Here is a 57,671-nt window from a genome sequence, read left to right as displayed (position 1 = left end):
GGGCAGGGCACCGACAGGGAGGAACCCCGGCCTCCCGTGGCCGCGCGGCACGGGGAGACCGTCCCGGCCGTACTGGAGATCTTCGAGGGGCCGATGCCGAACGCGGCGATCCCCACCGACGCGGCCGACATCATCCCGCCGCCGATCCCGTACCAGGCGCGGCCGGTCTTCGTCGCCGACGGCCGCGGTCCCCGGACGGTCCTCTCCGAGGGTCTGCTGCCCGGCGGCGAGGGACTGGACCTCGTGGCCCATGCCCAGGAGGGCGGCCCAGGCCACGGATTCGTGAGCGCCGACACCTCGCCCGAGGCGGCGGCGCGGCGGCTGGCCGGGGGACACGTCTGGGAGGTCGACGCGCCGGGCGCCATCGACGCCGCGGCGACCCTCGACGCCTACGGGATCCGCCCGGACACCACCGGCCGGGACGCGGTGCTCTTCGCGGGCGGCGTCGCCGCCCGCTTCGTCAGGGGCGGCCGGCCGATCGTCCCGGGCGTCGGCGGCGCGAACACTCTCGGTGAGTGGATCCCCAACCCGGACCACCGGCCGGACACCGTCGTCCCCGACCCGGAGCCGGCCGCCCCCGGGCGCCGGCTGCCCCTGGAGCCGCTCCTCGAAAAACGGCTGTTCCGCGTGGAGGACGCGGTGTCCACCGCTGAACTCCGGGCCCTGTCCGAGGCGCTGGCCGCCGCGGACCCGGTACCCGGCGAACCGTACGGGGACGAACTGGGCGGCAGGCTGACCGAGCACGTCAGGGCGGCGCTGGCGACGGAGGACCTGGCGGTCGGCCACGTCGATCTGCACCTGAGCGTCGACGACCCGGACCACTCGATGGCGGGCATGGCACTGGCCCGTGCCGTGGCCAACCAGCTCCGCCGCCGGGCCATGCTCACCGTCGGCGCCCTGCGGACACCCGTCGACATCTGCCCGTCGAGAAACTGACACAGACCCGTTCGGACCTCGGATCCGTAACTCCCAGTGGAACCGCAGAGCGGACCTCCCGAGCGGACCCCCCGAGCGAACAACGGCCCCCAGAAAGGCGGATGCCCGTATGCCCGAGTACGAGCACGTCGACTTCTCCGAACTGGCCAACCGCACCCGGCGCATGCAGGGCACGGTGGCCGACGCACAACTGGACCTGCGCAACGTCGAGGCCACCGGCCACAGCACGGACGGCATGGTCAGCGCGACCGTCTCCGCCGACAGCCGGGTGGTGGACCTCAGGATCGACCCGTCGGTGATCGACCCGGACAACCCGGAGCGGCTGACCCGGCTCCTCGTCGAGGCCATCGGCAGCGCGCACGACACCGCCACCGAGCAGCGCGCCGAGGTCATGTCGGGCATCACGGGAGGCCTCCAGGACATCCTGGCCGGGCTGAACGGCGACCGGAACGAGAAGAAGAGGCCCTCCGTCGTACCGCGCTTCCCCGAGCGCCGTACCCGCCCCTGAGCACGACCGACGAGGAGATCTGATGTCCCGGGTCATCTTCCACCGGCCCGCCAGGGTCGTACCGCCCCCGCTGCCCACCGACCCGGTGGTGCTCTCCGCGCCGCCGCAGCCGGTCGGCAAGGACAGCAACGGCGGCTGGCTGATGCTGCTGATGCCCCTGCTGTCCAGCATCAGCATGGCCGCCTATCTGATGTCCGGCGGGCGGCGGATGCTGGTCCTGCTGGGCATCGCGTTCGTCGTGCTGTCCATCGGGGTCACCGTCGGGGTACGCATGCAGATGCGCGGGCAGGCCCGCAGGCAGAAGCTGCGCGCCCGTGACCGCTATCTGGACCATCTGGTCGAGGTGCGGCGCACCGCCCGCCAGGTGGCGGAGAACCAGCGGACCGTCGCCGCCTGGCAGTTCCCCTCGCCGCACCGGCTGTGGGCGATCGCCGCCCAGCGCCGCCGGGTGTGGGAGCGCCGGGTCACCGACCCCGACTTCCTCAGGGTGTCGGTCGGCTCGGGCGACGCGCCGCTGTCCACACCCGTGCGGATGTCCACCCGCAACGACCCGACGGTGGAGTACGACCCGCGGGCCAAGACGGCGGCCGACCGGCTGGTCGAGTCGATGTCCGTGGTCGGGGACCAGCCGGCCGTGCTGGACCTGACGAAGGCCGGTGTGGTCAGTGTGCTCGGACCGGCCAAGGCCGCCCGGGCGACCGTACGAGCCATGCTCTGCCAGATCGCCGTCCTGCACGCGCCGGACGACGTGGGCATCGCCGTCGCCACCGGCGGCGAGGACTGGAACTGGGCCAAGTGGCTGCCGCACACCCATGAACCCGACACCACCGGCGAGGCCGGCGTGGTGCCGCTGGTCGCCGAGGACTTCGAAGGCATCGCCGACCACCTCCAGCAGGCCCTGGAGGCGGCCGCCCAGCAGCCGTCCCGCCGGCTGAACCTGGCCGAACGGGACGGCCCGGACACCCGCCGCCGCCTCGTGGTCGTCCTCGACCGGTACCTGCCGCGGGCGGCCTGGGCCCGTTCCCCGCTCGCCGCCGAACTTCTCGCGGCGGCCGGTCCGCAGAGCGCGATCACCGTCATCTGCCTGGTGGAGCAGGAGAACGACGAGCCCACCCGCGCCGACGTCCGGGTGCGCCTGGACGCACAGGGCCTGGTCACCGTCGAGGGCCGCCGCGCCGACCCCCGCTCGGCGGTCGGGTCGGCCGTCGCGGCCCGCGCGGAGCTGCCGCTGTGCGAGGCCGTCGCCCGGGCACTGGCCCCGCTCCGGCTGTCCGCGGAGGGCGAGGAGATCCTCGCCCAGACCATGTCACTGCCCAGCATGCTCGGCATCGCCGACCTGGAGAGCTTCGACCCCGAATCGCTGTGGGTCCGTGCGGAGGACGAGGACGTGCTGCGCATGCCGGTCGGCTTCGACAGCGCCGGCCGGCAACTCGTCCTGGACCTCAAGGAGTCCGCGCAGGGCGGCATGGGTCCGCACGGCCTGGTCGTCGGCGCCACCGGCTCCGGCAAGAGCGAACTGCTGCGGACCCTGGTCACCGGACTGACCATGACCCACTCGCCGGACCTGCTCAGCCTGGTCCTGGTCGACTTCAAGGGCGGCGCCACCTTCGCCGGCGTCACCGACCTGCCGCATGTGGCGGGCCTGATCACCAACCTGGTCGACGAGGTCGCCCTCGTCGACCGGGTCAAGGACGCCCTCGTCGGCGAACAGCAGCGACGGCAGAGACTGCTCCGCGACGCCGGCAACATCGACAACGTCCGCGAGTACCAGCTGCGGCGGGCCGCCGGAGCCACCGGACCCGACGGCCGCCCGCTGGAGCCGCTGCCGTATCTGCTGGTCATCGTGGACGAGTTCGGCGAACTGCTCGCCAACCGGCCCGATTTCATCGACCTCTTCGTACAGATCGGCCGGGTCGGCCGCTCGCTCGGCATCCACCTGCTGCTCGCCACCCAGCGTCTGGAGGAGGGGCGGCTGCGCGGCCTGGAGGCCAACCTCTCCTACCGCATCTGCCTGCGCACCTTCTCTGCGGCCGAGTCCCGGGTCGTCATCGGCACCCCGGACGCCTACCGGCTGCCTCCGATCCCCGGCTCCGCCTACCTCAAGGTCGCCGAGACGGTCCTGGAGCGGTTCCGGGTCGCCCACGTCTCCGGGACCCACCTGTCCGCGGAGCAGCGCGCCCTCGCCGCCGGACCCCCGCCCACCGATCCCGTGCACTTCGCGCTCCGGGTGCCGCCCGATCCCGACGCGGAGCCGGAGGAGGAGCGTGAGCGGGTCCGGCCCATGCTCGACGGGCCGAGCGAGATGCAGGTCATCGCCGGACGGCTCGGCACCGCGGGCCAGTCCGCCCACCAGGTGTGGCTGCCCCCGCTGCCCGGCGCGCTGGCCCTCGACGACCTCACCGGACCGGTCCTGGTCCACCCGGAGCGGGGCATGTCCGCCGACTGGTGGACCCACAAGGGCGCGCTGCGCACCCCGGTCGGCGTCCTGGACGTACCGCTCCAGCAGCTCCAGCAGCCGCTGGTGCCCGACTTCGCCAAAGCCGGCCACCTCGCGGTGGTCGGCGCTCCGCAGTCCGGCAAGAGCACCTTCCTGCGCACGCTCATGCTCTCCACCATGCTCACCCACACCCCGGCCGAGGCGCAGTTCCTCTGCCTGGACTTCGGCGGCGGGTCGCTCCAGCCCTTCGAACGGGCACCGCACGTCAGCGGGGTGGCCGGCCGGCACGACCCGGCCCGCGCCCGGCGCGCACTGGCCGAGGTGCACCAGCTGATCGCCGAACGGGAGCGGCTCTTCCGCCGCCTCGGCATCGACTCCGCCGACGAGTTCCGGCGGTTGCGCGCCACCGACCGGCTGCCCAAGGGCGTGCGGTCCGCCGACGTCTTCCTCGTGATCGACAACTGGGGTGCGATCCGAGGCGAGATGGAGAACATCGACGCGGCCGTCCTGGACATCGCGGGCCGCGGCCTCGGCGTCGCCGTCCACCTGGTCCTGACCGCGGGCCGCTGGGGCGACATCCGCACCGCGCTGCGTGACGCCTTCTCGGCCCGACTCGAACTGCGCCTGAACGACCCCGGTGACTCCGAGATCAACCGTCGTGCGGCCCGCGCCTTCGGGCTCTCCACCCCCGGCCGTGGCATGGCGCCGCCCGGCATCCAGTTCCAGGTCGCGCTGCCCCGGCTCGACGGCAGGGACACCGCCGACGGCCTCGCGGACGCGCAGGAGGAGGCCATCGGGAAACTCGCGGCCTCCTGGTCCGGCCCGGTGGCCCCGCCGATCCGGATGCTGCCCGACCGGCTCACCGCCGCCGACCTGGCGGGCCGGATCCGCGAGGACGGCACCGTGCCGGGCGTACCGATCGGCATCGCCGAGACCGACCTCGCCCCGGTCCGCCTGGACCTCACGGACGCCGACCCGCACTTCCTCGTCCTCGGGGACGCCGGCTGCGGCAAGTCCACTTTCCTGCGCGGCTGGATGAAGGGGCTGGCGGCCCGGCGGTCGGCGTTCGACGCGCGGTTCGTCGTCGTCGACTACCGGCGGGCCCTGATGGGCGCGGTGGACGAGGAGTACATCGGCGCCTACATCGGCGACGCCAACGCGGCCCAGGTCTACGTCGGACAGGTCGTCGCCAAGCTCACCGAGCGGCTGCCCCCGGCGAACGTGACCATGGAGCAGTTGCGCACGCGCGACTGGTGGACCGGCCCCGAGTTCTATGTCGTCGTCGACGACTACGACCTGGTCGCCAACGGCCGTACGTCTCCGCTCAATCCGCTCCTGGACTTCCTGCCGCAGGCGCGTGAGATCGGACTGCACCTGGTGGTGGCCCGCCGGGTCGCCGGCAGTGCCCGCGGCTCGATGTCCGAGCAACTCCTGACCCGTGTGAAGGAGTTGGGAACCGCGGGCCTCGTCATGTCCGGCGATCCCCGGGAGGGCGTGGTGCTCGGCAGCGAGCGGGCGGCGCACCGTCCGCCCGGCCGCGGTGTCCTGGTCGGCCGCCAGGCACCGCCGACGCTGGTCCAGCTGGCGCTGGACGCGTGAGCCGGAACCCGGCGGGACGGAGAGCGAGCGGGAGACTTCCTCTCCGCGGAACCCCCGTCCCGCCGGGTGAGCGCCGCCCTCCGCGACACGGCCACGCGCACGCGCACGACGGCCGCGGCAGCCGGCCCGTGGTGCCGGACGCGCTGTCGCGGAACCGCCCCGCCCTCCGATGCCCCTTCACCGTGACGCGGGAACGCCCACCGCCCCGCGACCGCCCGTGGGTACGGGGGCCGAGGGGCGGTGGGCGTTGCGGACCGCGAAGGACACGGAGGGAACGGACCGCGAAGGACACGGAGGAACCGGGTGTGCCCGGGGACGGTGCCCCCGGGGTGCCTTCGCCGGCCCCGGCGTAACGAGTCAGTGCGGGTGGACGGTGCCCCCGGTGTACCGGATCAGTGCGGGGCGACGGTGCCCCCGGCATTCCGGGTCAGTGCGCGGCGACGGCGGTCCGCGTGGCCGGACGCACGCCCGGGTGCCGCGGCGCCGGGACCGCGAGGCCGTGCCGGGCGCGCAGGGTCGTCCCGTTGCGGTCTCCGAGCGCCTCGCGCAGGGCCCGCAGCGCGTTGTGGGTGCGCGACTTGACCGTGCCCTCGGGGACGTTGAGCACCTCGGCCGCGTGCCGCACCGGCCGGTGCAGGAAGTACACCTGAGCCAGCACCGCGCGGTGGGTGGCGGACAGGTCGGCGAGCGCGGTGCGCAGCACCTGACGGTCCAGGACCTGCTCCAGCGGCTGTGCCGCCACCGGCATCGACTCCAGCGGGTCGTCCTCCACCTCGGTGGGGCGTGCGGAGCGGGCCCGCAGCATGTCGATCGCCAGCCGCCGCGACACGGTCAGCAGCCAGGGCCGTACCGCGCGCGGGTCGGCGGGCAGGGTGTCCAGGTTGCGCCAGGCCCGGAGCATGGTCTCCTGGACCAGGTCCTCCGCCGTCTGCCGGTCGCCCTGGGTCCAGCCGAGCAGACTGCGCATCAGGGAGCCCTTGTTGACGTCGTAGATCATCCGCATCCTCTGCTCCGGGGTCCCCGGGGCGGGGGCCGTCGCGGACGCGGTGGTGTGTGCCTGTGCCTCGGGTGCCGGTGCCGTCGTCATGAGCCGCCCCATCTGTTGCCGACCGATGGAACGAGCCTCTTGCAGCGCCGCCGCGGAGACATCCGTGAGCCTCACTGAGATCCGGGAGGCTCCGGGGACCACCGGGCAGGTGAGCCGCCGGTGCCGGTGTCGGTGAGGCTGCAGTTTCCCAAGGCGTCATCTGAAACGGAGTGGGACCTCACGGAGAGCCTCTACAGTCATGCGCATGCTCGGGCAACAACTGCACCCGGTGATCGGCAGGGAAGCGGAGCGGGCCACCTTGGACCAGCTGGTCTCCGATGTCGCCGCGGGGCGCGGCGGGAGCGTGCTGATCGAGGGCGAGCCGGGTATCGGCAAGTCGACTTTGCTTGCGCACGCCCTGGCCAAAGCTCGCGCGGCCGACTGCGAGGTCTCCACCGGCCAGTGCGACGAACTCGGCGGGAGACTGCCGCTCTCGGTGATGAGCCGGCTCCTCGGGGTCGAGGCCGGTTCGCCCGACCCGCGTCGCGCGGAGGCCGCACTCGCCCTGGAGCAGCCCCAGCAGGCGACGGGCTGGACGATGCGCCTGCTCGCCGGGGACCCGGTGGTGGCCGCGACCGAGCAACTTCTCGTCCTGGTCGATCGGTTGTGCTCGACCGGCCCCCTGGTACTGGCCGTGGAGGACCTGCACTGGGCCGACGAGGCGAGCCTGCTCATGTGGCGCCGCCTGTGCCGGGCCTCGGTCCAGCTGCCGCTGCTGGTCGTCGGCACCTGCCGCCCGGCGCCTGGCCGTACGGAGTTGGAACCGCTGCGCCGTGACCTGCGTTCGCGGGGCGGGCAGTTGCTCTCCCTGGACCGGCTGCCCGAGGAACGCGTCACCGAGCTGGCCACGCTGCTGGCGCGCGGCGAACCCGGACCCGTGCTCACCGAACGGCTGCGCTCCGCGGCGGGCAACCCGCTCTACGTGCGGGAACTGCTGGACGCCCTGGCCCGCGTCGGCGCCCTCAGCGCCGCGGACGGCCGGGTGGAGCTGACGGCCGCGGGCCGCGACGTGCAGCAGCTCACCGAGTTGCGGGACGTCATCGCGGACCGGCTCGCCGGGCTCTCCACCGACACCCAGGAGGCGCTGCGCGCCGCCTCGCTGCTCGGGCCCGAGTTCTCGGTGCGGGACCTGGCGGCGGCGGTGGGGCTCGGCCCGGGCTCGCTGCTCGCCGTGGCGGAGGAGGCGCTCGGCGCGGCCGTGCTGGAGTCGGCCGGTTCCCGCCTGCGGTTCAGACACGGCCTGCTGAAGGAGGTGCTCCACGAGGCCATACCGCCCGCCCTGCGGACGGTGTTCCTGCGGCGCGCGGCCCAGGAACTGATGGCCTCGGGCGCCCCCGTCGAGCGGGTGGCCGAGTTGATCCTCCCGGTCCTGGACACGGCCGAGGACCAGGAGTGGGCATGGCTCGCGGACAACGCGGAGCGCCTGGTCGTACGCGCCCCGGTCGCCGCCGCCGAACTCCTCGAACACGCCGTGCGCCAGGCGGCCTTGGACGATCCGAGGCTGCCCGTCCTCACCGTGCGACTGGCCGCGCTCTACTTCCGCATGGGCCCGCTGGACCGCGCCGAGGAACTGGCCCGCACCGCGCTGCGGCAGACGTCCGACCCCGAACTGCTCGGCCGGGTCAGATGGCTGCTGAGCACCATCGGGATGCGCACCGGCCGCTACGAGGCGGTGGTCGACAACTGGCGTGCCGCCACCGACGACCCGCGTGTCGGCCCGGTCTGGCGGGCCCGGCTGCTGGCCCTGGTGGCACTGGCCCGCCACCTGCTCGGCCAGATCGACCGGGCCGGGCCGGCCATGACCGAGGCGCTGGACGCGGGCCGGAAGCTCGGCGACCCGACCGCCGTCGGCTACGCCCTGCACGCCGCCTCCGTGATCCGCAGCTGGCACGGTGACCAGGCCGGCGCACTGGCCCTGAACGACGAGGCGCTGGCCGAGGTCGGCAACGATCCCGACCTCGTCGACCTGCGGCTCATCCTGCTCGGCAAGCGGGTCACCGACCTGGACGGCGTCGACCGCCTCCAGGAGGCCGAGGAGGCGCTGACCCAGGCCCGTACCCTCGCCGAACGGGTCGGGGCCACCCGGCTGTCCATGACCCTCGTGCAGGGAGCCGAGCGCTACTACGAGCACGGACGCTGGGACGACGCGCTGGCCGTACTGGACGAGGTCACCGACCTCCCACCGCTGTGGCGGCTGGCCCGCAGGGGCCTGAGAGCGCTGATCGGCGCCCGCCGCGGACAGTGGCAGGAAGCGGCCGCGCTGCTCGACGCCCCGGGCGGCGGCCGGCACCCGGGTCAGGGACCCGTCGCCGCCGGACACCTGCTGCTGGCCCGCGGCCTGGTCGCCGAGCGGGCGGGCCGGCTCCCGGAGGCCGTCGAGGTGCTCGCGGAGCTGATGGCCGACACCTACGCACACGACGTCGGCAACCATCCGGAGTGGCTGCCGGCCCTGGTACGGCTGGCACTGGCCGCCGACGACCGGCCGACCGCGGCGGCGGCCGCCGACGCAGCCCGCCGGGCCGCGGACCGCCGGCCCCGGCCGCGGTCCCGGGCCGCCGCCGACTGGTGCTCCGGGCTGCTCGACCAGGACCCGGCCCCGCTGCTCACCGCCGTCGGCTACCACCGCACCGCCGACCGGCAGCCCGATCTGGCCAATGCCCTGGAGGACCTGGCCGTGGTCCGGGCCGGGGCCGGGGACCTCGACGCGGCGCGCGCCGCGTTCGGCGAGGCCCTCGCGGTCTGCGCCGAACTGGGCGCCGACTCGGACGCCCGCCGGGCCGCGGCCCGGCTGCGCCCCTGGGGCGTGCGGGCCGGAAGCAGGGCCGCGCACGTGCGTCCGGCCTTCGGCCGGGAGGCGCTGACCGCCACCGAACGGCGCGTCGCCGACCTGGTCGCCGAGGGCCTGTCCAACCCCGACATCGCGACCCGGCTGCTGCTGTCGCGGCGCACCGTGGAGACCCATGTCTCCCACATCCTCACCAAGTTGCAGGTACGGTCCCGGCGCGAGGTCGCGGCCGCCCCGCCTTCCGCGCCGTAGCCCGTCCGCAGTCGTCGGCACCGCACACAACGTAGGGAACCGGCCCGCCGGCCGACAGGTCCCCGTTCGGGGATCTGGGCCCGTCCTCGCGGCGCGGCCCTACGGTGACCGTGCGGAGTGCACGCCGCAGGTGCCGTGACGCCCGAACCCGCCCGGCGCCAGGGGCGGTTCGCGGCCCCGCCGGTGCCACGCCCACGCCCGCCCGCACTCCCCGGCGGGTGTCCGCACCCCCGCCCGCACCCCAGGAGGTGTCCGGGTCGCGCGGGACGCCGGGCCAGGAGTACGGCAGCGACCGCCGACAGGTCTTCGTTCGGGGATCTGGCGGTGTCCCCGTAGGACGCACCTACGGTGTCGACCGGTATCACCCCCAGGGCCGCGGCACGCTTCCGGGCACCGGAGCCCGGACCGAGAGGCAGCCGATGAGAGCGCACCGCGACGGGTTCGACGGCGACACGGCGACGACCGCGCACGCCGGAGAACCGCCCCCGCACGCACCGGAGCCGTCCGGGCCCCGGACGGCCACCGGCCACCGGCTCCCGCCGCCAGGACGGCCGGCGCCCAATGGCTGACGACGCCCGGATCCTCTTCGTCCCCGGCGCCGCCGCCTGGGGGCCCTACAACTCGCTGCGGGCGATGGCCGAGGTGGTCCGCGGCCGGGGCCACCGGCCCGTGTTCGCGATGGACGGCGGCTTCCGCGGGGTCGCCGCCGCGCACGGCTTCGACGAGGAGGTGTACGACACCGTGCCGCCGCCCGCCGGCCCCGCCGCGGCCGGCCCGGCGACGTGGGCGTCCTGGGTGCGGGCCAACGCCGCGCACTTCCGCGGCACCACCCTGGAACAGCTCCGTACCGTGGTCCGTCCGCGCTGGGCGGAACTGGCGCGGGCCGCGCAGTACGCCCATCCCCGGCTGCGCGCGATCATCGAAGAGGTCCGGCCCGACCTGATCGTGGTGGACGACGTCGGCGCGGTCCCCTCGGTCGCCGCGTCCGGCACACCCTGGGTGCGGTCGGTGTCGGCGAACCCGCTGGAGCTGGCCGACCCCGGGCTGCCGCCCGCCTTCTCCGGCTACCCGGTGCGCGACCGCAGCGGCTGGGACGCCTTCCGTGCCGAGTACGCGGCCCTGCACGCCGGCCTGCACGCCGAGTTCGACGCCTACTGCACCGCGCAGGGCGCCCCGCCCCTGGAACCCCTGCGGTTCTCCCACGACTCGCCCTGGCTCAACCTCTACACCTACCCGAGCGCCCTGGACTACCCGCGTCCGGCGGAGTTCACCCGGCGCTGGCACCGTCTCGACACCGTGGTCCGTACCGGCGAACGCAGGTTCAGGGTGGCCGACCACCTGCCCGGCACCGGCCCCGTCGTCTACCTGTCCCTCGGCTCCCTCGGCTCGCTGGACACCCGGCTGCTCCAGCACGTGGTGGACGTGGTGGCCCGCACCGGACACCGCACGGTCGTCTCCATGGGTCCCTGCCACCACGAGGTCACCCTCGGCCCGAACATGTACGGGGAGCCGTTCCTGCCGCAGCCGGGTGTGCTGCCCGACTGCGACCTCCTCATCACCCACGGCGGCAGCAATACCCTGGGCGAAGGCGTCGCCGCGGGCCTGCCCATGATCGTCCTGCCACTGTTCCGGGACCACTACGACAACGCGCAGCGGGTCGCCGATCTCGGGTTCGGCGTCCGGGTGGACACCTACGGCTTCGATCCCGACACCCTGGTGGACACCATCGAGGAACTGCTCGCGGACGACGACCGCCGACAGCGTCTGGCCGAGGTCCGCGAGGACATCCGCCGCGCGCCGGGCGGGGAGGCCGGCGGCACGCTGATCGCCGATCTGGCCGCTTCCGTGACCCCGGTTCGGCGATGAGCGCAGCCGCTCCCACGAGGCTCGCCCTCGCCCGACCCGGCCGGCACGTGGGCGGCCCGGGCGACACTCCCGCACCCCCGTGCCGCCGCGCCGCGCGGAGCCCCACTCGCGGACCTGTCGCCGAACGCGTCCGAACCCGTCGGCGAACGCGTCCGGGACCGGCCGACGGAGGTGTACGAACCCGTCGGCGAATGCGTCCGACCCCGCCGGTGAGCGCGTCCGAACCCTCCGCCGAACACGTCCGGACCCGTCACCGAGCGCGTCCGGACCCGCCGGCGGACGTCCGGGCCCGGCGTCGGTGTCGGCCCGGCCCCGTTCGAACGCGGGGTACCCGGCCGTCCGGCCGGAGCGGACCGCGTCATGCCGGACCCGCGTCGCCATTCCCAATTTCTGGAACACGTTCTACGGTGTGCGCCGTCAGGACCGCCCGTGGGGAGCCTGGAGGCGCCGTGCACCTCGACCACACGCCCGAGCAGCAGCGGCTGCGCACCGAACTGCGCGCCTACTTCGCCGGCCTGGTGCCGGACAACGCCTACGCCCGCTACGCCGACCCGGCCGCGCAGAAACGCTTCTACCGGGAGACGGTCCGCCGGCTCGGCACGGACGGCTGGCTCGGCGTCGGCTGGCCGAAGGAGTACGGCGGCCGTGGCCTGACCGCGATGGAACAGTTCATCTTCTTCGACGAGGCCGCCCAGGCGGGCGTACCGCTCCCGCTGATGGCACTGAACACCGTCGGCCCGACGATCATGAGGTACGGCACGGACGAGCAGAAGGCGTACTTCCTGCCGCGCATCCTCTCCGGCGAGATCGACTTCGCCATCGGCTACAGCGAGCCCGACGCGGGCACCGACCTGGCCGCCCTGAAGACCCGGGCGGTCCGGGACGGCGACGAGTACGTCGTCGACGGGCAGAAGATCTGGACGACCAACGGCGACACCGCGGACTGGGTCTGGCTGGCCACCCGCACCGACCCGGCGGCCCCGCCGCACAAGGGCATCAGCATGCTCCTGGTGCCGACCGCCGACCCCGGCTACTCCTGCACCGTCATCAACACCCTCGCCTCCCACGACACCACCGCCAGCTACTACGAGAACGTCCGCGTCCCCGTCTCCCGCCGGGTCGGCGAGGAGAACCAGGGCTGGCGGCTGATCACCAACCAGCTCAACCACGAACGCGTCACCCTCGCCGCCCACGGCACCATGGCGATCCGCGCCCTGCACGACGTGCAGCGCTGGGCCATGGAGACCAAGCTCGCCGACGGCCGCCGCGTCGTCGACCTGCCCTGGGTGCGGCGCAACCTGGCCCGCACCCACACCCGCCTGGACGCCATGAAACTGATGAACTGGCAGATGGTGACCGCCGTACAGGAGGGCACCCTCACCCCGCAGGACGCCTCCGCCGTCAAGGTCTACGGCTCCGAGGCCCGCCGTGACGCCTACGCCTGGCTGATGGAGATCGCCGGCGCGGCGGGCCCGCTGAAGGAGGGCTCGGCCGGCGCGGTCCTCCACGGCGACCTGGAACGCGGCTACCGCTCGGCGGTCATCTTCACCTTCGGCGGCGGCAACAACGAGATCCAGCGGGAGATCATCTCGTGGATCGGACTGGGGATGCCGCGCGTCCGGCGCTAGGTGTGTCGCCCCGGCAGGCCGGTGACGCGGCCGGCGGGTGTGCGGCCGTCGTCGCCCGCGCACGAGGTGCCACGGCGGCGCGTGGTCCGTCCGGCGTACGCCCGTCTGCCGCCGTACGCCCACGAGGTCTACGACCGGCCGGCCCCGGAGCGGCTGTCGTGCCCCGGGCACCGCGCGTCGCCCGCACCACACCGCGCCGTGTTCCCGCACGTCCGCGTCGGCCACTTCCGTCCAAACACGGACCGCGCACCATGGCGGGGCTCGGCCCCGGCGTGCGCCCCGCACCGTACAAATTCGGGCATTAGACCGCCATACTGGACGACCAAGGGGAGTGTCACGGAACGGGCCGGCTCGGCGCGGCCGCTCCTGACCGCGTCCCCGGGGCGGGCGGTGCGGTGGCGACGGGGGGCGACGGCGCGCGATGGCTGACAGCAGGCTGGTCCAGGAACGGTACCGGCTTCTCGACCTGATCGGGCGGGGCGGGATGGGCGAGGTGTGGCGGGCCCGTGACGAGTCCCTCGGCCGGCAGGTGGCCGTGAAGTGCCTCAGACCGGCGAGCCCGCACCACGACCAGGCGTTCACCCGCGTTCTGCGGGAACGGTTCCGCCGCGAGGCGCGCGTCGCCGCGGGCCTGTCCCACCGCGGGGTGACCGTCGTCCACGACTTCGGCGAGCACGAGGGCGTCCTCTACCTCGTGATGGAACTGCTGGACGGCCGCAACCTGAGCCAGCTCCTGGAGGACAACAAGCACCATCCGCTGCCCGTCGGCGACGTCGTGGACATCGCCGAGCAGGTCGCCGCGGCCCTGGCCTACACCCATCAACAGGGCGTCGTGCACCGGGACCTGAAGCCCGCCAACATCATGCGGCTCACCGACGGCACGGTGAAGCTGTGCGACTTCGGCATCGCCCGCCTCGGCCACGACATCGGCCTCACCTCCCGGCTGACCGGCACCGGCGTCGCCATGGGCACCCCGCACTACATGTCACCGGAGCAGATCGGCGGCACCGAGGTCGACCAGCGCAGCGACCTGTACTCCCTGGGCTGCGTGCTGTACGAGATCGCCACCGGGGCACCGCCGTTCGACCTCGCCGACGCGTGGGCGATCCTCATCGGCCACCGCGACACCCCGCCCGCGCCGCCCCGCCGCCACCGCGCCGACCTGCCCGGCTGGTTCGAGAACGTGGTCCTGGACCTGCTGGCCAAACGCCCCGAGCAAAGGCCCTACGACGCGCGGGAACTGGGGCACCGGATCACCGCAGGGCGCACGACACCCCCGTACGTCCCCACCGTCGTCACCGCGCGGCCTCGACTGCGGCCCGCGGAAACGGTGTTCCGGGAGCCCCGGCTGCCGTCCTGGACCCGGGGCATGACCACCGGCCGCAAGGCGGCCGGCACCGGCCTGCGCGCCGCCCCGCCCGATCCGGCGGCCGGGCTCACGGGGGAGTGGACGACCAGCCCGGCCGCCGGGAGCGCCGGCCCGCTGCTCGCCGAGACCGCCCCCGACCTGACGGCCCTCACCGCGCTGGCCGGCCGGCACCACACCGGCCTCGGCCTCGGGCGGCTGGGACGCTGGGCCGAGGCGGGCGAGGTGCACCGCGGCGTCGCCGCCGAGCGCGCCCGCCTCCTCGGCGCCGACCACCCCGACACCCTGGCCAGCCGGTACGAGATCGCCTTCGCCCTGAGCCGCACCGGCCGCGCCGCCGACGCCCTGCACGCGTACACCGAGGTCACCCGCGCCCGGGAGGGCCGGCTCGGCGCCGACCACCCCGACACCCTGGCCGCCCGTCAGGAAACGGCCTACGTCCTCGGCCAGTTGGGCCGGCACTTCGAAGCCCACCAGACCTATACGGCCGTACTCGCCGTCCGGCAGCGGCTGATGGGCCCGGACCACCCCGACACCCTGCGCTGCCGGCACAACCTCGCCTACAACCTGAGCAGGCTGGGCCGGCTGGAGGACTCGTACCGCATGGCGCACGACGTGGCCGGCGCCCGCGCCCGCGTCCTCGGCCCGCGACACCCCGACACCCTGGTGACCCGTTACGAAGTCGGTTACGCACTCGGTCAGTTGGGGCGCTGGGAGGAGGCGCTGGAGACCTATCGCGAGGTCGCCGAGGCACGCTCCGGGACCCTCGGTCCGGACCATCCCGACACTCTCGCCGCGCGCTACGAGGTGGGCATCAGCCTCGGCCGCCTGGGCCGCAGCGCCGACGCGCTCGCCCTCTACCGCGCCCTGATCGACGACCGCACCCGCGTCCAGGGCCCCGACCACCCCGAGACCCTGCGCGCCCGCCACGGCCACGGCGTGAACCTCGGCCGCCTCGCCCGCTGGGAGGAGGCCCTCGCGGAGTCCCGGGACGTGTGCGCCCTGCGCGACCGGGTCCTCGGCCCCGACCATCCGGACTCACTGGTCAGCCGCCGCGAGGTGGCGGTCGGCCTGGGCTGGCTCGGCCGCTGGGCGGAGGCGCTGACCGAGTACCGGCGGGTGGCCGTCGCCCGGGAGCGCGTCCTCGGCCCGGACCACCCGGACACCCTCGCCAGCCGCAACGACGAGGCGCACTGTCTCGAGCAGTTGGGGCGGGGCGCGGAGGCGGTGGCGCTGTACCGGCGGGTGGCGGTACGGCGCCAGCAGCGGGCGTCGGGCGGACTGCCGTGACGCCGAACGCCCCCGCGGGGAGCGCGGGGCTGTGTCGATGTGCGGCCGCACCATGTGGGCGGGACCCACCACATACCGCCCGTACGGTTACGCGGTCCGAGTCCCTGCGTGTCGAAACCGGCCTCCCCCAGCGGAGCGAACCGGCACGCCTCTTACCCAGCTAGATCATCATGTGTTACGAAGAACCATGCCCCCTGCCACGGAAGCATCCCGGACCTACGACGTCGTCATCGTCGGCGGCGGCCACAACGGCCTGGTCGCGGCGGCCTACCTGGCCCGGGCCGGGCGCACCGTACTGGTGCTGGAGCGGCTGGCCCGCACCGGGGGCGCCGCCGTCTCCACCCGCCCCTTCGCCGGCGTCGACGCGCGGCTGTCGCGCTACTCCTACCTGGTCAGCCTGCTGCCCCGGAAGATCGTCCGCGACCTGGGACTGAACTTCCGGGTCCGCGGCCGGACCGTCTCGTCGTACACGCCCGTGGAGCGGGACGGACGCTCCACCGGACTGCTGGTCGGCGGCGGTGAGCGGCGTATCCGCGAGGCGTTCGAACGGCTGACCGGGGGCAAGGAGGAGTACCAGGCCTGGCAGCGGTTCTACGCGATGACCGGCAAGGTCGCCGAACGTGTCTTCCCGACGCTCACCGACCCGCTGCCCGCGCGCGAGGAGCTGCGCCGCCGGATCGACGACGAGGCCGCCTGGCGGGCCCTGTTCGAGGAGCCGATCGGCGTCGCCATCGAGCAGGACTTCAGCGACGACCTGGTCCGCGGGGTCGTCCTCACGGACGCGCTGATCGGCACGTTCGCCGACGCGCACGACCCCTCGCTGCGGCAGAACCGCTGCTTCCTCTACCACGTCATCGGCGGCGGCACCGGCGCCTGGGACGTGCCGGTCGGCGGCATGGGCGCGCTCACCGACGCGCTGGCCGCGGCCGCCCGCGCGGCGGGCGCGGTCCTGGCCACCGGACACGAGGCGGTACGGATCGAGACGGACGGCCGGGCCGCCGAGGTCGCCTACCGCACCGCCGACGGCGAGGGTGTCGTCGGCGCGCGGCACGTCCTGGTCAACGCCGCCCCGCAGGAGCTCGCCGCCCTCACCGGCGACCCGGCCCCGGAGCCGGCCGAGGGCGCCCAGCTCAAGGTGAACATGCTGCTGAAGCGGCTGCCCCGGCTGCGCGACACCGCCGTCGACCCGCGTGAGGCGTTCTCCGGCACCTTCCACATCGCCGAGGGTTACGAGCAGCTGGCCGCCGCCCACGCCGACGCCGCGGCCGGCCGGCTTCCGGCCGCACCGCCTTCGGAGATCTACTGCCACTCGCTGACCGACCCCAGCATCCTGGGCCGGGAGCTGGCGGAGCGCGGGTACCAGACGCTCACCCTCTTCGGTCTGCACACGCCGGCCCGCCTCTTCGCCGACGACAACGACGCCGCGCGCGCGGAACTGCTGCGGTCCACCGTCGCCCAGCTGGACGCCCATCTCGCCGAGCCGCTGGTGGACTGCCTCGCCCTGGACGCGGACGGGCGCCCCTGCATCGAGGCGAAGACCCCCCTGGACCTCGAACGCGACCTGCGGCTGCCCGGCGGCAACATCTTCCACCGCGACCTGTCCTGGCCCTACGCCCAGGACGGCACCGGTCGCTGGGGCGTGGAGACCCGGCACGCCAACGTCCTGCTGTGCGGGGCGGGCGCGGTGCGCGGCGGCGGGGTGAGCGGGGTGCCCGGGCACAACGCGGCGATGGCGGTGCTGGAGGCGGACTGACCGCCGGGTGCCAGGACCGGTCCGCCGGCCGGCACGGGAACCGGCCGGCGCAGCGGGTCGGGGCGGGCCGGCGCAGCGATAATCTGACGGAGCATCAGAAAAACTCTTCCGTCGGCCGGTGGACTGCGGCATCCTGCGCCCATGCAGACGGAGCTGAGCAAGACCCTGGGAGTCGAGCACGCCGTCTTCGGCTTCACGCCGTTCCCCGCCGTCGCCGCGGCCATCAGCCGGGCCGGCGGATTCGGGGTGCTCGGCGCGGTCCGCTACACCGCCCCCGACGACCTCAAACGCGACCTCGACTGGATCGAGGCACACGTCGACGGGAAGCCGTACGGGCTGGACGTCGTGATGCCCGCCAAGAAGGTCGAAGGCGTCAGCGAGGCCGACGTCGAGGCGATGATCCCGGACGGACACCGCCGGTTCGTGCGGGACACCCTCGCCAAGTACGGGGTGCCCGAGCTGGCCGAGGGCGAGGCGTCCGGGTGGCGGATCACCGGCTGGATGGAGGAGGTCGCCCGCACCCAGCTCGACGTCGCCTTCGACTACCCGATCCGGCTGCTGGCCAACGCCCTCGGCTCGCCGCCCGCCGACGTCGTCGACCGAGCCCACGGCCAGGACGTCCTGGTCGCCGCCCTCGCGGGCAGCGCCCGGCACGCCGTCAAGCACCGGGACGCCGGCATCGACGTGGTCGTGGCACAGGGCTACGAGGCCGGCGGCCACACCGGCGAGATTGCCACCATGGTGCTCACCCCCGAGGTCGTCGACGCCGTCGCCCCGCTGCCCGTACTGGCCGCGGGCGGAATCGGCAGCGGCCGGCAGGTGGCGGCCGCGCTGAGTCTCGGCGCCCAGGGTGTGTGGCTGGGCTCCATATGGCTGACCGTCACCGAGGCCGATCTCTCCTCGCCGGCCGTGACCCGCAAGCTGCTCGCCGCCGGCTCCGGCGACACGGTCCGCTCCCGCGCCCTGACCGGGAAACCGGCACGTCAGCTGCGCACCGAGTGGACGGACGCCTGGGACGACCCGAACGGCCCCGGCGCCCTCCCCATGCCCCTGCAGGGCCTGCTGGTCGCCGAGGCCGTGTCCCGCATCCAGAAACACGAGGTCGAGTCCCTGCTGGGCACCCCCGTGGGCCAGATCGTCGGCCGCATGACCGACGAACGCAGCGTGCGGGCCGTCTTCGACGACCTCACCCGCGGCTTCGAGAAGGCCGTCGACCGCATCAACCGCATCGCCGGAAGGAGCGCCACGTGACCAGCACGCCCCCCGCCGGATTCTGGGCCCAGGCCGCCGCCGACCCCGACCGCACCGTGCTCGTCGCCCCCGACGGCGAGGAATGGAGCGCCGGCCGCCTGCACGCGGACGCCAACCGGCTCGTCCACGGACTGCGCGCCGCGGGCCTGGAGCGCGGCGACGCCTTCGCGGCCGTCCTGCCCAACGGGCCCGAGTTCCTCACCGCCTACCTGGCCGCCAGCCAGGCCGGCCTCTACCTGGTACCCGTCAACCACCACTTCGTCGGCCCGGAGATCGCCTGGATCGTCTCCGACTCCGGCGCCAAGGTACTGCTCGCCCACGAACGCTTCGCCGGCCCCGCCCGCCAGGCCGCCGACGAGGCCGGGCTCCCGGCCGCCCGGCGGTACGCCGTCGGCGCGGTCGAGGGCTTCCGGCCGTACGCCGAACTCCTCGCCGGACAGCCCGGGTCGGCCCCCGCCGACCGTGAACTCGGCTGGGTCATGAACTACACCTCGGGCACCACCGGCCGCCCCCGCGGCATCCGCCGCCCGCTGCCCGGCCGGCTGCCCGAGTCGGCCTACCTCGGCGGTTTCCTCGGCATCTTCGGCATCCAGCCCTTCGGCGGCAACGTGCACCTGGTCTGCTCGCCGCTCTACCACACGGCGGTCCTCCAGTTCGCGGGCGCGTCCCTGCACATAGGCCACCGCCTCGTCCTCATGGACAAGTGGACCCCGGAGGAGATGCTCCACCTCATCGACGCACACCACTGCACCCACACCCATATGGTCCCCACCCAGTTCCACCGCCTGCTCGCCCTCCCCGAACAGGTGCGCGCCCGCTACGACGTCTCCTCGATGCGGCACGCCATCCACGGCGCCGCCCCCTGCCCGGACCACGTCAAGCGGGCGATGCTCGACTGGTGGGGGCCGAGCGTCGAGGAGTACTACGCGGCCAGCGAGGGCGGCGGCGCCTTCGCGACCGCCGAGGACTGGCTCAAGAAGCCCGGCACGGTCGGCAAGGCCTGGCCGATCAGCGAACTCGCGGTCTTCGACGACGACGGCGACCGGCTGCCGCCCGGTGAACTCGGCACCGTCTACATGAAGATGAACACCGGCGGCTTCTCCTACCACAAGGATGAGGCGAAGACGCGGAAGAACCGCATCGGTGACTTCTTCACCGTCGGCGACCTCGGCTACCTCGACGAGGACGGCTACCTCTTCCTGCGCGACCGCAAGATCGACATGATCATCTCCGGCGGGGTCAACATCTACCCAGCCGAGATCGAGTCCGCTCTCCTGTCCCACCCCGCCGTCGCCGACGCCGCCGCCTTCGGCATCCCGCACGACGACTGGGGCGAGGAGGTCAAGGCCGTCGTCGAACCCGCGCCGGGACACGAACCGGGCCCCGGCCTCGCCGCCGCCCTCCTCGCCCACTGCGCGGAACGGCTCGCCGGCTACAAGCGGCCGAGGAGCGTCGACTTCATCGCCGAGATGCCCCGCGACCCCAACGGCAAGCTCTACAAGCGCCGCCTCCGGGACCCGTACTGGGAGGGCCGCACCCGCCAGGTGTGAGCCGCCCGGCCGTCGGCCTCACAGGTGCCGGCCCGTCCGGTCCGCCAGGAACCCGGCGAGGCCGGCGGCGTCGGTGCCGATCTTGCGGTAGACCCGGGACAGCAGTTGCCGCACGCCCTGCTCGGTGAGGCCCAGCTCCTTGGCCACCACCGCCACCGGCTGTCCCCGGGCGGTCAGTTCGGCGGTCCGCAGCTCCTGGGTGTCCAGCGTCTCGGCCTGCGCGTAGCGCAACGGCAGCGGCCGCAGCCCGGCCGCCGACAGCTCGCCCCTGGCCCGGGCGGCGAGCGCCTCGGCGCCGCAGTGGACGGCTCCCTCCAGCCCCTGGTAGAGCCGGTCCGCGGCCTCCTGCAGTCGGCCGTTGCGCGCGAGCGCGGCTCCGTGGCCGACCTGGGCGCGGGCGAGTTCGTAGGCGGCCGGCGACTGCTCCAGGTGGTCGACGGCCTCCGCGTACAGATCGAGGGCGGCGGGCCCGCAGGTCACCTCGGCCAGGGCGTGCAGGGCCTGGCCGACGGTGGAGGCGGCCCCGAACTCCCGCGCCCGCCGGACGGCTTCGCGGGCGTGCCCGGCCGCCTCCCGCGGCGCGGTGGGGGCGAGCGCGGCGGCCAGATGCAGCTGCCAGGGACACCAGGAGGGATTGCGCCAGGCCCGCCCGTCCAGCCACTCTCCGACCGAGAGCAGCAGCGGCGCCGCCTCGGCGTGCCGTCCCTCCGCCAGCAGCAGTTCCGCGTACACGGTGCGGGGGTCGGGATAGATGACGGCGTTCGGGGGCGCCGCGCCGAACCCGTGCCGGTCGGCGAGCGCACGGGCCTCGGCGACCCGTCCACGGGCGATCAGGGTCTGGATCAGGATGCCGACGGCGAACCACTGCGCGGGCACGGCCCCTTCCACCCGGTCGGCGATCCGCAGCCCCCGCAGTTCGAGGTCCTCGGCCTCGGCCAGACAGCCGCGCCGGTACCGGATGTAGCCGGCCAGGGTGTGACCGAGGGCCAGATGGGAGCCGCACCACCCCTTGGCCACGCACTCGGCGATCCCCCGGTCGAACAGTTCCTCGGCCCGGCGCGGCCGGTCGCCGTACAGGAAGACCAGCGCGACCGAGGCGGGCACCTCGAAGCCCCGGTTCTCGTCGGTCCAGCTCATGCCGCCCTCCAGCGCCTTCTCCGCGTAGCCGAGGGCGGTGCGGCGCGGTTCGCCGCGCATGACCGCGTCCCAGGCCCGCAGGCCCAGGATGTAGCGCTCCTCCAGACGGCGGCCGGGCAGGTGCTCGGCGAGCCGCGCCAGCCGCCGGGAGCGGGCGGGTGAGTCCCGGTCGTCGGCGCGGAACATGCCCCAGACGAACCGGTCGGCCTGCATCCGCAGTCTGACCCGCGGATTCGGGGCCCGCCCGGCCTCCTCGGTGGCGACGCGTTCCGCCTCGGCCATCTGGTCGGTGTGGGCCAGCGCCTGCGTCAGCCGGAAGACGAGGGAGGCGTGCAGGTCGGGGTCGACGTCGGGTTCCGCGAGCGCCTGCCGCAGATGCCGCACCGTGGCGGTGGGTTCGATCAGGAAGGTGGCGCAGGCGAGTTCGTGCAGGATCGCGGCACGGTCGCGGGGGCGGGGCGGTTCCCGCAGCGCCCGGTCCAGCAGCCGGCCGGCCGCCTCGGTGGCCCCGGCGCGAAGGTAGGCGCGGGCGGCCTCGCGCAGACACTCGACCGTCTCGGCGCTTCCCTCGCAGGGGACCTCCAGCAGATGGCGGGCCGCGCCGGCGGCCCCGTACCCGGCGGCCAGGACCGCCTGTGCGGCGGCGTCGTGCAGGCCGGCCCGGAAGTCCGTGCCGATGGACTCGTAGATCGTCGTGGCGATCAGCGGATGGACGAACTCCAGCTCGCCCTCGGGGCCGTGGCCCTCCGCCAGGATCCGGGCCGCGCGCAGCTTGCGGACCGCCTCGGCCGCGGCCTGATCCCCGAGGACCGCGACGGTCGCGGCGAGCCGCGGCGCGAAGGGCGAGCCCAGCACGGCCGCGGTGTGCGCGAACCGCACGGTCGCCGTGCCGAGGCGCTCCAGACGCGCGATCAGCCCCGGCCCCTTGACCGCCGCGGCGAGTTCACGCATCGCCGTCAGGTCGGACTCGGTTCCGCCCAGCCTCCGCTCGGCGAGCCGGATGGCCAGTTCCACCGCCTCGAAGGGGCTTCCGCCGGTGGCCGACCAGCACTCCTTGCAGAACCGGTCCTCGGCCGCCGCCCCGATCTCGCCCCTGACGATCTGCGCCACCCCGTCGGCGGTGAGCGGGGCCAGGCCGTGCGGGCGGTCCCCGTGGTCCGCGACCAGGGCACGCAACCCGTCGGCCTCGGACGGCAGTTCGTCGGGACGGTAGGCGACGACGATCAGCAGCGGCAGGTCCTCGACCCGGGCGGCGAAGGAGGCGAGCCAGCTCAGCGACTCGGTGTCCGCCCAGTGCAGGTCGTCCAGGAGCAGGACGACGGGCGCCCGCTGCACCGTCAGACGCGTCATGACCCAGTCGAGGCCCTCGCGGACCCCGGTCGGATCGGGCGCCGGAACGGCCCCCCGCGCCTCCAGGCCGAGCACGGCGGCGACGACGTCGTACCAGCTGCCGAGGAAGGCGTGCAGCTGTGCTTCGTCCATCCGCGCCAGCGACGGCTGCATCAACTGACGTACGACACGGAACGCCGACCCCTGCTCCGACTCGCCGCCCCGGCCCGACAGCACGGTGAGACCGGCTGCCGCGGCCCGGTCCCGGGCCTCCGTGACGAGTGCGGTCTTGCCCAGTCCGGCCCGGCCGGTCAGCGCGAGCAGCCCCTTGCGCCTGGCGCGCGGCACCCCGTCCGTGGTGTTCCTGAGCTCCTGGAACGCCGCGTCCAGAGCCCTGAGTTCCCGTTGGCGCTCGATCAACGTCCGCCGGTCGGTGACCGGTTGCCGCGGCTCCGTCGCCATGTGCCGTACTGCTTTCTGTCGTTCGGCCCAGGGCAGCCGAGCGTACGCCCAGACCTGGTACGACCGGCCGAATTGCGCACCATAGGGTGAATCATGAAGCGGGTGCGGGATGATCTCCGATCTCCTGGTATTGGACCCCTGCGACCGGGTCCGGGCGGTACCGTCGCCGGCGCGGGTCAGGTGCCGTCCGCGACGGCGGGCACCGACACCACGTCCGCGTACCGGGGCACGGTGCGGGACCAGTGGTAGCAGCCGCCGATCCAGCCGGCCATGCCGTCCACGTATCCGACGCCCGCGGGGCTCAGCTCCGGTTCGACCTCGCCGTACAGCCGCTGGAACTCCTCGATGGCGGCGTTGATCTGCCGGATCGCCCGGACGACCGCGGCCTGCAGCGAGCACCGGTGTTCGCGCTGATGGGCCAGGGCCAGATTGATGATCCCGCCCGACCGCTGCTCCTTCACCGCGGAGAACAGGTCGGGTATCCACACGGCCGCGTCGGCCGACAGCCTGCCCAGCCGCCGCACCACGGGGTGGTGGAGTTCGGCGGGGGAGAGCTCGTGCGGCTGGGCGGCCTCGCACAGCGGGTGGAACGGCTCGACGCCCGCGGTCAGCGACCGTACCGAGGCGCAGTCGCCCGCCCGCAGGAGGCGGGGCTGGGCCTGCGCCACCGCCTCGTACAGGAGGCCGTGCACGTACTCACGGCTCCTGGAGGCCCACCGCGCGGCCTGACCCGGGGTGCACCGCTCCCGGACCTGCCGGTACAGGTCGGCCAGGGCCGCGCCGAGGAGGGTGCCGGGCGGCCGGTCGTCGCGCAGGACCGCGACGCTCTCGCACAGCATCGGCACCAGCCCGCCCGGTGAGCTCCCGCCGACCTCCTCGGCACGGTCGTCGAAGACGAACTGGTAGGCGATCTGGACGGCCACGATCCGCAGCAGCGCGGCGTCCATGGTGGGGCTGTTGCGGGACGCGAGCTCGGCGGGCCGGGTGCGGGCGATCATCGCCGCCACCCCGGGTTCGGCGCTCAGGCCCCACCGGTCCAGCCAGGCGTCGACACCTGCGGCGGCCTCGGCCTCGTGGGGATTGCGCCGGAAGGGGAAGGGCATGTGGAGGCGGGAGTCGATCAGATCCCGGAGGTTGGCGGCCGGGGCGTCCTCCAGTACAGCGGCCGTGCGGTCCTCATGGGTTGCCGACAACGTGATCACCTGCCGTTCGGTAGTCCGGGACGTCGGGGGCGGCCGCGGTCCGGGGCTGCGCGACCGACGGCCCGCGGGAGCGGGACTCGCACGTCATGACGAGGTGGCGCGGGCCCAGGGTGATCGCCGGGCGCGGTGCCCGTTCTGCGGCACCCGGCAGGTGGCGAAGGCGCCGGCGGCCGGCGATGGTGGCGAGCGCCAGGGTGATCTCCACCATGGCGAACTCGTCGCCGAGGCACTTGCGGCTGCCCGCGGAGAACGGCACCGTCGCGCGGCGCTGTGCGGCGGTGGTCCGTCCCGGCAGCCAGCGGCCCGGGTCGAAGCGCTCGGGGTCCGGGAACCACGCCGGGTCGTGGTGCAGGAGGTAGGGGCTGTAGAGCACGGTGGCTCCCTCAGGGAGCCGTAGCCCGGCGAGTTCCGTCTCCCGGGTGGTGACGCGGGTGAAGAGCCAGCCGGGCGAGGAGTGGCGCAGTGTCTCCGACACGACGCACCGGGTGTGCACGAGCCGCGGCAGGTCGTCGGGGCCGGGGCGGCGGCCGTCCGGGAGGACGGCGTCGACCTCGGCGTGCAGCAGACGCTCGGCCTCCGGGTTGCGGGCCAGCAGGCCGAAGGCGGCGGCCAGCGCCAGCGCCGAGGTCTCGGCACCGGTGAGCAGCAGCGTGATCAGATGGTCGTGGATGTCCTGGTCGGTGACGGCCGTCGCGCCGCGGCCGTCGCGGGCGGCCACCAGCAGCGTGCCGAGCACGTCGTCGTGGCCGGCGCCGTGCCGGCGTCCCGCGATCGCCGTGTCGATGATCGCGTGCAGCCGGGAAAGGGCGTGCCGGTAGCGGCGGTTGGCGGGTGTGGGCAGGCGGAAGAGGACGTCGACCGGGACGACCGTGCGCAGGAACAGGCCGCGGACGACTTCGGCGAGACAGTCCCGCACCTCGGCGGTCGTGCGGTCGTCCAGGGAGTCGGAGAGCAGGACCCGGCTGATCACACGGGTGGTGAGGGTCGTCATCGCCGCGGTGACCGGCACACTCGCGCCCGGTCGCCAGTCCTCGCACACCGCTTCGGCCTCCTCGGTGACGAGGTCCGTCCAGGCGGCGGCACGGGAGGGACGGAAGGCGGGTTGCAGCAGCCGGCGCTTGTCCCGGTGGGCCGGCCGCCGGCAGGTGACGAGACCGTCGCCCATCAGCTTCCCGAGCCGGTCGTACAGCGGGCCCCCCTTGTCGAAGGTCTCCGGATCCATGAGCACCTCGTGGGTCAGCTCCGGACGGCACGCCATCCAGGCACGCTGGGGACCCAGCCGTATCTCGACCAGATCGCCGTGCGCGGGCAGCGAATTCAGAAACGCCAGCGGCCGTCGGTAGAAAGCGATACCGTGGCCGAGGAGAGGGAATATGCCGGGAGCAGTACCTGCCGTCCATGTGTGTTTCGCTTCAGGCGCGGCGCGGTCCATGGAAGCCTCCTGCCCGGTGCTTCTCGGGAAATTGAGTGAACCTGGCTCGGGTTGAACGCCCGGGACAAGTCCTGCCCAGGTTCCATGCCTTCGGGTTCCCCGAAACCCTTCGCCAAAGGGGCGCACGGGAGCACGCCGAAGCAGAATTCCACCCGCTCCGCACGACAGTTGATGCCCGGGGAAACCAATGAGATTCGGGTCGAAGCGGTCGAGCCGGGTACGCGCGGGTGCGGTGCCCTGGCGCTTGACCTCTCCCGGCCACGGACCGAGGATCATGAGTCATGACGCACGGACAGGGCAGCACGGTCGACGGGGTGCTGCGCCGCAGCGCCCGGCGCACCCCCGCGCGGGTGGCGCTGGAGTACGGCGAGCGCCGGTGGACCTACCAGGAACTCGACGACGCGGTCTCCCGGGCGGCGAGCGTCCTGCTCGGCCAGGGTCTGGTCCGCGGCGACCGGGTCGGCACCTACGGGCACAACTCGGACGCCTACCTGATCACGTTCCTCGCCTGCGCCCGGGCCGGCCTCGTGCACGTACCGGTCAACCAGAACCTGACCGGTGACGAACTGGCCTACGTCGTCGGCCAGTCGGGCAGCGCCTTGGTGCTCGCCGACCCCGCACTCGCCGGCCGGCTCCCGGCCGGGGCACGGGTGCTGCCGCTGCGGGACGCCGACGGCTCGCTCCTGGCCCGGCTCGCGGACGCGCCGGCCTACGACGGCCCCGAACCGCGGACCGAGGACCTCGTGCAGCTGCTCTACACCTCGGGGACCACGGCGCTGCCCAAGGGCGCGATGATGACCCACCGGGCACTGGTACACGAGTACCTGAGCGCGATCGCCGCCCTCGACCTGAGCGCCGGGGACCGGCCCGCGCACGCGCTGCCGCTCTACCACTCCGCCCAGATGCACGTGTTCCTGCTGCCCTACCTGGCGGTCGGCGCTACCAACATCGTCCTGGACGGCCCGGACGGCGACACCCTCCTCGACCTGATCGAGACCGGGCGCGTGGACAGCCTCTTCGCACCGCCCACCGTGTGGATCGGACTCTCCAACCGGCCCGACTTCGCCTCCCGCGACCTGGGCGGACTGCGCAAGGCCTACTACGGGGCGTCGGTCATGCCGGTGCCGGTCCTGGAACGGCTGCGCGAACGGCTGCCGGACCTGGCCCTGTTCAACTGCTTCGGGCAGAGCGAGATCGGACCGCTGGCGACCGTGCTGGCGCCCGAGGAGCACAAGGGGCGGCTGGACTCCTGCGGCCGGACCGTGCTGTTCGTGGAGGCCCGGGTGGTCGACGAGGACGGCCGGGACGTGCCCGACGGCACCCCCGGTGAAATCGTCTACCGGTCACCGCAGTTGTGCGAGGGGTACTGGGAGAAGCCCGAGGAGACCCAGGAGGCATTCCGGGACGGCTGGTTCCACTCCGGAGACCTCGCGGTACGCGACGCCCACGGCTTCTTCACCATCGTCGACCGGGTGAAGGACGTCATCAACTCCGGCGGCGTCCTGGTCGCCTCCCGGCAGGTCGAGGACGCGCTCCACACCCACGAGGCCGTCGCCGAGGCCGCCGTGATCGGTCTGCCCGACGAGCGGTGGATCGAGGCGGTGACGGCCGTCGTCGTGGCCCGGGGCGAGGTCGGCGAGGCCGAGCTGATCGCCCACGTGAAGGAGAAGATCCCCGCCTTCAAGGCACCCAAGCGGGTGCTGTTCGTGGACGCGCTGCCCCGCAACGCCAGCGGGAAGATCCTCAAGCGCGAGCTGCGCCGACGCCACGGAGACGCGTCGTGAGGATCCAAGACGTCCGGTTCCCTACCTCGCGCGGCCTCCGGTACCACCTCCGCCGTTCACCGGTGGTGCGCACATAGCAGACATGCGCTGCTGCCTCCCCGTCCCCCTCGGCGCACTCGCGGGCATCCCCGGCCCCCGCGAGATGCTCCGCTCCGGTCTCCTGCTCGCCCCCGCCCTGCTCAGGTCCGCCACCGCCCCCGCACCCCGGCACCCCCGCTCCCCGGCCGCCGTCCACCTGGAACTGGTCACCCTCACCGAGGACCGCGCCGTCATCACCTGGCACACCGCCCAGCCCGGCACCGACGACGGCACCGGCCGCATGCTGCCCGCCGTCACGGAGGGCGAGGTCGTCTACGGCACCCATCCCGCCCGCCTCGACCGGGCCGCCGGCGAGGACCGCCCGACCGCCCACCACCACGTCGAACTCACCGGCCTGGAGCCGGGCCAGACGTACTACTACCAGGCCCGCTCCCGAGGCGTGCCCGCCACGCCCACCGCGCTGCACCTGATGCGCGGCAACGCGGCGGGCACCTCCCGGTACGGCCTCGGCTCGCCCGGCGGCCCCTACTCCTTCACCACCCCGCAGCCCCCGCCCGGCCGCCACCTGCTCTCCCTCGCCCTCTGCAACGACCTGCACATCGGCGAGACCGTCGCCGGTCTGGTGGCCGGCGTGCCGTTCCTGCGCGGCGTGGCCCAGCGGGCCGGACGCACCGCCTACCCGGAGCTGATGAGCCGCGCCGTGGTGGACGAGGCCCGCCACCGCGGGGCCGACCTGCTGCTGGCCGCCGGTGACATCTCCGCCGGGGGCGGACCGCGCGACCTGGCGAAGGCCCGAGGGATCCTGGACCGCTTCGGCACCCACCGGCGCGACTACCTCGTGGTCCGCGGCAACCACGACAGGCCCGCGCGCCAGGACGACACCTTCCACCACGCCTTCGGCGCGCCGGACGGACCGGGCTGGTTCGAGCACGACGCGGGCGGGCTGCGGATCATCGGGCTCGACACCTACGACAAACACGGCAACGGCGGCGACGCGGGCGCTCTCGGCGCCGAGCAGCTGTCCTGGCTGCGCCGCCGGCTGCGGGCCCACCGGGACCAGCCGACCGTGGTCTTCGGACACCATCCCCTCACCGTGAAGGACGCCCTCTTCCCCGTGAGCCCCGGGCAGCGCCTCGGCCGACGGCAGGCCCGGGCGCTCCTGCGGGCCTATGCCGACGCCCCGGGTGTGTTCCTTCACCATGCCGGCCACACCCACCGCAACAAGCGCACCCATGTGGCCGACGCACCCCAGGTGACCCTCCAGGAAGTCGGCGCCGCCAAGGAATACCCCGGCGGGTTCTTCCTGCTGCGGATCCACTCCGGTGGATACGCCCTCAACTTCTTCCGGGCCCGCCACAGCGAGGCCCTGGAATGGACCGAGCGCAGCCGGCGGCAGGCCGGGGGCCTGTGGCCGTACCACGCGCTCGGCAGGACGGTCACCGACCGCAACAGCGTGACCGTCCGCGACCTGTCCGGCATCGGACGCCCCACGCGGCCGTCCGCGCCGCCCCGTTCGCCCCAAGGGATGACGGCGCCGCCGAACCCCGGCCCGGACGTGGCCCGGGGAACGCCGCCTCCGTAGCGTGGGCGCATGTCGACCCTGTGGGACCTCATGCACGACTGCATCCCTGACGACCACGCCCGCCAGGTCACCTCCCGCTACTACCTCGACGAGGCCATGAGCTCGCCGCGGGCTCCGGACCGGGTGGTCGACCTCGGATGCGGGCGCGGCACCTCGGCCGACCTCTTCCGCCGGCACGCCCCGGACGTGCGGTGGGTGGGGCTCGACATCCGTGACTCGCCGGAGGCCGCGCAGCGCACCCCCGGCGACGACCACGTGGTCTACTTCGACGGCGTCAACATGCCCTTCCGCTCCGGCGCGGTGCCGCTGGTCTACTCGCACCAGGTCTTCGAACACGTGGCCCGGCCCCGGGAACTGCTCGCCGAGGTGGGCAGGGTGCTGCGTCCGGGCGGACTCTTCATCGGCAGCACCTCCCAGTTCGAGCCCTACCACTCCTTCAGCCTGTGGAACTACACGCCGTACGGCTTCCGGGTGCTGGTGGAGGAGGCCGGCCTGGCCCTGGAGGAGATCCGGCCCTCGCTGGACGGCGTGACCCTGATCATGCGCACCTACCACTCGGCGCGGAAGGCGGAGTACGGCCGCTACTGGCAGCAGGAGTCGCCGCTCAACACGGAGATCGACACCTGGGGGCGCCGGAGCGGGCGGCACACGGCCCTGGTGAACCTGCGCAAGCTGACGTTCTGCGGTCAGTTCGCCTTCCGGGTGAGCAAGCCGCACGCGTCCGCCTGACCGGCCCGCTCCGCGGCCGCCGTGCGCCGCCCGGTGAACTCCGTTGCGCCACCGCACGGCCGTCCCCCAGGATCGTCGCCATGCCCACCTTCACCGCGCCGGACGGGACCCGCCTCGCCTACCACGTCCGGGGCGACGGCGAACCCCTCGTCGTGCTGCCCGGCGGGCCCATGCGCGCCAGCGCCTACCTCGGGGACCTCGGCGGGCTGGCGGCCCACCGCCGGCTGCTCCTGCTCGACCTGCGGGGCACCGGTGACTCCGAGGTGCCCGCCGACCCAGCGTCGTACCGCTGCGACCAACAGGTCGCCGACGTGGAGATGTTGCGAGCCCACATGGGGCTGGAGCACATGGACGTACTGGCGCACTCGGCGGGCGGGAGCCTCGCGACCCTGTACGCGGCGGCCCATCCGCACCGGATACGGCGGCTCGCGCTGATCACCGGCAACCCCTCGGCCCTCGGCCTGCGGACCACCCCTCGGGAACGGCTGGCCGCCGCCCGGCTGCGGGCCGCCGAACCCTGGTTCGACGCGGCGTTCCCCCCGTTCGAGGCCTGGCTGAACGGCACCGGAGACTTCGACGAGGTCTTCATGCCCTTCTTCTACGGCCGCTGGGACGACACCGCCCGGGCCCACGACGCGGCAGCCGAGGAGCAGGCCAACGACGAGGCCGGCGACCGCTACTTCGCCGACGGCGCCTTCGCGCCCGAGGCCACCCGGAACGCGCTGCGCGCTCTCACCGCGCCCGTCCTGCTGTACGCCGGCGAGTTCGACGGCGGACCCGGCCCGGCACTGGTGCGGCGCGCCGCCGAGGCCTTCCCGAACGCCGAGGTCACCGTCCAGCCCGGCGCCGGCCACTATCCGTGGCTCGACGACCCGGAGGAGTTCGTCCGCCGGACCGCCGGCTTCCTGAACCCCGGAACCCCCGAGCCCCCGCCGGCCCGCCGTCCGGCACCGTGAGAACACGCCCTAAGGGCTGTCCCGTAATCGCCGGTGGGTCGGCGCACGGCGTCAGATGCGGTGCATCGCAAGGCGGAGGGTCGTCCTCATACCGGGCGTATTCGGGCGACCCCGACAACGCTGCGAGGTGCCGTAGCTGTCGTCGTGCGCCCGCCGGGGATTACGGGACAGCCCTTAGCGGTCGGCGGCCACCGCCACCGCCCGCGCCCACCGGTAGTCCGCCTTGCCGCTCGGGGACCGCTGGATGGCCTCGGCGATCACCAGCTGGCGGGGAATCTTGTAGCCGGCCAGCTGGGCGCGGCAGTGGGTCTGGATGTCCGTGAGGGAGGGCCGTCCGGCGCCCTCGCGCAACTGCACCACGGCCGCCACGTGGTTGCCCCACTGGGCGTCCGGCACCCCGGCCACCAGCGCGTCGTACACGTCCGGATGGGACTTCAGCGCCTGCTCGACCTCTTCCGGATACACCTTCTCGCCCCCGGTGTTGATGCACTGCGAGCCCCGGCCGAGCACCGTGACGACACCGTCCTCGTCCACCGTGCCCATGTCGCCGAGGAGCACCCAGCGCCGGCCGTCCTTCTCGAAGAAGGTCTCGGCCGTCTTGCGCGGGTCGTTGTAGTAGCCGAGCGGGACGTGACCGCACTGCGCCACCCGGCCGGTCTCGCCGGGCGCGACCGGCTCGTGGGTGGCCGGATCGACCACCTGCGTACGGGAGTTCACCCGCACCCGGAACCGGCTGCCGGCCCCGGAGTCGTCGGTCGCGGTGCCGTTGAAGCCCGACTCGGAGGATCCGAAGTTGTTCAGCAGCATGCAGTTCGGGACGAGTTCGCCGAACTGCCGGCGTACGGTCTCGGAGAGGACCGCGCCGGAGGAGGAGACGCTGAACATGGAGGAGCAGTCGGTGCCCTTGAGCGGCCCCCTCAGCGCGTCGATCAGCGGCCGCAGCATCGCGTCGCCGACCAGCGACATGCTCGTCACCTTCTCCTTCTCGACGGTGCGCAGCACCTCCTCGGGCACGAACTTGCGGTGGATCACCACCCGCTGCCCGAAGTTGAAGCCGATGAAGGTGGTGAGCGTCGACGTGCCGTGCATCAGCGGGGGAGTGGGGAAGAACGTGATCCCGGTGCCGCCCGCCGCGACCCGCTCCGCCAGCTCCTCGGGCCGCCGCACCGGCTCACCGGTCGGCGCACCACCGCCCAGCCCGGCGAAGAACAGGTCCTCCTGACGCCACATCACCCCCTTGGGCATGCCGGTGGTGCCGCCGGTGTAGATGATGAACTGGTCGTCCGCCGAGCGCGCCGCGAAGCCCCGCCCGGGCGACCCGGCCGCCTCGGCCTCCGTGAAGGGCACGGCCTTCGGGCCCGCCCCCGGCGCACCCACCCGTACCAGGTGCCTCAGTCTCGGCGCCCGCGGCAGCGCCGCCGCCACCCGCTCGTCGAACTCCGCGTCGAAGACCAGCGCCACCAGGTCGGCGTCCTGATAGAGGTACGCCAACTCGTCCTCGACATAGCGGTAGTTCACGTTGACGGGGACGATCCGCGCCTTGAGGCAGCCGAGCACCGTCTGGAGGTACTCGACCCCGTTGTAGAGATGGAGCCCGAGGTGCTCGCCCGGGAGGATCCCGCTGTCGGCCAGGTGGTGGCCGATGCGGTTGGCGGCCGCGTCCAGCTCCGCGTAGGTCAGGCGGCGTTCCGCACCCGTGCCGGGGTGGTCGATGTACACGAGTGCCTCGCGGTCCGCGGCCACGTCGACGACCGACTCGAACAGATCGGCAAGGTTGTACTCCACCGCTCCTCCTGACCCCGGCGACCATGGCGAAGAAAGGCGCACTTGTCGGTTCGCCGGTCATCAGAGCAAAGGGCGCGGCAAGTGGGAAGGGTTCGCGCGAATAAATCTGACTGACTGTCAGAAAACCCTTGAAGTGCCTCCCGCCCTCCTGCAACCTGTTCTCGTTCCGGCAGAGGGGAGAGGTCCATGGGTGGCACGGAACACCTCACCGTGCGGCGCGAGGGCGCCACACTGGTGCTCACGCTCAACAGGCCCGAGGCCAAGAACGCGCTCTCGATCTCCATGCTCGTCGGCCTGTACGACGGCTGGATCGAGGCCGACGAGGACGACGCGGTCCGCTCGATCGTGCTGACCGGAGCCGGCGGCGCCTTCTGCGCCGGGATGGACCTCAAGGCGCTGGCCGGGGCGGGCATGGCGGGCGAAGGGCACCGCGACCGGCTGAAGGCCGATCCCGACCTGCACTGGAAGGCGATGCTGCGCCACCATCGCCCGCGCAAACCGGTGATCGCCGCCGTCGAGGGCCACTGCGTGGCCGGCGGCACCGAGATCCTCCAGGGCACCGACATCCGGGTCGCCGGCGAGTCCGCGACCTTCGGGCTCTTCGAGGTCAGACGCGGACTCTTCCCGATCGGCGGCTCCACGGTCCGGCTGCAACGCCAGATCCCGCGCACCCACGCCCTGGAGATGCTGCTCACCGGACGCCCGTACACCGCCCGGGAGGCCGCCGCCGTCGGACTCGTGGGGCATGTCGTCCCCGACGGCGACGCCCTCGGCAAGGCCCTGGAGATCGCCGAACAGGTCAACGCGTGCGGACCTCTGGCCGTCGAGGCGGTCAAGGCGTCGGTGTACGAGACCGCGGAACTGACGGAGACCGAAGGACTCGCCGCCGAGCTGAAGCGGGGATGGCCGGTCTTCGAAACGGCCGACGCGAAGGAGGGCGCCCGCGCGTTCGCGGAGAAGCGGACGCCCGACTACAGGCGCGCGTAGAGCCGTGCCGGGTGCGGCGATCCGGACACCGCGTGCCGTCCGCGGCCGGTCGCCCCCACCCGGCGGAGCCGTACCCGCCGCGGCCCGCGCCCCCGCCCGGGCGCCGCACACCACCCCGTCAAGGAGGCAGCCCCCATGCCCGAAGTCCTCAAGGCCCCCCTCGTCGTCGAGTTCCCCTTCACCCGCTCCCTCGGGCCCGTCCAGAGCGCCTTCCTCACCGGACTGCGCGAACGCGTCCTCCTCGGTGTGCGCACCGGCGACGGCCGCGTGCTGGTCCCGCCCGTCGAGTACGACCCCGTCTCCGCCGAGGAACTCCGCGACCTCGTCGAGGTGGCCCCCACCGGCACCGTCACCACCTGGGCGTGGAACCACCGACCCCGCCGCGGCCAGCCCCTGGACACCCCCTTCGCCTGGGTCCTGGTGCGCCTGGACGGCGCCGACACCGCGCTGCTGCACGCCCTGGACGCACCCGGCCCCGAGGCCGTCCGCACCGGCATGCGGGTCCGCGTCCGCTGGGCCGGGGAGCGGTCGGGCGCCATCACCGACATCGCCTGCTTCGAACCGTACGACGGCCCGGCCGCCGAACCGGCCGGACACGGCGGCGAGTTCGAGGACGCCGTGCACGGCATCGTCGCCCACGCCCGGCTCGACTACACCTACTCGCCCGGCCGCGCCCAGGCCGCCTACATCGAGGCCCTGGCCGGCCGGCGGACCTGCGGCGAGCGCTGCCCCTCCTGCCGGAAGGTGTACGTCCCGCCCAGGGGCGCCTGCCCCACCTGCGGCCTGGCCACGACCGAACAGGTCGAGGTGGGTCCCCGGGGCACCGTCACCACGTTCTGCATCGTCAACATCAAGGCGAAGAACCTCGACATCGAAGTCCCGTACGTGTACGGCCACATCGCCCTCGACGGCGCCGGCCTCGCCCTGCACGGCCGGATCGGCGGCATCCCCTACGACCAGGTGCGGATGGGCCTCAGGGTCGAACCGGTGTGGACCGAGGGAGCCCGCTACCCCGACCACTACCGGCCCACCGGCGAACCCGACGCCGACTACGACACCTACAAGGAGCTGCTGTGACCGCACCGACGCGGGACATCGCGGTCGTCGCCTTCGCGCAGACCGACCACCGGCGCACCAGCGAGGAGCTCTCCGAGGTGGAGATGCTCATGCCCGTGCTGCACGACGTCCTCGGACAGACCGGCCTGCGCACCGCCGACATCGGCTTCACCTGCTCCGGCTCCAGCGACTACCTGGCCGGCCGCGCCTTCTCCTTCACCCTCGCCCTCGACGGCGTCGGCGCCTGGCCGCCGATCTCCGAGTCGCACGTCGAGATGGACGGCGCCTGGGCGCTGTACGAGGCCTGGACCAAGCTGCTCACCGGCGACGCGGACACCGCGCTCGTCTACTCCTACGGCAAGTCCTCACCCGGCCCGGTCCGCGACGTGCTCACCCGCCAGCTCGACCCCTACTACGTGGCCCCGCTGTGGCCGGACTCCGTCGCCCTCGCCGCGCTCCAGGCGCAGGCACTCATCGACGCGGGCGAGACCGACGAGCGGGCGCTCGCCGCGGTCGGCGCCCGCAGCCGCGCCGACGCCGGTGAGAACCCCCACGCCCAGCTCCGGGGTGCGGTGCCGCAGGGCGACTACCTGGTACGGCCGCTGCGCACCGGCGACTGCCCGCCCATCGGCGACGGGGCCGCCGCGGTGATCCTCGCCGCCGGGGAGCGGGCCCGCGAACTGTGCTCACGGCCCGCCTGGATCCGGGGCATCGACCACCGCATCGAGGCACACGCCCTCGGTGTCCGCGACCTGACCGACGCACCCTCGGCCCGGCTCGCCGCCGAGCGGGCGGGCGCCTTCGAACGGCCCGTCGACACCGCCGAACTGCACGCGCCGTTCAGCTCGCAGGAAGTCGTGCTCCGCAAGGCGCTGCGCCTCGGCGACCAGGTACGGGTCAACCCGTCCGGCGGGGCGCTCGCCGCCAACCCGATCATGGCCGCGGGGCTGATCCGGATCGGCGAGGCCGCCGCCCGCATCCACCGAGGCGACAGCGACCGCGCCCTCGCGCACGCCACCTCCGGGCCCTGCCTCCAGCAGAACCTGGTCGCCGTACTCGAAGGGGACCCGCTGGAGAGCCCCGCCCAGGAAGGGGATGCGCGATGAGCAAGGAGCCCGTGGCCGTCGTAGGGGTCGGCCAGACCAAGCACGTGGCGGCCCGGCGGGACGTGTCGATCGCCGGGCTGGTCCGGGAGGCCGCCCGGCGCGCCCTCGACGACGCCGAGCTGAGCTGGGCCGACATCGACGCCGTCGTCATCGGCAAGGCGCCCGACTTCTTCGAGGGCGTGATGATGCCCGAGCTGTACCTGGCGGACGCGCTCGGGGCGGTCGGCAAACCCATGTTGCGGGTCCACACGGCGGGGTCCGTCGGCGGCTCCACGGCGCTGGTCGCGGCGAACCTCGTCGCCGCCCGCGTCCACCCCACCGTGCTCACCCTCGCCTTCGAAAAACAGTCCGAGTCCAACGCCATGTGGGGACTGTCCCTGCCGATCCCCTTCCAGCAGCCGCTGCTGGCCGGCGCGGGGGGTTTCTTCGCCCCGCACGTACGGGCCTACATGCGGCGCAGCGGCGCCCCCGACACCGTCGGCTCGCTGGTCGCCTACAAGGACCGCCGCAACGCCCTCAAGAACCCCTACGCCCACCTGCACGAACACGACATCACCCTGGAGAGGGTCCAGGCGTCCCCCATGTTGTGGGACCCCATCCGCTACTCGGAGACCTGTCCGTCCTCCGACGGGGCGTGCGCCATGGTCCTCACCGACCGGGCCGGCGCGGCGCGCTCGCCGAAGCCGCCCGCCTGGATGCTGGGCGGCGCCATGCGCAGCGAACCCACCCTGTTCGCCGGCAAGGACGCCGTGTCGCCGCAGGCCGGCAAGGACTGCGCGGCCGACGTCTACCGCCAGGCCGGCATCGCCGACCCGCGCCGGGACATCGACGCCGTCGAGATGTACGTGCCGTTCTCCTGGTACGAGCCCATGTGGCTTGAGAACCTCGGCTTCGCCGCGGAGGGCGAGGGGTGGAAACTCACCGAATCGGGTGTCACCGAACTCGACGGTGACCTCCCCGTCAACATGTCGGGCGGTGTGCTCTCCACCAATCCGATCGGCGCCTCCGGCATGATCCGCTTCGCCGAGGCCGCCCTCCAGGTCCGTGGCCTGGCGGGAGAACACCAGGTGGACGGCGCCCGAAAGGTGCTCGGGCACGCCTACGGCGGCGGCTCCCAGTTCTTCTCCATGTGGCTGGTCGGCTCGTCGGCCCCCGACTCCTGAAAGGACCCCCTCACGTGGCCTGTTGAGTGCCCGAGGCGAAAGCTAGGCTGGCCGCGGACGACGAATTCGGGAGGAGCACGGACGTGGCCGAGAGCACCATCCAGCAGCAGTCGGTACTGGGCTGGGACAAGCCGGAGCTGGACCTCAGCGGGGCCGAGTGGCAGTCCAGCAGCCGTGGCCTGGGGGATGTCCAGATCGCCTTTGTCGAGGGATTCATCGCGATGCGCAACAGCGGCCGCCCGCAGAGCGCCTCCCTCATCTTCACCCCCGCCGAATGGGGAGCCTTCGTGTCGGGGGCCCGGGAGGGCGAGTTCGACCTGACCTGAGCACCGCCCCCGGTTCCGCCGCGGAGCGGCGAACCGGGGGGTGTTCCGCAAGGATTTCCGGACACGTGACCAGCAGCGCCCGCCCGGGGCCGCCGCCTGAGACAGGCTGGCCCCGGACAGGGAAGGTCGTATTCCGGAGGTGAGCAACGATGAGCACTGCGCCGGTCATCGCCGCGGTGGACGGTTCGGACGGCAGCCTGCGCGCCCTGGACTGGGCCCTGGACGCGGCCCGGCGACGCGACGCGGCACTGCGGGTGCTGCACGTGCGTCAGTACGCCGCCTGGGGGCAGCCCGACGTCCTGGTCGCCGGAGAACCGGGCGAGGCCGGTGACCCCGTCCTCGACGAGGTCCGCGACCGGCTGGCCGGCGGCGGGGGACCGGCCGTCGAGTACGTGGCCATGGAGGGCGCACCCTCCGCGCTGCTGCCCGAACTCGGCAGCGACGCACAGCTGCTGGTACTCGGCTCGCGGGGCCGCGGCGGCTTCGCCGGGCTCATCCTGGGTTCCAACGGGATGGCGGCCGCCCGCGACGCCCGGTGCCCGGTGGTGGTCGTACCCGCACCGGGGCGCGAGGTCCCCGACGGGTTCCCCACCCGCCCCGGACCACGGGTCGTGGTCGGCGTGGACGTGGACGGCCCCGACGAGGCCACCCTGGCGTTCGCCTTCGCGGAGGCCGCACGGCGCGGTGCCCGGCTCCAGGCGATCGCCGCCTACCCCTGGCCGGTCCGGTTCTGGGCCACGGCCGGAGAACTCGCCCCGCCCACCGTCGACCAGGGCGAGGTCGAGCAGGAGACCCGCACCCTCGCGGAGGGCTTCCTCGCCCCGTACCTCAAGGAACACCCCGACGTGCCCGCCGAAGCGCTCGCGCTGCCCGGCGACGCGGCCGGAGCCCTGGTGGCCGCCTCCCGGGACGCCGAACTGGTCGTCGTCGGGCGGCATCGACGCAGCCTGCTGGCCCCGGCCCGCATGATGGGCTCGGTCACCCAGGCGGTCCTGCTGCACGCCGCGAGCCCGATCGCGGTGATCCCGCCGCCACCGTCCGAAGAGTCCTGAACTGTCCTGTCAAGCCCTTCGGGTGAGTAACCGTCAGTAGGGAGCGGATCACGCCCATCGGGCGTACGCTGAGCTGCCTGCACGCCACGGTGCGCGCCCGCTCCCCGCGCTCGCGCATCACCGTGGCAGGGGGTGGTCATGGGACAGCGGGTCCTTCGGAACCGACGGACGCTCTACGAACGTGAGAGCGAACTCGCGACCGTCGACGATGCGTTGGCGGAGCTCACCGGTCTCGGCGCGGACGGCGCCGCACCGGCGGACCGGCCGCTCGGCGCGCTGCTCGCCTTCGCCGGCCGGGCCGGCATCGGCAAGACCACGCTCCTCGCCGAGGTGCGCCGCCGTGCCGCCGCCCAGGGCTGCACCGTGCTCTCCGCCCGCGGCGGCGACCAGGAACAGCGCGTCGCCTTCCACGTCGCCCGCCAGCTCCTGCAACCCCGCCTCGCCGGCGCCCCGGAGGCCGAACTCCGCGCGTCGCTCGGCAGTTGGTACGACATCGTGGGCCCCGCCCTCGGCCTGTGCGCCCCCACCGAGGGCGCCCCGCCGGACCAGCAGGGCCTGCGGGACGGCCTCGACTGGGTCCTGACGCACCTCGTGGTGCGCCAGGCGCCGGTGGTCCTCGTCCTCGACGACGCGCACTGGGCCGACCCCGAATCCCTGGGCTGGCTCGCCGCGTTCGCACCCCGCGCCGACCAGCTCCCGCTGCTCTTCGTCGTCGGCTACCGGCCCGACGAACTCCCCGACCACGCCGAGTCGCTGCGCGGACTGCCCGGCCGGGCCGGCGGCCGCCCGCACGACCTGGAACCGCTCAGCGCCGGCGCCGTCGCCGGCCTGGTCCGCGAGAGCCTCGGCGCACACGCCGACGACGCCTTCTGCCACGAGTGCTGGGCCGTCACCGCGGGCAACCCGTTCGAGACCGTCGAACTGACCGCCAAGGTCCACGACCGCGGCCTCGACCCCACCGAGGCCGGCGCACCGCTGCTGCGCGACCTCGCCGCCGCCGTCAAGGGCAGCGGGCTGATCGCCCGGCTGGAACGCCTCGGCCCCTCCACCGTCCGGTTCGCCTGGGCCTGCGCCGTGCTCGGCACCGAGATCCATCCCGCGCTCGCCGCCGCCGTGGCCGGCCTCGGCCACGAGGAGGCCGCCGACGCGGCCGACGCCCTGCGCGGCGTCCGCGTCCTGACCGGCGTCGAGACCCTGGAGTTCGTCCACCCGCTGATCGCCACCGCCGTCTACCGGGCCATCCCGCCCGCCACCCGGGTCGCCCTGCACGGCCAGGCCGCCTGGTGCGTCACCGACGACGGCCAGGCCGCCGCGACCGCCGCCCGGCACCTCCTGGAGACCCACCCCGAGGGCGACCCCTGGGTCGTCCAGCGGCTGCGCGCCGCCGCCGGCGAGACCCTGCGGGCCGGCGCCCCCGACGCCGCCTGCCGCTACCTGGCCCGGGCCCTGCGCGAGCCGCCCACCGCCAAGGACCGTGCCGCCGTCCTCTACGAACTCGGCAGCGCCTCCCTGCTCACCGAACCCGCCACCACCGTCAACCACCTGCGGGCCGCGCTCGCGGAACCCATCGCCGAACCCGGACTGCGCCAGAACATCGTCTACCGGCTCTCCCAGGTCCTCGCCCACAGCGACCGGCTCGCCGAGGCCTCCGAGACCCTGGCCCGGGAGATCCGGGTGACCGGCGACGCCCGGGTCCGGCTGCGCATGCTCTCCGAACAGTTCATGTGGGACGCCTTCCGCGCCGACGAACCCGACCACCCCTCCCGTTCCCGGCGGCTGGCCCGGCTCGCCGACCGGCTCCAGGGCCGCGACCTCACCGAGCGGTACATCATCGGCCTGCGCACCTGGGACGCGGTGCAACGCGGCGAACCCGCCGAGGTCGCGCTCCGGCACGCCGAGCGCGCCCTGGCCGGCGGCCTCGGCTGGGCCGAGTCGGACCGGGGCTTCGAGGTGCCCGTCCTGGTCGCCCTCGCCTTCATGTACGCCGACCGGCCCGACCGCACCGAGGAGCTCTTCGCCACCGGCACCGCGGACTTCGAACGCCAGGGCTGGCGCGGCGCCCACCTCTCCTTCGCCTACACCCTCCACGGATACGTCCGCTACCGGCGCGGCCGCCTCACCGAGGCCGAGGACCTGGTCCGCACCGGACTGCGGATCGCCGAACGCGTCGGCCCCGGCACCCCCGCCCACTGGTACGCGGTCGGCACCCTCGTGCAGACCCTGCTCGCCCGCGGGCGCACCGACGAGGCCACCGAGGTCGCCGAGCACCACGCATTCCACGAGCCCTTCCCGGCGGCCGTGGTCTTCCCCGACGCCCAGACGGTCTACGGCGAGCTGCTCCTCGCCCGTGGCCTCGTCCAGGACGCGGCGGCCGAGCTCTCGGCCGCGGGCCGTCGCCTCGAACCGCGCGGAATCCGCAACCCGGCGTGGTGCCCCTGGCAGCTCCACCTGGCGCGCGCCGAGAGCCACTACGCTCCCGACCGCGCCCTGGCCACCGCCCTCGAAGCGGTGGGCCGCGCCCGCCAGTTCGGCGCCCCGTCGGCGATCGGCCAGGCCCTGCGCACCGCGGCCGAGGTCACCACGGGCCAGGCCCGCCTGACCTACCTGACGGAGGCCGTGACCCACCTGGAACGCTCACCCGCCGCCTACGAACTGGCCTGCGCGCTGGTGGCCCTCGGCACCGAGCTCCGCGACCCCGCGCACCTTCGCAGGGGCCTGGAGACGGCGGAGGGGTGCGGGGCGGACGGCCTGGCGGAGGAGGCGCGCGCCGCGCTGGCCAGGGCCACGAAACAGACGGAGGACGCGACCCCCTAGCGGCGCGGGGAACCACGCGAACAGCCACGACGGCGCCGCACCCGACACACCCCAGTCACCCGCGTACGGCGCTGCCCTCACCGCACCGCCGTCACCCGCACCCCGCGCGGCCCTCGTCGCACCGCCGTCACCCGTGCCCGGCGCGGCCCTAGCCGCACCCCCGTCACCCGCGCCCGGCGAGGCTCCCCGCCGCCACCTGCTCCGGCGCGCCCGCAACCTGCCCCGGCGCACCCCCCGCCGCACCGCCGCCACCCGCCCGGCGCCTTCGGCCCGGCCCGGTGCCGCCGACCCGTACCATGGAGCGCATGTCGTTCCTCCGTCGCCGCAGCGCCACTCCCGCCGGCCCCGACTTCGACGTACTGGCCATGGACCCGGGTGACTGGCCCGGCAACCTCGGCGCCGGGCTGCTGCCCGCCCCCGACGGCACCTGCCAGGGCGTCTTCCTGCGCTACGACCTCTTCGGCGGCCGCGGCCCCGCGATGATCATCGGCAACCTCCCCGAGGGTTCCCCGGCCCGCGAGATCGCGGCGGAAGAGGTCCCCTTCGAGGTCGGGCAGCTCCTGCTCGCGCTGGAGAACGACGAGGACGTCACCGTCGTCGGCACCGAGGACATGCCGGTGCTGCAGGGTGACAACCTGCTGATCGTACGGCGCCTCAAGCTCTCCGAGAGCCGGATCTCCTGCGTGCAGTTCGACCGCAGCGACGGTGTCCTCGTCACGATCGCCGCCTGGGACCGCCCGATCACGGACGACCTGTACGCCCTGCTGAAACCGCTCCCGGCGGAGCTGTTCCAGCAGGGCTGACGACCGCTACCGGCGCGCCCACCGGCTGGCGGGCGCCACGGTCACGTCGGCGGCGCGGACGAACTCGACCCGGTGGCCGTACTGGATCTCGTAGTACAGGTCCTTGCCGACCACCACCTTGTGCGAGGCGGTGTCGAAGGTGACCGCGTAGTAGTACTCGCCCCGCAGCACGTCACCGATCACGTAGGCCTGGCCCGCCGGGATGGTGTAGGGGAGCGGGGAGACCGCCTGGGCCGGTACCCCCGAGGGGTAGGCCGCCGCCTCCGGATAGGCGCGGCCGTACACGGGGATGTCGGTGAGGCCGGCCTTCGGCGTCGCCACCAGTCCCGTGGCGGACACCGCCGTCCGCGCCCCGGCCGGATTCCTGAACCAGGCCTTCTGCCCCAGGTACCAGATCGCGGTCCAGTCGCCCCAGGTGTCCGCCACCGCGTACTGCTGGCCGGTGGAGACCCGTGAGGAGAGGTCGTTCACGTCGGTGGTCGGCGTCCTGCCGAAGCCGATGTCCTTGATCAGCGCCGAGTTCTCGTCGTGGTCCGAGTAGAGCCGTACCTCGCTGGAACCGTGCGCCGCGCAGGGCTGGCCGCTGCTGACGCAGCCGGTGTACGCCGGCTGGTTGGTGGCGTAGTCCGGCAGGATCGTGACCAGACCGCCCTTCCTGCCCGCGGTGCGCTTGAAGGGGTGGTCCAGCAGTTCGAAGTAGTGCCGCCAGTCCCAGTACGGGCCGGGGTCGGTGTGCATCCCGGGGATCGTGGAGGTGGTCGGTCCCGGCACGTTCTCGTGGCCGAGGATGTGCTGGCGGTCCAGCGGGATGTCGTACCTGTCGGTCAGATACTTCACCAGCCGGGCCGACGACCGGTACATCGCCTCCGTGTACCAGGCGTCCGGCGCCGCGAGGAAGCCCTCGTGCTCGATTCCGATCGACTTGGCGTTGATGTACCAGTTGCCCGCGTGCCAGGCCACGTCCTTCGCCTTGACGTGCTGGGCGATCAGACCGTCGGTCGAGCGGATGGTGTAGTTCCAGGACACATAGGTCGGGTCCTGGACCAGGTTGATGGTGCCGTCCCAGGCGCCTTCCGTGTCATGGATGACGATGTACTTGATGCCCTGCGAGGCCGGCCGGTCCCCGAGGTCGTGATTGCCGTAGTCGTCGTCGCCGAATTCCGCGTAGGGCGCCGGGATCCATTCGCACGACACCGTTGCCGGGCATTCCGTGCCGTCCCTCGACACGGTCCGCAGCCCTGTCGGCCCCGGCCGCGCGGTGTCGGCCCTCAGGCCGGGCCGGGCGGCGAGGGCGACGGCCTGTCCCTGGTCCGTGACGCGCTGCTCGCCGGTGCGCAGGACGTCGAACACGTCGTTCGCGTACGCCGCGGCGGTGGCCGAGTCGTCGGCGCCCGAGAAGCGGGCGATCGCGCCGTACCAGTCGGCGGGATCGGCACTGAGCGGGTGGTGCAGGGACCGCTGTGCGGAGGCGAGCAGGGCGGCCCCGCCGGCGACGTTCGCGGCCGGGTCGGTGCGCAGCCGCGCCGCCGGGATGCCGGTCAGGCCCGCGGCTCGCACGAGGGTCCTGAGCCGGGCCGGCAGCGCGGAGTCCGCCGGTACCCGGACGTGGGGGTGCAGGGCCGGACGGGCGCCGTCACCCCGGGCGTCCTCGGTGCCGTCGGCGAAGTGCTCGGTGGTGGTGGCCAGCGCGGTGCGCGCGTCGGTGAGGTGCATCGGGCCGTAGCCGCCCGTCACACTCGGCGCGCCGCCGTGGGTGTCCCAGCGGGACTGGAGATAGGAGACGGCCAGCAGAACGCTCTGCGGCACGTGGTACTCGGCGGCGGCGGACGCGAACGAGCGCTGCAGCAGCAGGGCGGACGAAGGGGGCCCGCCGGGCGGCGGAGCGGCACCCAGCAGGGGCAGCAGCAGTGCCGCGAAGCCGACGGCGGCCGCCGCGCTGCGCACATGTCTGCCGCCACGGGCGGGGGCTGGCTCGGTGACGGTTCCTCGCAATGCGGCCTCCTGGGGCGATCGAGCGCGGCGGGGCGTGCGGGGCTGAGCGTGGCTCAGTGGTACCGGCTTGCCGACGATCCGTCAATCATGCCCAGAGGAGCGGGAATTCCCATGTCATACGTTGATCGTGGGAGTTTCGCGCCGCAGGCTCCCGGCCTGCGGCGCGTCAGTGGCGTACACCAGTGGAACGGGCGGGACGGCCCGGGAAATCCGCGGTGCGCGGCTGCCCTGAGCGCACCGCGGATTCCCGTCCCCGTCAGCGAGTGCCGACCGCCGCGCGCACGGCCCGGCGGGCCAGCTGGCAGTCGTCGTGCAGCCGCCGGAGCAGCAGCCGCTGTTCCTCGCCGGTCGGCGCGGCACTCGGATGGGCCGTACCGGGTGCCGCCGGGGTCGCGTCGTGCATCGAACGCTGCACGGCGGTTTCGTAGGTCCGGATCTCCCGGGTGAGGACCAGCATCAGGTTCACCAGGAAGGCGTCCCGGGACGCCGGGCCCGCCGACTGGGCGATCTGGCTGATCTGACGACGCGCCACGGGGGCGTCCGCCAGGACCGACCAGAGCGTCGCCAGGTCGTAACCCGGCAGGTACCAGCCCGCGTGCTCCCAGTCCACCAGCACCGGACCGGCCGGCGACAGCAGGATGTTCGACAGCAGGGCGTCGCCGTGGCAGAACTGGCCCATCCCCTGCCGGCCCGCGGCGAGGGCGATGCCGTGCAGCAGCTTCTGCAGGTCACCCATGTCCCGGTCGGTGAGCAGACCCAGCTCGTGGTAGCGGGAGATGCGGGCGGCATAGTCCACCGGGGCGTCGAAGGTGCCGGCCGGCGGCCGCCATGCGTTGAGCCGGCAGATCGCGCCCAGCGCGGCCCGGATGTCCGCCCGGGGCGGAGCCTCCGCCGGGTGCCGCTGCACCGCCGCCACCCGGCCCGGCATCCGCTCGATGACCAGCGTGCAGTTGTCCGGGTCCGCCGCGATCAGCCGCGGCACCCGGATCGGCGGCCGGTGCCGGACGAACGAGCGGTATGCGGCTATTTCGTGGCGGATCCGCTCCGCCCAGGCGGGGGAGTGGTCCAGTAGGCACTTGGCCACGGCCGTGCTGCGCCCCGTCGTCCCGACGAGGATCACGGACCGTCCGGAGCGCCGCAGCACCTGCACCGGAGCGAACTCCGGGCAGATCCGGTGCACCGACGCGATCGCGGTGCGCAGCTGCGCGCCCTGCGGCCCGGACAGGTCGAGCCTGCCGCTGAGCGGTTGGCTGCCGGGAACCGCGGCGCGCCGCGGCCGGCCAACGACCGGTACGGCGGCCCCGGTCCGTGCGGGGTCGAGATAGGGTCCGCTGCCCGCCGGGCGGGGGCGCAGCGTCCGGGGCGGAGCGGACACGGAGGACGATGCTGCGTACATGGGCGATACAGATCCCTTCGTGTACCTGCGATGCCTGCCTGAGAAGTCCTGCGAGAGGTCCTCGGCGCCCACCCGTCCCGGCCGCCCGGACACGCCCTGGGGAGTGTGTCCGTCCAGTGGCGACCGGGGCGGGGTGGCGCTTTCCTACCTGACACCCGTCGCCCAGTGGCACACCATCTGGCGCACCCTGGCGAACCGTGGCGAATAGTCGCCCGGCAACTTGCACGGGGCTACTGTCAACTCAGCCGAGAACCTGGGGGCTTGACGTGAGCGGACAATCCAACACCCGTCTCTCGGACCTGTTCGGCCTGGCCGGCTGGTCCAAGGGCGAACTCGCGAGGCTGGTCAACCGGCAGGCGGCGGCCATGGGCCACCCCCAGCTGTCGACCGACACCTCGAGGGTGCGGCGGTGGATCGACACGGGAGAGATCCCGCGTGATCCGGTGCCGCGGGTGCTGGCGGTCCTGTTCACCGAGCGTCTCGGCCGTGTCGTGACCATCGAGGACCTCGGTCTGGTACGGCACGGGCGTACGGGAAAACGGCCGGACGGCGGGAGTTCTGAACATCCCGACGGCATGCCGTGGGCGCCCGAACGAACCGCCGCGGTCCTCACCGAATTCACGGGAATGGACCTCATGCTCAACCGACGCGGCTTGGTGGGCGCGGGTGCCGCGCTCACCGCGGGATCCGTACTCAGCAGCGCCATGTACGACTGGCTGCACACCGACCCCACCCTGAAGGCCGACGCCCCCGCCCTCGACGACCCCCTGCACGCCGACCCCGCTGGGTTCGACCGCTACGAGGCCGCCCCCATCGGATCCGAGGAGATCGAGGAACTGGAGCGCTCCGTCGAGGTGTTCCGGGCCTGGGACGCGTCCCGCGGTGGCGGGCTGCAGCGCAAGGCCGTGGTGGGACAGCTCAACGAGGTGGGCGGCATGCTCGCCTACCGTCACCCCGACCATCTCCAGCGGCGCCTGTGGGGCGTCGCCGCCAACCTCGCCGTGCTCGCGGGCTGGATGTCGCACGACATCGGTCTGGAGCCCACGGCTCAGAAGTACTTCGTCATCGCCGCCCACGCGGCCCGTGAGGGCGGTGACCGGCCGCGCGCCGGGGAGGCGCTCTCCCGAGCGGCTCGCCAGATGGTGCACATCGGCCGGCCCGACGAGGCACTCGACCTGATGAAACTGGCCCAGTCGGGCTCGGGCCAGGAGGTGCTGCCGCGCACCCAGGCGATGTTCCACACCGTCGAGGCGTGGGCCCAGGCGTCGATGGGCAAGGGCCAGGCGATGCGGCGCACCCTCGGCCAGGCGGAGACTCTGTTCGTCTCGGACCGCGGCGACGTGCCGCCACCGAGCTGGATGCAGATGTTCAACGAGGCGGACCTGTACGGCATGCAGGCCCTGGCCTACCGCACCCTGGCCGAGCACGACCCGAGCGCCGCCGTGCACGCCCGGCACTACGCCGAGAAGGCGCTGGCGCTGCGGGCCGACAGCAAGCAGGAGCGGTCGAAGATCTTCGACTTCCTCTCCATGGCCTCCGCCTGCTTCATCGCGGACGACCCCGAACAGGCGGGTCACTACGCGCGACTGGCCCTGGTGTCGATGGGGTCGAACTCCTCCCACCGCACCTGGGACCGGCTGCGCCAGATGTACCGGCTCACCGCCGAGTACTCCGGCTACCCGAGGATCCAGGACCTGCGGGACGAAATCAAGATCGCCCTGCCCAAGCCCAGGAACAGGGGGACGAACGGCAGCGCACAGGCGTAGCGGGCCCGTGCGCGCCCTTGCCCGAAGGTTGGTACAAGAGGTTGTACAGGTGGCTGCCGCCGCCCTTATTCACTCACTCTGGCGATGAGCACGCAGGCCTCGTCCTCGCGTTCGGACTCGCCGAACTCCTCGATCACGGCCCCGACACAGTCCTGGGCGGTGGGTGCCGCCCCGAACCGCGGGGACAGGCCGAGGAGACGGTCCAGGGAGTCGGCCGCGCTGTGCCCGGGCAACAGCCCGTCGGTGTGCAGCAGGAGCAGGTCACCCGGTTCCAGGGTCACTTCGGCCTGCCCGTATCCGGCTCCCGAGGTGGCGCCGAGCAGGACGCCGTCCGGCGCGCTCAGCACGCATCCCGTCCCGTCGCGGAACAGCAGCGGGGCGGGGTGCCCGGCCTGTGCCCAGGACAGGGCGCGGGTCTCGGGGCGGTAGCGGCAGCAGACGGCGCTGCCCAGAGCGGGCTGCACGGTGGCGTCGAGCAACTGGTTGAGCATGGTCATGAGTTGCCCCGGCTGTGCACCGGCCATGGCCATCCCGCGCACGGCGCCCAGCAGCATCGTCATGCCCGAGGCGACGGCGACCCCGTGCCCGGTGAGGTCGCCGACGCTGAGCAGTGTGTCCCCGTCGGACAGGTCGAGCGCGTCGTACCAGTCGCCGCCCGGCAGGCTGCCGCTGCCGGAGGGCAGGTGGCGGGCGGCGACGTCGAGGACGCCCGGGCCCCGGCGGGGCATGCGCAGGGCACCGCGCCCCGGCGCCGGCGCGGCCTCCCGCGGTTCGGCCGCGGTCCGCGCGGCACGCTCGCCCCGGCGCCGGCCGGGCATCGAGTCGCGGGTCTCGCGCACCGTGCGCTGGCTGCGGCGCAGTTCGCTGACATCCCGCAGTACCGCCCACATGGAGGCGGTGCTGCCGTCGCCGCCGAGCACGGGCTCGCCCATCATGTGCACGGTCCGTACGTGTCCGTCGGACCGCTGGACGCGGAACTCGCCGTCGATCGGCTGGGCGTCGACCAGGCAGGCGGTGACCATCGCGGTCAGTCCGGGCCGGTCGTCGTCCAGGACCAGGGCGGGCAGTTCGTCGAGGGTGAGGGCGGGGGCGGCCGGGTCGCGACCGAGGATCTGGTAGAGCTCGCCGGACCAGCTCGCCTCGTCCGTGAGGAGGTTCCACTCCGCGCTGCCGACCCGGCTGAGCAGTGCCCCGTGCGGGAGGTCGGCCGGCGCGGACCGGCCGGCGGGCCCGGTCTCCGGGTCCGGCGCGGGTGGCGCGGGGCCGTCCCGCAGCTGGGCCAGGTGCTCGTCCAGGTCGTTGAGCTGATGGAGCGCCAGGTCGTACAGTGCGCGCTGCCAGCGGTCCCGGGGGTCCGAACCGTCGCCGCGGGTGTCCCGTCGCACGGCGTCCACGTCGCCCCTGAGCCGCCTTGTCTGCGATATCAACGCCTCGACCGAGCCGCGCCCGGGCGGCTGGGCGGCGGGGCGGTCCGCGGAGACATGGGACGGCATGACGCACTCCGATGCGGGGACTGTGGGGCCGGAACGGGCGGGGGACCGGTTACGACTGTTGCACAGCCCGCGACGCCTCGTAAGGGATTTGGCAACACCCGATACGGTGGTGCTTCTGGCATATGCCAGAGTCTTCACGGGCTGGTGGACCGCTATGAAAGACGTACGCGGACGGGTGGGGCAAGACGTAGGCGGACTACGCGAGTTGAACTATTTTCAGGAGTTTTCGCGTCGCGCTCGGGCGGTTGTTCGACGCGTCGGCGGGCACAGTGTCGGCGTCTCGGCCAACCACCGCAACTCTGTCCGGATTTCGCGTCATGCGAGAGGCACCTGTGGAGTCCTACAGGCATGGACATCACTTTCGAGCAACCCGCCCGCGCCCGGCTGATCACCGCCGAGGACCAGGAGGTCCCGGTGCCCGCCACGCTCCGGTACACCTCAGGTGATCCGCTCGCCGTGTTCGTCGACTTCCCCGCGGAGGTCACCCTCGGCGGGGAGGAGGTGACCTGGACGTTCGCCCGCTCCCTGCTGGACCAGGGTCTCGATGTCCCCGCCGGACGCGGGGACGTGCACATCTGGCCCTGCGGCCGGGGCCGTACCGCCGTGGAGTTCCATTCACCGCACGGGCTCGCCCTGCTCCAGTTCGACACCCAGGCGCTCGTGCGATTCCTGCAGCGCAGCCACGAGGTGGTGGCGCCGGGGGAGGAGGACGTCGAGGCGGTCGTGGAACGGGGTCTGAGCGCGCTGTTCGGGGGCGTGTGAGCCCGGTCCGGCACTGCCGGCGGCAACTTTGAATGTTGTTCACTCCCGCCTCACCGCCGCGGACCGGAGCCGGACGGCTGCCCCGTGCACCCTGGCGCGCGGTGTGCCACAGGGGCACACCCGTGACGAGGACGGGGCGAATGACACCGATCAGCCGAAGAGGCTTCGTGGGGCTGGGCGCATCCGTGGCGGCGGGCATGGCGGTCGGCGCCACCGGCGCGCGGACGGCGGCCGCGGCCCAGGACGCGGCGACCGGCACGATCTCGGACGTACGGCACGTGGTCGTCCTGATGCAGGAGAACCGCAGCTTCGACCACTACTTCGGCCGCCTCAAGGGCGTCCGCGGCTTCGCGGACCGCAGTGGAATCACCCTCGGCGGCGGCTACCCGGTCTTCAACCAGCCCAACGGCACGGGCCGCCAGTATCCCTGGAAGCTCAGCGCCACCCCCGCCGCCGGCGGCCACGACGGCGAGACCCTGGCGCAGTGCAACGGAGACCTGCCGCACTCCTGGTCCTCCCAGCACTCCGCCTGGAACAAGGGCCGCCTCGACAACTGGGTCGCGGGAGTCGGCAACGTGCGGTCCCTCGGCTACCTCGACCGCTCCGACATCCCCTTCCACTACGCGCTCGCCGACAACTACACGATCTGCGACGCGTACTTCTGCTCCACCCTCAGCGCCACCGGCCCCAACCGCACCTACCTGTGGAGCGGCAAGGTCGACCCCGCGAGCTACGACGGCGGCGACGAGTCCGGGCTGACCTGGCAGAACTACGCCGAGGCCCTGCAGAACGCCGGAGTGACCTGGAAGGTCTACCAGAACGCCCAGGACAACTACGGCGACAACGGCTGCGCCTACTTCAAGAACTTCGCCGCCGCGAAGGCGGGCAGCCCGCTGTACGACCGGGGCATGGCCTCGGTCCCGAAGGTGACGGGCTCCACCCCCGACGACATCGCCGCCGCCATCAAGGCCGACGTCCTCGCGGGCACCCTTCCGCAGGTCTCCTGGGTGGTCGCCAACCAGGCCTTCTCCGAGCACCCCTACGCACCGCCCGGCGACGGCGCCCACTTCGTCAGCCTGGTCTACCAGGCCCTCGCCGCCGACCCGGACGTCTTCGACTCGACGGTCCTGTTCCTCAACTACGACGAGAACGACGGCTTCTTCGACCACGTGCCACCCCCGGCGCCGCCCGCCGGCACGGCCGGCGAGTTCCTCAACGGGGTGCCCTACGGGTTCGGTTTCCGCGTCCCGATGATCGTCGTCTCACCCTGGACGCGCGGCGGCTGGGTCTCCTCCGAGGTCTTCGAACACACCTCGGTGCTGCGCTTCCTGGAGACCTGGACCACGGCCATCGGCAAGCCCGCCAAGTGCCCCAACATCAGCGACTGGCGGCGCTCGGTGAGCGGCGACCTGACCGGTGTCTTCGACTTCGCCAACCCGGTCACCGGCGCGGTCTCCCTGCCCACGACCGGCGTCATCGGCCTCTCCACCTGCGGTCCGCTGCCCAACCCGGTGCCCACCACCAACGCCCTGCCCGCCCAGGAGTCCGGCACCCGCCCGGCCCGCGCGCTGCCCTACCAGCCCAACGGATACCTGGACCACCTGGAGTTCGGGACCGGAGGCAAGGTCCTCGCCTGGTTCACCATGGCCAACCAGGGCACCGCGGCCACCCGGGCGGCGCACTTCTCGATCCACCCGAACGCCTACCGGGACACCACCCCCTGGCAGTACACGGTGACCGCGGGCGGCACCGCGACCGACTCCTTCAACATCGGTACCGGGTACGGCGCCGGCAAGTACGACCTGAGCATGGTCGGCCCCAACCGCTTCCTGCGCCGCTTCCAGGGCGACGCCACCAAGGCGGGCAAGTCGGCCGAGGTGAGCACCCATTACACCGTGGAGCCGGGCACCGGCAAACTCGCCGTCTGGTTCAGGATGACCAACTCGGGTTCCACATCGGTAAAGTTCACCATCACGTCGAACAACTACCGCACCGACGGCCCCTGGACCTACCAGGTTGCCGCCGGTGGCTCGACCGAGGACTACTTCAACGCCGTCGCCTACCAGAACGGCTGGTACGACTTCACGGTCACCGTGGACTCCGACGCGACCTGGTCGCGCCGGTTCACCGGCCATCTGGAGACGGGTTCCGCGAGCGTCAGCGGCTGACGTCCGGTGCGTACAGGTCCGGGCGCGGGGCGAGTGCGACGGTCGTACGGCCGCCGGACTCCAGCGCCCGGACCCCCGCCTCGGCCACCACGGAGGACGCGTACCCGTCCCAGACGCTCGGCCCGGTGACCCGGCCCTGCCGGGTGGCGTCCACCCAGGACTGCACCTCCCGGTCGTAGGCGTCGGCGAACCGCACCAGATAGTCCTGGGGCACCTCCTCGCGGGCCGCGCCCGCCGAGGTGACCAGCATGGTGTGGTCCTCGCCGATCCGGGCGCTGCCCCGCTCGCAGACCGCCTCGCAGCGCACCTGGTAGCCGAATCCGCAGTTGACGAAGGCCTCGACGTCGACCAGGGCGCCGCCGTCGGTCTCGAAGAGGACCAGCTGCGGGTCGAGCAGTCCCTCGGGAGCCCCCGCGGAGGGCCGGGGCCGCAGCACGGTCACCGCGGTCAGCTCCTGGCCGAGCAGCCAGCGGGCCGCGTCGATCTCGTGCGAGACCGAGCTGTTGACGATCATGGCGCTGGTGAAGCCGGGCGGCGAGGACACGTTGCGGTGGGTGCAGTGCAGCATGAGGGGCCGGCCGAGACCGCCGCCGTCCAGCAGCGCCTTCAGACGCCGGTACTCGGCGTCGTAACGGCGCATGAACCCGATCTGCGCCAGTCTGCGGCCGAGTCCGGCTTCGGCCTCCACGACCCGGAGCGCGCCGGTGGAGTCCGGCACCATGGGCTTCTCGCACAGCACCGGCAGTCCGCGGGCGAAGGCGGCGAGCAGCGGCTCCTCGTGGGCCGGGCCGGGCGAGGCGATCAGTACCGCCTCGACACCGGGGGCGTCCAGGACGGCCAGCGGATCGGCGTGGACGGTGACCCCGTCCAGACCGGCCACCGCCTCCTTGGCGCGGTCCAGGTCCGGGTCAGCGACAGCCGCCACCCGCGCGCCGCTCACCACCCGGTCGAGCCGTCGTATGTGGTCGGCACCCATGTGTCCAGCACCTAGTACCGCGACGCCAAGCAGCTCAGCCACACCCACACTCCCTCTCGGCCGACGATCACGTAGAGCGTAGACGCCGGCCGGAGGGGTGGGTCCGTCAGTACCGCAGCACCCCGGCGATGCCGTTCTCGTCGTCCAGGGTTCCGTCCGGGACGAAGCGGACGTCGGCACCGGTCTCCAGGCACTGCTCCACGATCTCGTCCACGATGTCGTCGCGGGCGTCGAGGTCGCCGTTGGCGGCCGGGACCAGGTGGTCGCCGTCGTCGCGCACGGTCGTGCGGTAGTTCTCCTCGACCGCCAGGAGCCGGACGCGGCCCTCGCGGGCGCTCTGCCAGACCTCGTCGACACCGGCCGCGAACGTCCTGCGACCGCGCGCCGACTCCAGTTCCCTGGTCACCGACGCGGTGCTGCGCCGGGAGTCGGCGGCCAGCAGCGGCTGGATCACCTGCCACACGGCCTCCGGACCGGCGTGCGTGAGGCCGCCGTGCTGCACGGGGATGGTGTACCGGGCGGCGTTGCCGAACTCCTCCCACAGGGACAGCGCGGCCTGCTCGCCGGTGACGTAGAGGCGCCGGGGCTCCTCCCGGAGCAGCGCGGCCATCACGGTGTCCGCGTCCCGCAGGAAGCGCTTGGTGTCCTCGTCGCGGAAGGTGCTCGGCATGTCGCCGATGCGCTGCAGCCGTTCGGCGTCGAAGTTCTCCTGACTCCGGGACATCGGGAAGCCGCCGGCCCGGCTCTCGGTGACCCGGTCGACCCCGCCGTTCCACAGCGTGACGCGGTCGGCCGAGATCGACAGCACCCAGAACGGCCGTTCGGCGGCCTGGGCGGAGACCAGGTTGCGGGTGAGGAAGGTGTCCGAGAGCACCACGCGCTCGGGCACGCTGCGGGCCAGCGACCACACCTGGTGCTCACCGGGCGCGGCGAAGATGACCAGACCGTCCTCGGCGTGCGCCAGGTCGATCTCGGCGAGGGCGCGGTCGAGCTGGTCGAAGACGTCGCTGCGCCGCTCCCGGGTGACCGCGGGATCGGTCTCCAGCTGCTTCTTCGCCTCGGCCACGACGTTGCGCAGCCGGACGGGATCCTGGGCGTTGTCGGGCCCGCGACGGTGCGTGGGGGTCAGCACCGAGACGGCGGGGTAGGGGCGCGGGCGGCGCAGCTCGGCGAGGGTCGAAGGACTGAGTGCGTGCTCCATATCAGCACCATAGGGCCGATTGACCATTGCGGCATTTGGGGTAATCAACCCCATGTGGTTCACCCGGTGGGAGGTACCGGGCGGGACGCGCGAGGTGAGTGGTGGAGGTGGGTGCGATGGCCCGGCTGACCGTCGACGGCGACGAGGTCGTCGTCCGTCTGGGCGGGCGGGAGCGGCTGCTCGCGCACCGCCGCGTGCTCAGGGTGCCGCTCTCGCAGGTGCGCGGCGCCTCGGTGGAGCCCGACTGGTGGCGGGTGCTGCGCGGCGAGCCGCATCCCGGTCACTTCCGGCCCGACCGGTTCTGCGTCGGTGCCTGGTGGTATCCGGGGGGCCGGGACTTCGTGGCCGTCCACGGACACGGACCGGTCGTCCTGGTCGACCTGGAGCCGTCCGCGCCCTTCGCGCGGCTCGCGGTGTCCACCGACGACGCGGAGGCCGCCGTGGCGGCCATCGGGCGCGCACCGTGACCGTGTTGAGGCCGGCCTTCCGGTGACGGCGGCCGTGGCGTCCGGTTACCGTACCCGGCAGTAACCGGATCACGCCCCAGGAGGCCCCCCATGCCGCAGCTCGAAGTCGACGGAGCGGCGCTGACGTACGACGACGAGGGCCCTCGGGACGGCGCCGCCGCGCCCCTGGTGTTCATCCACGGCTGGACCGCCGACCGGCACCGCTGGGACCACCAGATGGCGCACTTCGGCGCGGACCGCCGGGTGATCCGCCTCGATCTGCGCGGCCACGGAGACAGCACAGGGGCGGGAGTGGGGACGATCGCCGAACTCGCGCAGGACGTTGTCGCGCTGCTCGACCGTCTCGGGGTGGATCGTTTCGTCCCCGTCGGTCACTCCATGGGCGGGATGATCTCGCAGACCCTCGCCCTCGGCCATCCCGAGCGGGTCGAGCGCATGGTGCTGGTCAACTCCATCGGCCGGATGACCTACAGCCGTGGCCGCGGACTGCTGATGGCGGCCTCCACCCTGGTGCCCTTCAGGCTGTTCGTCGCGGCCAACATCCAGCGCGCCTTCGCCCCCGGCTTTCCGCGCGAGCGGATCCGGGAGTACGTCCGGACCTCCGCCGGCACCCCGAAGGAGGTGGTGATGACGCTGTACGGCGCCATGCGGGCCTTCGACGTCCTGGACCGGGCCGGGGAGATCACCGCGCCCACCCTGATGGTGCACGGATACCACGACGTCCAGCTGCCGGTCGGGCAGATGCTGCGGATGGCCAAGGCCTACCCGGATGCCGAGGTCCGGATCATCGACGCGGGCCACGAGCTCCCCGTGGAGCGGCCGGCCGAGCTGACGGCGGCGCTGGACCGGTTCGTGACGGCGTCCGCGTAGCGCGCGGAGGGGCCGCCGCGACGGCGGTGGCGGACCGGCGCCCCGGGTGGAAACCGGGGCGCCGGTTCCGTTTGGGGAACATTTTGCAGTTGGCCGGTTCCGGGTGGGCGAGGCCCGGTGTGGCGCGGGATCGCGGGCCTCGCGCGGGCAAAGCGCGGCCGAAAGGGCGAGGCGGGGCGGCCGTCCGTGTTACGTCCAGGTTGACCGTGCCGGAGTGCGGGAGCACGCTCGGTATATAGGTGCTGAATACAAGTGGTTCGCTCGGGCAATCGGCTTCGCCGTGGAACCGCAGGTGGCACGTGTTGCCCGGCAGACCGGCAGCAGGAGGTAACGCATGTGTGGCATCACCGGCTGGGTCTCCTTCGACCGTGACCTCACCACCGAGACGCGCGCATTGGATGCGATGACGGAGACCATGGCCTGCCGGGGCCCCGACGACCGGGGCACCTGGAGCGAGGGCCACGCCGCCCTGGGCCACCGCCGGCTCGCGATCATCGACCTGCCCGGCGGCCGCCAGCCCATGACCGTCCGCACCCCGGACGGAACCGTCGCCATGGTGTACTCCGGCGAGGCCTACAACTTCACCGAACTGCGCCGCGAACTCGTCGCCCGTGGACACGAGTTCACCACCGACTCCGACACCGAGGTGGTCCTGCGCGGCTATCTGGAGTGGGGCGACACGGTCGCCGAACGGCTGAACGGCATGTACGCCTTCGCGATCTGGGACGGCCGCCACGACAAGCTCGTGATGATCCGCGACCGCATGGGCATCAAGCCGTTCTACCTGTACCCGACCCCGGACGGCGTGCTGTTCGGCTCCGAGCCGAAGGCGATCCTGGCCAATCCGCTGGTCCGCCCCCGGGTCGGACTCGACGGACTGCGCGAGCTGTTCACCATGGTCAAGACCCCCGGACACGCCGTCTGGGACGGCATGCGCGAGGTGGAACCCGGCACCGTCGTCACCGTCGACCGCCACGGACCGCGCACCCGGACCTACTGGCGGCTGGAGACCCGCGCCCACACCGACGACCGTGACACCACCGTCGCCACCGTCCGTGAACTCCTCGACGACATCGTGCGCCGCCAGCTGGTCGCCGACGTGCCCCGCTGCACCCTGCTCTCCGGCGGCCTCGACTCCTCCGCGATGACCGCCCTGGCCGCCCGGCAACTCGCCGTGCAGGGCGAGAAGGTCCGCAGTTTCGCGGTCGACTTCGTCGGCCAGACCGACAACTTCGTCGCCGACGAACTGCGCGGCACCCCCGACACGCCCTTCGTGCACGACGTGGCCCGGCTCGCCCGCACCGACCACCAGGACATCGTCCTGGACGTGAACAGCCTCGCCGACCCCGCCGTCCGCGAGCGGGTGATCCGGGCCCGCGACATGCCGGCCGGGTTCGGGGACATGGACGCCTCGCTCCTGCTGCTCTTCCGCTCCGTCCGCGACCAGTCCACCGTCGCGCTGTCGGGGGAGTCCGCGGACGAGGTGTTCGGCGGCTACCTGCAGTTCTTCGACGAGAACGCCCGCAACGCCGACACCTTCCCCTGGCTCTCCATGGCCGGCCGTCACTTCGGCGAGGACACCGAGGTCCTGCGCCCCGACCTCGTCAAGTCCCTGGACCTGGACACGTACATCGCCGACGGCTACCGCTCCGCCGTCACCGGAGTCCAACGCCTCGACGGGGAGAGCGACTTCGAGTTCACCATGCGCCGGATGAGCTATCTGCACCTCACCCGCTTCGTGCGCATGCTGCTGGACCGCAAGGACCGGATGAGCATGGCGGTCGGCCTGGAGGTCCGGGTGCCGTTCTGCGACCACCGGCTCGTCGAGTACGTCTACAACGCGCCCTGGGCCCTGAAGTCCTTCGACGGCAGGGAGAAGACCCTGCTGCGGGAGGCCACCCGGGACGTCCTCCCGCGGTCCGTGTACGACCGGGTCAAGAGCCCCTACCCGTCGACCCAGGACCCGGAGTACGGCCGGGCCCTCCAGGGCCAGGTCATGGACCTGCTGGCGCGGCCCGGCCACCCGGTCTTCGACCTCGTCGACCGCGAGAAGGCGGACCGAGCGGCGCACCGGACCGGGCTCGGCAGCCAGAGCGCCCGGCGCGGCCTGGAACGCACCCTCGACCTGGCCCACTGGCTCGACCTGTACGCCCCCGAACTCACCCTGGCCTGAGGGTCAGTCCGACGGGCCGGTGCCGGTGCCCCGGCCGTCGTCCGCCGGGCAGGAACTGCCGTCGGCCGGCACCGTGCCGTACAGCAGGAAGTCGTCGACCTTGCCGTGCACGCACCTGGAGGTGGTGTACCCCGTGTGGCCGTCGCTCCGGTTGTCCAGCACCACGGCCGACGGCCCGAGCCGCTTCGCGGTCTCGACCGCCCAGCGGTACGGCGTCGCCGGGTCGCCGCGCGTGCCGACCAGCAGGATCGGAGCCGTCGAGACGTTCTTCACCTCGTCGCGGATGAAGTCCGTGCCGCGGGGCCGGCCGTAGCACAGCAGCATCTGGGTGAGCCGGGACCGGCCGAAGACCGGG

The 57,671-nt window shown here is 73.3% G+C and carries 39 protein-coding genes (2 of these 39 cut by a window edge); 28 read left to right on the top strand and 11 right to left on the bottom strand.

The features are described 5' to 3' along the window. From ACFY3I_RS25415 to eccCa, 3 genes are all read left to right on the top strand, one after another. On the top strand, window positions 1-936 hold the final stretch of the coding sequence (locus ACFY3I_RS25415) for a lonely Cys domain-containing protein (RefSeq protein WP_390862919.1). The gene continues 23,031 nt to the left of window position 1, outside the view; 936 of the gene's 23,967 nt are visible here — the last part of the coding sequence; its start codon lies off the left edge, out of view; it ends in the stop codon at window positions 934-936. 109 nt (window positions 937-1,045) lie between these two features. After that, entirely contained in the window at window positions 1,046-1,444 is a 399-nt protein-coding gene (locus tag ACFY3I_RS25410; RefSeq protein WP_390862917.1) for a YbaB/EbfC family nucleoid-associated protein, read from the top strand. 22 nt (window positions 1,445-1,466) lie between these two features. Continuing rightward, complete coding sequence (eccCa, locus tag ACFY3I_RS25405) at window positions 1,467-5,480, top strand: type VII secretion protein EccCa (protein WP_390862916.1); 4,014 nt, start codon at window positions 1,467-1,469, stop codon at window positions 5,478-5,480. A 427-nt stretch (window positions 5,481-5,907) separates the two neighbouring features. Here the strand turns inward: eccCa and ACFY3I_RS25400 are convergent, their stop codons facing one another. Further along, the gene (locus tag ACFY3I_RS25400; RefSeq protein WP_390862914.1) at window positions 5,908-6,567 is read right to left on the bottom strand and encodes a sigma-70 family RNA polymerase sigma factor; all 660 of its coding nucleotides are present in this window, start codon (window positions 6,565-6,567) and stop codon (window positions 5,908-5,910) included. A gap of 205 nt (window positions 6,568-6,772) precedes the next feature. On the opposite strand from ACFY3I_RS25400, the gene ACFY3I_RS25395 reads away from it, so the two are divergent. The 7 genes from ACFY3I_RS25395 to ACFY3I_RS25365 all read left to right on the top strand — a co-directional run bounded on the left by ACFY3I_RS25395 (window position 6,773) and on the right by ACFY3I_RS25365 (window position 20,308). After that, a complete protein-coding gene (locus ACFY3I_RS25395; protein WP_390862912.1) occupies window positions 6,773-9,604 on the top strand; it encodes an ATP-binding protein in 2,832 nt (943 codons plus the stop codon). A 561-nt stretch (window positions 9,605-10,165) separates the two neighbouring features. Continuing rightward, the gene (locus ACFY3I_RS25390; RefSeq protein ID WP_390862910.1) at window positions 10,166-11,470 is read left to right on the top strand and encodes a nucleotide disphospho-sugar-binding domain-containing protein; all 1,305 of its coding nucleotides are present in this window, start codon (window positions 10,166-10,168) and stop codon (window positions 11,468-11,470) included. Between the two features lie 449 nt (window positions 11,471-11,919). Then, window positions 11,920-13,098: an acyl-CoA dehydrogenase family protein gene (locus ACFY3I_RS25385; protein WP_390862908.1), complete on the top strand. Its 1,179-nt coding sequence runs from the start codon at window positions 11,920-11,922 to the stop codon at window positions 13,096-13,098. Between the two features lie 421 nt (window positions 13,099-13,519). Beyond that, entirely contained in the window at window positions 13,520-15,754 is a 2,235-nt protein-coding gene (locus ACFY3I_RS25380; protein WP_390862905.1) for a tetratricopeptide repeat protein, read from the top strand. Between the two features lie 187 nt (window positions 15,755-15,941). Continuing rightward, window positions 15,942-17,507, top strand: a complete 1,566-nt coding sequence (locus ACFY3I_RS25375) for a phytoene desaturase family protein (protein ID WP_390862903.1) — start codon at window positions 15,942-15,944, stop codon at window positions 17,505-17,507. 141 nt (window positions 17,508-17,648) lie between these two features. Further along, window positions 17,649-18,758: an NAD(P)H-dependent flavin oxidoreductase gene (locus ACFY3I_RS25370; protein WP_390862901.1), complete on the top strand. Its 1,110-nt coding sequence runs from the start codon at window positions 17,649-17,651 to the stop codon at window positions 18,756-18,758. Beyond that, the gene (locus tag ACFY3I_RS25365; protein WP_390862899.1) at window positions 18,755-20,308 is read left to right on the top strand and encodes an acyl-CoA synthetase; all 1,554 of its coding nucleotides are present in this window, start codon (window positions 18,755-18,757) and stop codon (window positions 20,306-20,308) included. Before ACFY3I_RS25370 ends, ACFY3I_RS25365 begins: the two co-directional genes overlap by 4 nt. A gap of 18 nt (window positions 20,309-20,326) precedes the next feature. Here the strand turns inward: ACFY3I_RS25365 and ACFY3I_RS25360 are convergent, their stop codons facing one another. From ACFY3I_RS25360 to ACFY3I_RS25350, 3 genes are all read right to left on the bottom strand, one after another. After that, window positions 20,327-23,236, bottom strand: a complete 2,910-nt coding sequence (locus ACFY3I_RS25360) for an ATP-binding protein (RefSeq protein WP_390862897.1) — start codon at window positions 23,234-23,236, stop codon at window positions 20,327-20,329. A gap of 176 nt (window positions 23,237-23,412) precedes the next feature. Further along, the gene (locus ACFY3I_RS25355) at window positions 23,413-24,429 is read right to left on the bottom strand and encodes a (-)-alpha-amorphene synthase (RefSeq protein WP_390862896.1); all 1,017 of its coding nucleotides are present in this window, start codon (window positions 24,427-24,429) and stop codon (window positions 23,413-23,415) included. After that, entirely contained in the window at window positions 24,413-25,870 is a 1,458-nt protein-coding gene (locus tag ACFY3I_RS25350) for a cytochrome P450 (protein ID WP_390862894.1), read from the bottom strand. Before ACFY3I_RS25350 ends, ACFY3I_RS25355 begins: the two co-directional genes overlap by 17 nt. 281 nt (window positions 25,871-26,151) lie before the next feature. Here ACFY3I_RS25350 and ACFY3I_RS25345 point away from each other — a divergent pair, with 281 nt between their 5' ends. The 4 genes from ACFY3I_RS25345 (at window position 26,152) to ACFY3I_RS25330 (ending at window position 30,960) form a co-directional block, all read left to right on the top strand. Then, a complete protein-coding gene (locus ACFY3I_RS25345) occupies window positions 26,152-27,654 on the top strand; it encodes an acyl-CoA synthetase (RefSeq protein WP_390862892.1) in 1,503 nt (500 codons plus the stop codon). An 82-nt stretch (window positions 27,655-27,736) separates the two neighbouring features. Further along, complete coding sequence (locus ACFY3I_RS25340; protein ID WP_390862890.1) at window positions 27,737-29,275, top strand: metallophosphoesterase; 1,539 nt, start codon at window positions 27,737-27,739, stop codon at window positions 29,273-29,275. Window positions 29,276-29,284: 9 nt separating this feature from the next. After that, window positions 29,285-30,004 (top strand): class I SAM-dependent methyltransferase, encoded by a 720-nt coding sequence (locus ACFY3I_RS25335; protein WP_390862888.1) that lies wholly within the window; start codon window positions 29,285-29,287, stop codon window positions 30,002-30,004. Between the two features lie 80 nt (window positions 30,005-30,084). After that, window positions 30,085-30,960 carry an alpha/beta fold hydrolase gene (locus tag ACFY3I_RS25330; RefSeq protein ID WP_390862886.1) on the top strand — a complete coding sequence of 292 codons (876 nt, stop codon included), beginning with the start codon at window positions 30,085-30,087 and terminating at the stop codon, window positions 30,958-30,960. Window positions 30,961-31,134: 174 nt separating this feature from the next. On the opposite strand, the gene ACFY3I_RS25325 is transcribed toward ACFY3I_RS25330, so the two are convergent. Continuing rightward, window positions 31,135-32,745, bottom strand: a complete 1,611-nt coding sequence (locus ACFY3I_RS25325) for an acyl-CoA synthetase (RefSeq protein WP_390862884.1) — start codon at window positions 32,743-32,745, stop codon at window positions 31,135-31,137. A gap of 186 nt (window positions 32,746-32,931) precedes the next feature. On the opposite strand from ACFY3I_RS25325, the gene ACFY3I_RS25320 reads away from it, so the two are divergent. The 8 genes from ACFY3I_RS25320 to ACFY3I_RS25285 all read left to right on the top strand — a co-directional run bounded on the left by ACFY3I_RS25320 (window position 32,932) and on the right by ACFY3I_RS25285 (window position 42,052). Beyond that, window positions 32,932-33,732: a crotonase/enoyl-CoA hydratase family protein gene (locus tag ACFY3I_RS25320; RefSeq protein WP_390862882.1), complete on the top strand. Its 801-nt coding sequence runs from the start codon at window positions 32,932-32,934 to the stop codon at window positions 33,730-33,732. A 135-nt stretch (window positions 33,733-33,867) separates the two neighbouring features. Beyond that, a complete protein-coding gene (locus ACFY3I_RS25315) occupies window positions 33,868-34,809 on the top strand; it encodes an OB-fold domain-containing protein (RefSeq protein WP_365287592.1) in 942 nt (313 codons plus the stop codon). Beyond that, window positions 34,806-35,894, top strand: coding sequence for a thiolase domain-containing protein (locus ACFY3I_RS25310; protein WP_390862880.1), 1,089 nt, complete (start codon window positions 34,806-34,808; stop codon window positions 35,892-35,894). Before ACFY3I_RS25315 ends, ACFY3I_RS25310 begins: the two co-directional genes overlap by 4 nt. After that, complete coding sequence (locus ACFY3I_RS25305; RefSeq protein ID WP_365287596.1) at window positions 35,891-37,057, top strand: thiolase domain-containing protein; 1,167 nt, start codon at window positions 35,891-35,893, stop codon at window positions 37,055-37,057. The genes ACFY3I_RS25310 and ACFY3I_RS25305 overlap by 4 nt, the downstream gene beginning before the upstream one ends. A gap of 83 nt (window positions 37,058-37,140) precedes the next feature. Then, complete coding sequence (locus ACFY3I_RS25300; RefSeq protein ID WP_365287598.1) at window positions 37,141-37,383, top strand: DUF397 domain-containing protein; 243 nt, start codon at window positions 37,141-37,143, stop codon at window positions 37,381-37,383. Window positions 37,384-37,532: 149 nt separating this feature from the next. Continuing rightward, complete coding sequence (locus tag ACFY3I_RS25295) at window positions 37,533-38,435, top strand: universal stress protein (protein WP_390862878.1); 903 nt, start codon at window positions 37,533-37,535, stop codon at window positions 38,433-38,435. A 138-nt stretch (window positions 38,436-38,573) separates the two neighbouring features. Continuing rightward, a complete protein-coding gene (locus ACFY3I_RS25290) occupies window positions 38,574-41,249 on the top strand; it encodes an ATP-binding protein (RefSeq protein WP_390862876.1) in 2,676 nt (891 codons plus the stop codon). Window positions 41,250-41,554: 305 nt separating this feature from the next. After that, window positions 41,555-42,052, top strand: coding sequence for a hypothetical protein (locus ACFY3I_RS25285; RefSeq protein ID WP_365287604.1), 498 nt, complete (start codon window positions 41,555-41,557; stop codon window positions 42,050-42,052). A 6-nt stretch (window positions 42,053-42,058) separates the two neighbouring features. Here the strand turns inward: ACFY3I_RS25285 and ACFY3I_RS25280 are convergent, their stop codons facing one another. Both ACFY3I_RS25280 and ACFY3I_RS25275 read right to left on the bottom strand, forming a co-directional pair. Further along, window positions 42,059-44,044 carry an N-acetylmuramoyl-L-alanine amidase gene (locus ACFY3I_RS25280; RefSeq protein ID WP_390862874.1) on the bottom strand — a complete coding sequence of 662 codons (1,986 nt, stop codon included), beginning with the start codon at window positions 44,042-44,044 and terminating at the stop codon, window positions 42,059-42,061. A gap of 256 nt (window positions 44,045-44,300) precedes the next feature. After that, window positions 44,301-45,440, bottom strand: coding sequence for an aminoglycoside phosphotransferase family protein (locus ACFY3I_RS25275; RefSeq protein WP_365287608.1), 1,140 nt, complete (start codon window positions 45,438-45,440; stop codon window positions 44,301-44,303). A gap of 266 nt (window positions 45,441-45,706) precedes the next feature. Here ACFY3I_RS25275 and ACFY3I_RS25270 point away from each other — a divergent pair, with 266 nt between their 5' ends. Further along, entirely contained in the window at window positions 45,707-47,206 is a 1,500-nt protein-coding gene (locus ACFY3I_RS25270) for a hypothetical protein (RefSeq protein WP_390862873.1), read from the top strand. A 65-nt stretch (window positions 47,207-47,271) separates the two neighbouring features. Here the strand turns inward: ACFY3I_RS25270 and ACFY3I_RS25265 are convergent, their stop codons facing one another. Continuing rightward, entirely contained in the window at window positions 47,272-48,699 is a 1,428-nt protein-coding gene (locus tag ACFY3I_RS25265) for a SpoIIE family protein phosphatase (RefSeq protein ID WP_390862871.1), read from the bottom strand. Between the two features lie 348 nt (window positions 48,700-49,047). On the opposite strand from ACFY3I_RS25265, the gene ACFY3I_RS25260 reads away from it, so the two are divergent. Both ACFY3I_RS25260 and ACFY3I_RS25255 read left to right on the top strand, forming a co-directional pair. After that, a complete protein-coding gene (locus ACFY3I_RS25260) occupies window positions 49,048-49,461 on the top strand; it encodes an SsgA family sporulation/cell division regulator (protein ID WP_390862869.1) in 414 nt (137 codons plus the stop codon). 140 nt (window positions 49,462-49,601) lie between these two features. Further along, the gene (locus ACFY3I_RS25255) at window positions 49,602-51,629 is read left to right on the top strand and encodes a phosphocholine-specific phospholipase C (RefSeq protein WP_390862868.1); all 2,028 of its coding nucleotides are present in this window, start codon (window positions 49,602-49,604) and stop codon (window positions 51,627-51,629) included. Here ACFY3I_RS25255 and ACFY3I_RS25250 read toward each other — a convergent pair. Together ACFY3I_RS25250 and ACFY3I_RS25245 are read right to left on the bottom strand one after the other, a co-directional pair. Continuing rightward, window positions 51,619-52,647, bottom strand: coding sequence for a Gfo/Idh/MocA family protein (locus tag ACFY3I_RS25250; protein ID WP_390862866.1), 1,029 nt, complete (start codon window positions 52,645-52,647; stop codon window positions 51,619-51,621). The two genes, ACFY3I_RS25255 and ACFY3I_RS25250, sit on opposite strands and share 11 nt — an antisense overlap. Window positions 52,648-52,711: 64 nt before the next feature. Then, the gene (locus tag ACFY3I_RS25245) at window positions 52,712-53,806 is read right to left on the bottom strand and encodes a chemotaxis protein (protein WP_365287620.1); all 1,095 of its coding nucleotides are present in this window, start codon (window positions 53,804-53,806) and stop codon (window positions 52,712-52,714) included. Between the two features lie 116 nt (window positions 53,807-53,922). Between ACFY3I_RS25245 and ACFY3I_RS25240 the strand changes: the two genes are divergently transcribed. From ACFY3I_RS25240 to asnB, 3 genes are all read left to right on the top strand, one after another. Further along, on the top strand, window positions 53,923-54,273 hold the full coding sequence (locus tag ACFY3I_RS25240; RefSeq protein WP_365287622.1) for a hypothetical protein: 351 nt from the start codon (window positions 53,923-53,925) through the stop codon (window positions 54,271-54,273). Between the two features lie 90 nt (window positions 54,274-54,363). Continuing rightward, window positions 54,364-55,143: an alpha/beta fold hydrolase gene (locus ACFY3I_RS25235; RefSeq protein ID WP_390862864.1), complete on the top strand. Its 780-nt coding sequence runs from the start codon at window positions 54,364-54,366 to the stop codon at window positions 55,141-55,143. Window positions 55,144-55,477: 334 nt separating this feature from the next. Then, on the top strand, window positions 55,478-57,316 hold the full coding sequence (asnB, locus tag ACFY3I_RS25230; RefSeq protein WP_390862862.1) for an asparagine synthase (glutamine-hydrolyzing): 1,839 nt from the start codon (window positions 55,478-55,480) through the stop codon (window positions 57,314-57,316). 3 nt (window positions 57,317-57,319) lie between these two features. On the opposite strand, the gene ACFY3I_RS25225 is transcribed toward asnB, so the two are convergent. Then, window positions 57,320-57,671, bottom strand: partial view of an alpha/beta hydrolase gene (locus ACFY3I_RS25225; RefSeq protein ID WP_390862860.1) — the end only. Its footprint extends 1,262 nt past the window's final position; 352 of the gene's 1,614 nt are visible here — the last part of the coding sequence; the start codon falls outside the window, past its right edge; its stop codon occupies window positions 57,320-57,322.

Source organism: Streptomyces sp. NPDC001068, assembly GCF_042897315.1.
GTDB lineage: Bacteria > Actinomycetota > Actinomycetes > Streptomycetales > Streptomycetaceae > Streptomyces.
Note: the sequence above shows the minus strand (reverse complement) of the source record. Positions and strands in the feature narration are given on the sequence as shown.

Excerpts from the sequence above, each read along its gene's own strand:
- ACFY3I_RS25410 (WP_390862917.1), top strand. The coding sequence starts at position 1,046 with ATGCCCGAGTACGAGCACGTCGACTTCTCCGAACTGGCCAACCGCACC.
- eccCa (WP_390862916.1), top strand. The coding sequence starts at position 1,467 with ATGTCCCGGGTCATCTTCCACCGGCCCGCCAGGGTCGTACCGCCCCCG.
- ACFY3I_RS25400 (WP_390862914.1), bottom strand. The coding sequence starts at position 6,567 with ATGACGACGGCACCGGCACCCGAGGCACAGGCACACACCACCGCGTCC.
- ACFY3I_RS25395 (WP_390862912.1), top strand. The coding sequence starts at position 6,773 with ATGCTCGGGCAACAACTGCACCCGGTGATCGGCAGGGAAGCGGAGCGG.
- ACFY3I_RS25390 (WP_390862910.1), top strand. The coding sequence starts at position 10,166 with ATGGCTGACGACGCCCGGATCCTCTTCGTCCCCGGCGCCGCCGCCTGG.
- ACFY3I_RS25380 (WP_390862905.1), top strand. The coding sequence starts at position 13,520 with ATGGCTGACAGCAGGCTGGTCCAGGAACGGTACCGGCTTCTCGACCTG.
- ACFY3I_RS25375 (WP_390862903.1), top strand. The coding sequence starts at position 15,942 with ATGCCCCCTGCCACGGAAGCATCCCGGACCTACGACGTCGTCATCGTC.
- ACFY3I_RS25370 (WP_390862901.1), top strand. The coding sequence starts at position 17,649 with ATGCAGACGGAGCTGAGCAAGACCCTGGGAGTCGAGCACGCCGTCTTC.
- ACFY3I_RS25360 (WP_390862897.1), bottom strand. The coding sequence starts at position 23,236 with ATGGCGACGGAGCCGCGGCAACCGGTCACCGACCGGCGGACGTTGATC.
- ACFY3I_RS25350 (WP_390862894.1), bottom strand. The coding sequence starts at position 25,870 with ATGGACCGCGCCGCGCCTGAAGCGAAACACACATGGACGGCAGGTACT.
- ACFY3I_RS25345 (WP_390862892.1), top strand. The coding sequence starts at position 26,152 with ATGACGCACGGACAGGGCAGCACGGTCGACGGGGTGCTGCGCCGCAGC.
- ACFY3I_RS25340 (WP_390862890.1), top strand. The coding sequence starts at position 27,737 with ATGCGCTGCTGCCTCCCCGTCCCCCTCGGCGCACTCGCGGGCATCCCC.
- ACFY3I_RS25335 (WP_390862888.1), top strand. The coding sequence starts at position 29,285 with ATGTCGACCCTGTGGGACCTCATGCACGACTGCATCCCTGACGACCAC.
- ACFY3I_RS25330 (WP_390862886.1), top strand. The coding sequence starts at position 30,085 with ATGCCCACCTTCACCGCGCCGGACGGGACCCGCCTCGCCTACCACGTC.
- ACFY3I_RS25320 (WP_390862882.1), top strand. The coding sequence starts at position 32,932 with ATGGGTGGCACGGAACACCTCACCGTGCGGCGCGAGGGCGCCACACTG.
- ACFY3I_RS25315 (WP_365287592.1), top strand. The coding sequence starts at position 33,868 with ATGCCCGAAGTCCTCAAGGCCCCCCTCGTCGTCGAGTTCCCCTTCACC.
- ACFY3I_RS25305 (WP_365287596.1), top strand. The coding sequence starts at position 35,891 with ATGAGCAAGGAGCCCGTGGCCGTCGTAGGGGTCGGCCAGACCAAGCAC.
- ACFY3I_RS25295 (WP_390862878.1), top strand. The coding sequence starts at position 37,533 with ATGAGCACTGCGCCGGTCATCGCCGCGGTGGACGGTTCGGACGGCAGC.
- ACFY3I_RS25290 (WP_390862876.1), top strand. The coding sequence starts at position 38,574 with ATGGGACAGCGGGTCCTTCGGAACCGACGGACGCTCTACGAACGTGAG.
- ACFY3I_RS25285 (WP_365287604.1), top strand. The coding sequence starts at position 41,555 with ATGTCGTTCCTCCGTCGCCGCAGCGCCACTCCCGCCGGCCCCGACTTC.
- ACFY3I_RS25275 (WP_365287608.1), bottom strand. The coding sequence starts at position 45,440 with ATGTACGCAGCATCGTCCTCCGTGTCCGCTCCGCCCCGGACGCTGCGC.
- ACFY3I_RS25265 (WP_390862871.1), bottom strand. The coding sequence starts at position 48,699 with ATGCCGTCCCATGTCTCCGCGGACCGCCCCGCCGCCCAGCCGCCCGGG.
- ACFY3I_RS25260 (WP_390862869.1), top strand. The coding sequence starts at position 49,048 with ATGGACATCACTTTCGAGCAACCCGCCCGCGCCCGGCTGATCACCGCC.
- ACFY3I_RS25255 (WP_390862868.1), top strand. The coding sequence starts at position 49,602 with ATGACACCGATCAGCCGAAGAGGCTTCGTGGGGCTGGGCGCATCCGTG.
- ACFY3I_RS25245 (WP_365287620.1), bottom strand. The coding sequence starts at position 53,806 with ATGGAGCACGCACTCAGTCCTTCGACCCTCGCCGAGCTGCGCCGCCCG.
- ACFY3I_RS25240 (WP_365287622.1), top strand. The coding sequence starts at position 53,923 with ATGGCCCGGCTGACCGTCGACGGCGACGAGGTCGTCGTCCGTCTGGGC.
- ACFY3I_RS25235 (WP_390862864.1), top strand. The coding sequence starts at position 54,364 with ATGCCGCAGCTCGAAGTCGACGGAGCGGCGCTGACGTACGACGACGAG.
- asnB (WP_390862862.1), top strand. The coding sequence starts at position 55,478 with ATGTGTGGCATCACCGGCTGGGTCTCCTTCGACCGTGACCTCACCACC.